Raw genomic sequence first — 57,671 nt, forward strand, 5'->3', positions numbered from 1 at the left:
CGCGTCTCGGCCCCCGCCCCGGCACGCTCGCGGCCGTACTCGCCTGCGTGTCGCTCGGCGGCAACGTGGCGGTCGTGCCGCATACACTCGCCGATTGCATCGCGCTGCCCGGCGTCGCGTATCGCGACATCGCCGGTCAGCCGATTGCCTCGGAAATCGCGCTCGCGTTCCGCCAGTACGAGCGGGCACCGGCCGTGAAGGCGTTTCTGCGCTTCGCGCGCGGCGTCAAAAACCTGGGCTGACGCGCACCGCTGCTCCGCACGGAGACTCGCGTCGATCGTGTCTGCGAGCAAAAGCGCACGACCGTCAGCGTCCGCCGCAACACATACGGCCGCTTTCGTTATATCCTGACGGATATTACGCTAGGCTTTGCCGCAACCACGGCGAGGCGCAACGAATCAGCAGGAGCCCTCAGCGGTGCGCAGTCGATCCACTTTGCCGGCCCCCGGGTCGCGCGTTCAATCCGGGCACGGCCAGCGTGTGGCGCACGAGATATCGTCGGCCATCGTCGCGGTGAAGTCCGCGTCCGGGCGCGGACGGGCCGAAACGATCCGCGACGTTGTCGACGCCTACCGGCGCCTGTACGGCAGCGTGCAGCGCTTCGTCGCGATGCTCGGCGGCGACCCGTCGAGCATCGCGGCCATCGGCGCATCGGGCTCGCATGCGCTGAATCCGTTGCTGTCGCTCCTCGCCGGACGGGCGCGCGCGAACGCCTTCGCGCGTCTGCGCGAACTGAAAGCGACGATCGAGGAAGCGCGTCTCGCCGAGCATCTGCGCGATGCGATTTTCTCCGACGCGCTCAGCAACGATCTGCCCGCGTTGCGCCAGGCGGTGGCCGAACTCGAACGGCTCGACGCCGCGATGGTCGGCCTCTGCGTCGGGCACGTGCTCGAACAGCATGCGCGACCGGCCGGCGAAGCGATTCGTCCCGTGCTGCGCTCCGCGGCCCAGCGCGAACGCGCCGCGGTGCGCCGCTCGCAAAGCGCGAGAACCGCGACCGTGGCAGCGGCAGTGGCCGCCGAAGCGCCGCATGAACACGCCGGAGCAACGCTGGTTCACCCCGCCGACTGACCCGCCGACTCATACCCCGATGCACGAACGCCGCCCATGAACGCTTTTTTTCGCCCCTCGTTATATCGACGCGAATACATCGCAGGCAACACTCTGCGCGCCATTCGCACGATAAACGCGGGCGCAAGCACGCGGCCCGACTGACACGAACCGGATTCGAGACCTTCATGCACACGCCCCCGTTTCCCCTTGCCCAGCCTTCGCGTCTGAAACTGTCCGGCGACGAACTCGCGAGCACCGGCATTCGCACAATCGACGCATGCTGCGCGCCGTCGCAGGCCATGCCGCCCACCGTCAAGCGCCGTGCGCGCCTGTCCGAACTCGACAGCCATCTGCACTGCTCGATCATCGGCACCTGCCTCGGCACGCACGAATTGCGCAAGCTGGTGCCGAAATTCACGAACCTCGACCGTCACGACGCGAGCGACCTCGACATCCATCACACGGCGGTCGAACTCGCGATCGAAGGCGGCGCGGGCGCGAAAGCGCTGCACAAGCTGCTCGACGAACGCTACGCGGGTGCGGTGCGCCGCTTCGAAAAGGCCGCCGACGACTTCGAACTCCTGAAGCTCTGGGACGAAGCGCTGAAAAACGGCGATATCCCGCCCGCCTACTGGGCGCTGATGACGCATCCGCTCACGACGATGCCCGTGCGCCAGAAAGCATTCGGCGACCTGCACATGCTCTCGCATCTGGTCGGCGCGGCCAATCGCGCCGATATCCGGCGGCTCGTCGCCCTGGAAGCGGAAAACGTCGCGTTGAAGGAGAAGATCGAGCGGCAACAGAACCGTCTGCAGGAACTCGGCGTCGAGCGGGATAAATCGGTCGCCGCGCTCGACGGGCAAATCGCGCAACTTCAGGCGGCACGCCAGTTGCCCGCCGATGCCGCCGGCCTCGAAGCCGAGCTGGCCTATCTGCGCGAACGGCTCGCCGATGCCGAGCAACGCATTGCGCTACAGACGAGCCGCCGCGAAGCGGCCGAGCAGCGCATGCAGCAGGAACAGGAAGCCGCGCTCGCGCTCCGCCGCAGCCACGACCAGGCACTCGCGCAGTTGAAGCTCGTGCAAAACGAATGCGACGCGCTCGAACGCGCCACCGTCGATGCCGCCGAAGCCACGTACGCCACGGCCACGCCCGCTGCCGGTGGCGCGGGCGCGCGCCGTGCGAGCCTCGACGGCGTGCAGGGCAAGCGGATCGTCTACGTGGGTGGCCGGCCCGGCTCGAACGCCGCGCTCAAACGGCTCGTCGATGCGGCCGGCGGCGAACTGGTGCTGCACGACGGCGGGGTCGAGGATCGCAAGGGCTTGCTGGCCGCCGCGTTGCCGGGCGCCGATATCGTCGTGTTTCCGGTGGACTGTGTCGACCACGATTCGATGAACACGCTCAAGCGGGTCTGCGAGCGTCACGGAATCGACTATCACCCGTTGCGCACGGCGAGCGTCGCGAGCTTCGTCGAATTGATGGCGCGGCTGCATCCCGAACATCTCGCGCAACTTCGCCAGGTGCCGCCTTCGTCGTTCTGTCTGCGGCATGGTTGAGCGCCGCACCTGAGGCGGCATGGCGCGATATATCGGGCTAACCCAGCGGCATCACCCGGCGCGGCATGCGAGCGCGCCGCTCAGGAGCGGATCAGCTTCACCAGTTCGCCGATCTGCTTCGAGCAACTGCGGCGCGCTTCCTCTTCCACCTCGCGATACAGCCGGATGATGGTTTCGCCGACCGGCGTCAGCGTGCAGCCCCCGCCGCTTTGCCCGCCCTGCTCCGAATGCGTGGCCGGTGACTTCAGCGAGCGGTTCAGCTCGTCGATCAGCAGCCACGCGCGCCGGTACGACATGTCGAGACTGCGCGCCGCCGCCGAGATCGAGCCATATTCGCGCACCGCTTCGAGCAGATCGACCTTGCCCGGTCCGAGCGCGACCGACTCGCCATGACGGATGCGCATTCTGAAACGCACTTCGGGACGCACCTTCGCGGATTTCGTCGCCGGAGCGGATTGGGGTTTCGCGGATTTCGCGGTCTTAGCGGTGTCGGCCATGCGCGCAAGCATACACGAAGCGCCCCGCGCCGCCACTTGACCGTGGGCCTCAGCGGGGTGTCAGCGGCGTGTCAATGAGGTATCAGCGGCGCGGCGGGAAACAATACCCGTAGTCCTCGCAGCCGGGGCAACCCGGCGCCGGTCCCGGTTGCAACCCCAGCGAAAGCGCGCATTGCGCGGCGAGGAATTTCTTCCAGCGCAGGTTCTCGACGTTCAACGCGACGAGTGACGGGAAATAGCGTGTGAGCATCCACGTGACTTCGTCGCGGCCGGCAAGGCCAAGGTCGCGCCACAAATGATCGGGACGCAGGCACGCGTGCGCAATGATCGTGGCGAGGCAGCGCGCGTCGTCTGCATGGACCGTGCCGCTGGCATGGGCAAGCAGCAGCGCGTGGAGCGCGCGAATGAAGCGCGCGTGTTCTTCGAGGCTGAGCGGCAGCGATTGCGGTAACGCGGATTTCGTCGCGCGGCCAAAATGCCGCGCGAGCAATGCGCGCCACTCGGGCAGCGGCAAACCGAGCAACGCGAGTTCGTTGCGTGCGTCGCGCTCTGCGATCAGTTTGGCGAAGAGCCGCGTGTCGGGATGGTCCGCGCGCGCGGCCTCGTTCAACCAGCCACGCATACACTCTGCGACTCGCGCATCGGCCGGCCATTGCAGCACATCGCCGCCGTTCGCCGCGGCGCCCATCATTCGTGCAAACGGATCATCTGGCCGCATCATGGCCCCGCCATGATCGATGACGAACCCACATCACCGAAGAATTCCACGCACACTTCACACCTCATCCTCATGCGCGCGGTTTCTGATCTCGGCCAGCGACACGTCGCTCAACAGGCGCCCCGAATCGAACACCGTCACGAGCGCCTCGTCCCATTCGTCGGCAACGGTGCGTTCATCCCACGCGAGCGGTAGCGTCACCGTGCGGTACTCGCCGGTGACGCGATGGCGCAGCAGCGTAAGCCGCCCTTTCATCGAGCGCTTGCCGTGATCGGTGACCGGGTCCTTCGACACGTCGTGCCATGTGTCGCCGAGGCGGATCGCCGAGCACTTCATCGCGAAGCACTGCGTGTCGCGATTGATCTGCTGCAACAGCGCGCCGCCCATGCCGAACACGATGTTGTCGGTGGCGAAACCGGCCTCGTCCATCGCGGCGAGAATCGCCTCGATCGAATCGGGGTTCACGCCGTCGCCCTGAATCACGCGCACGTTGTTGAGCACGCGCCGTCCCTTGCTGTTCGTCACGGCGCCGAACGACGCTTCGAGCAGGCGCAGCGTCTCCAATACGATCGTGCGCGGATCGCCCGAGTCGGGCCGGATCACGAGCGTGCCGCCGGAATCGAGCACGGCCTGTTTGAGCTCCGTGCCCCATGCGTCGAGCGCGGCGAACAGATCGTACGAATCGGACACCACCGACACGATCGCGCCCGGCTTGCCGAAGCGCGCGATCATGTTGCGGTACGCCTCGATCTCGCGCTCGCGGCCCCATGACGTAATCGTGCTGTGCTCGGCCGCCGGCACCGAGAACGCAGCCATGCTTTCGTTGTAGTAATGATTCGCGGCGAGCACGCCGAGCACCGTATCCGAGCCCACGAAGCTGACGAGATGCGCCGCCCCGCCGATCGCCGCCGACTCCGCGCTCGACACGCCGCGTGCGCCGAAATCGTGCAGCTTGAACGGCAGTTGCGCGAGGTCGTCGCTGCTCCTGCACAGATACGCCCGAATCGTTTTGCGCAGATGCCAGCTTTGCGTCGCGACCGTGATCGGATACCAGACGCGCAGCAGCATCGTCTCCAGATACGAGGCGAGCCAGAACACCTGCGGGTCGTCGCATTCGACCGTCATCAGCACGTTGTGCGTCGGCACGACCGAGCCTTCGGGCACCGCGCGAATCCGCACCGGCAGATAGCCGCCGTATTGTTCGACCACGTAACGCCAGCCCGCTTCGTTGAACGGCTCGCCATGCGCGCTGAAGAACCCGCGCGCCTGCTCGATCATCGCCGTGGTGATGGGTCGGCACAGGTATTCCTTGAGCAGCATCTGCAGGCCGAAGAACAGCGTACGCTCATAGCGCCCGCCGCGCGATTCGACGTACGAGAACATTGCCGAGGCATCGGGCGGATATTGCAGGTAGTGCGATGCCTTATACGAATCCGTGTTCAGAATCGGATTGGCCAGGATCGACGCGAAGTCGGAACGACCCTGCGCGTCGGGTGTGGACTGTGCTGCGCTCACGTGAATGTCTCGCTGGAGTGGCTGGACGGCGGGGCCGTCTCATCGTCGGCGCCCCCCTATACCGTCGCAATATACCGGGAATCGCCGGTCTGTTTGACCTTACTCCGATATGCACGCGAGCGCCCGAGCGTGCGCGGCCTCAAACGCCGGGCTTCAGTTGCGGCAGCACCTCGGGCCAGGCCGCGAGCAGACGGCCGGGCACGCTGCGGTGGCGCTCGGCGCCGGCCGGCCACAGCATGTTCGCGAGCAAGCCGAGGCCCTGCGCGAGCGTGCTGTCGCGCGCGGCAATGACGACCGGCACACCGCGGCTCAACGCGTCGTTGACGTGCCGGTCGTCGCGCGGCAACTGATGCGCGACCTTCGCGCCGAGCGTGCGCTCGAGCATCGGCAGATTGATCCGTGCGTTCTTCTCGTATTGATTGACGACGACACGCACCTTGCTCGCCGGGTGTCCGAGTTCGCGAAAAATATCGAGCATGCGGCGCGCACCGTGCAGGTGCAGCGGATGTTGCCGCACGACCATGCAGATCGCGTCGCTATGCGCGAGCGCGCGGATCGTCAGCGGATTGAGGCTCTGGCCGATGTCGATCAGCACCGCGTCGTAGCGCTCGCGCACCCATGCGAGCACGCGCTCGAGCTGCGCCGGCAGGAGTTCGGCGGCCTTCAGCGGATCGCCCGCGCCGGCCAGCAGATCGAGATTCGGGCGCACGTGCATCGCGCAGGCATCGAACAGCCCCGCGTCGAGCGGCTCGTCGCGCGCGCACAGATCGGCCAGCGTCATCGGCGGCGGCCGGTCGGCCAGCAGCAGGCTGGCGTCGGCGAATTGCTGGCTCAGGTCGATCAGCAGCACGCGGCGGTTGCGCTGCGCCGCGAGCGCGCAGGCGAGATTGACGGCGACCAGCGTCGTGCCGCTGCCGCCCTTGCTCGAGGCGAGCGACACGATACGCGCGCCGCGCTGCTCGCAGCCGCCCTTCGCCGCGTCGATCCGCGCGAGCGCGTCGCCGACGGCCTCGGGTTCGAGCGGCCACGACAGCACGTGACTCACGCCGACGCGCATCGCCGCGCCGAGCAACGCGCTCGACGGCGCAGGCGTCACGAGCATGCAATGCAGCGTGGGCGCGCAGGCCAGCGTTTCCTCGATGCCGTCCAGCCCGTGCGCGTCCAGATTGGCGTCGTCGACGATCAGCAGGTCGGCGTTACGGATCAGATGCGCATGCATGCGCAGTTGCCGGACCGAACCGTAGGCGGTACGCAGGCGGTAACGCACACCGCTGTCGTCGAGCCGCTCGACGACGCGCTGCGCGTTTTCGGTACTGGCGGCAATCAGGAAAATCTCGATCATGGCGTGTCTGCGGCGCCGCGAGGGCGTTATCCGGCAGCTCTTTCTTGTACTCTTGTACGGAAGGGGTGACCTGCTTTGTCGATCGGCGTCGCGCTACGAGCCGCCTTCGTCGTCATCCTCCGATGGCCGCCGCACATCCCGTTCGGCTTGCCGCCCGCATGCCGGCGGCATTTCATACAGGGCGTCGCGCAGCAGGTCGCGCCGGATCTCGGCCTGCGCCTTGCGCCTGAGTGCATCGGCGACCACCAGCGTCAACAGATCAACCGACGACACGCGCGCCTCGGCAAAGAAGCGCGCCCGCGACGCCACCACATGGCGCCGCCAGACCAGTCCGCGAGCCCTCGAAACACCGGCCGCGCGGACGGCGGCCGGCTTGCGAATCAGTTGTTCCATGACATCCCCCGATATCGGACAGGACTGCGCCATGCGGCACAGTCCGGCGCTCGTCCGGGCCGCCGTGCCCGTGTCGAACCACGGACACGGCACCCAGTTCACCTCGTACCTCCGTCTCTCTACGGAGACTGTGGCCTCTCTCCCCGCTTCATCGCGCCGGCCAGGTCCTGATCCGGCGCTGCCCCTTCCGTTCGATCGGCGCGTCGCTCGCAAACGTTGCAATCGCATCACCTGTCGTTATCGTCGTCCTTTTCGTGTCGGCCTGACCAAAAGCCGAAAAGGAAAACGGTGAGTCCGATACCTCTCGTCGCCCGATTCTGAATGACCGATTTCAAAAATCTTTCACTCATCCGTTTTATCCGACGTTTGCTTTTTTATTCGGCCCCGCCGCGCTACCGCAAACAGATATTGGCTTCCCCGGCCATGTCCGCGAGTAACCTGTTTTTGCCGCCATTTTTTTAAATCCGGCTTTCCCCGTGCCATTGAAGCGGCGGCAAAAACTTTTTTTGTGCGGGCGTCCTGCTGCAATGGCCATGCCAACACCCGTTCCAAGCACCACCGCCGCCGTCAAAGCCTTGTACGATCGTCGGCATTCGCGATCCGACGCGGCGCTTTTGCCGCCCCGCCTTCGGTCCGCGCACTCCGCATAGCGCGCATTGATTCGTTCGTGACACGCTATAAAGCAGCCTCGTGATCCGATCACGCTCCGCGTGGCGCGATTTACCGGCTCGCACCCCCGGCCATGGGCAACGCGGGTCCGGCCGCGCGGGGCTTGCGCGGCGCGGCCGGTCAAAGATACCGCTCGCGGCGCAACGGCAAACCGGCCCGCCGGAGCCTGCCCAATCTGTCGCAAGCTTGAAACACGCGCGCATGCCTGTCGCGAACCGGTGACTTCGCTAAATGCTTAGAAGTTTGTCATCTAATGTTAGATGCCACTCATAAGTGGGCTTGACCGTTTATTCTTTAGCCGCTCAAGTCAGTCCGATAACGTGCAAATCCTTTCTTTATCCATGCATGTTCGTATGGCGCTCCTGGTCGCTTTCGCTTATCGTTAAGGGGCTATGTGCCAATCAGAGCGCCGATATCGGGTCAACGAGGCAAACAAATCAGGCAGTGAGCGAGACAATCGGTTCTAGTGGTTTTCACGATTCGGGGATAAAGTCGCCGGGCAGTTTCAGCAATGAACGCTATTTGCGGCGCCATTGCCTGATTCATCCCGCATCGAGTGCGTGGCGGTTCGCACCACGCCGCTCCCGTTTCCGCGATCCGCCGCTGCCGTCTGTGCGTCGCTACCGGCTTGTCTCTGACCGTTACGCGTTGAGGGCGGCTCCGGAACCGTGCAACCGGAGCGGCCTGCAGAAGGCACAGGCGGCTGGCGCGCGCACGGCCTATCTGGCCAGTACGTCGCACAGCAGTCCTGACAGCTGTATCGAACCGGGGGAATCATGACTACCACCTGCACGCCTGCCGACACGGAGCGCACCGTTCTGTGCGTGGCGAACTCGCCCGACCCTAAGCTCGTCGAATTTCTGGCCGCGTCCGGCTGGCAAGCCGTGCATGCGAAAAGCACAGCCGCCGCCGAACGGATGATCGAACGCGGCAACATCAAGGTCGGTCTCGTGCAACTGCCCGAAGACTGCACCTCGCAGCAACTCTCCGCACTGGCCTCGTGCATGTGCGGCGTCCAGACCAACTGGGTCGCGCAGATCGTGCCGGGCCAGAGCGAGAACGAACTGGTCAGCCGCTTTATCCTCGATTACTGCTTCGACTTCGTCACGCAGCCATGGCTCAACGACCGGCTCGTGTTCGCACTCGGGCATGCGCACGGCCTCTCCAGCCTGCGCCAGCCGCGCATCGCGCCGGAGCCCTCGCTCGGCCGGCACGGCATGGTCGGGCAAAGCGAGCCGATGCAGCAGCTTTACCGCCGCATCGACAAATGCGGCGTGACCGACGCGCCGGTGTTCATCGCGGGCGAATCGGGCACGGGCAAGGAACTGACCGCCCGTGCGATTCACGAGCGCTCGCCGCGCGCGAGCCGCCCCTTCGTCGCGATCAATTGCGCGGCGATCCCGCCGAGCCTGTTGCAGGCCGAACTGTTCGGCCATGAGCGCGGCGCGTTTACCGGCGCGCTGCAACGCAAGATCGGCCGCATCGAAAGCGCGCACGAAGGCACGCTCTTTCTCGACGAAATCGGCGACATGCCGCACGAGTGCCAGGCGGTGCTGCTGCGCTTTCTGCAGGAAGGCACGATCGAGCGGCTCGGCGGCAATGGCCCGATCAGCATCGACGTGCGCGTGATTTCGGCGACCCACGTCGATCTCGACCGCGCGGTCGAGGACGGCCGCTTCCGCTCCGACCTCTATCACCGGCTCTGCGTGCTGCGCCTCGTCGAGCCACCGCTGCGCGAGCGCGGCGGCGACATCAAGCTGCTCGCCAACTATGCGCTCAGCATGTATCGCCAGGACGGCGCGCGCAAACTGCGCGGGCTGTCGAGCGACGCGATCGTCGCGATGTCGAACTATCCGTGGCCGGGCAACGTGCGCGAGTTGATCAACTGCGTGCGCCGCGCGGTCGTGATGAGCGAGGGCCGCTTCATCACCGCGAGCGATCTCGGCTTGCCGGAAACGCATGGCGGCCCGGCCATCACGCTTGCGGAAATCCGCAGCAAGGCCGAGAAAGACGGCATCGAACAGGCGTTGCTGCGGCACGGCTACAAGCTCTCCGATGCCGCGGCCGAACTCGGCATCTCGCGCGCGACGCTGTACCGGCTCATGCATGCGAACCGTCTGCATCAGGAGCCGGGCGGCACACGCGGCGCGCAGGGCGGTGCCGATGCCGACGACGAGGCGGAGCGGCAGGCATCGTCCGTGGCATGAGCGGAGTTTAAGCGCTTTTTTGCGCGGCGGGCCGGTCGAGGGTCATGCGGTTGAAAGCGCCTGGTGTTGTTGTCGGTGACGGCGCATGCCTGGTTGACTGCATACGCTTATCGGGTCCTGTGATCGAGTTCCGTGGCGATCGCCGCACTGAGATCGTCGCACCGTACTTGCCGCGCCGTCGCATCGCTGGAATTTTCTCCTCGGCCTGCCCCACTCCTGGGTAGCGATTCGTGCCGCGAGCCGGCATCCGCTAGTGGTCGTCCACACGCTGCTGAGCCGCCGTCACGCCCGTTTACCCGAGCGCGCCACGCCCTTTCCACCCCTCTGTTTTCCACCTGAACCGGCTCCGGGCAGGCTTCGTGCTACTTCGCCCGTAAGCCCGGGCAAGCACGCCGTCTCTGCCCGCTCCAGGCGCTCCGGGCCGTCCGGCGGACCGCCGCGCGAGGAACTTGCGCGCCCCGGCGGGTGTCGGTCCTTGGTCAGTGTCGCTGAAACACGTCCCGCATTCCGGCACAATCGTCCGCATTCGTTGCATCCCCTTGGCTTTACGGCCGCTTCAGATCTGCTTCAGACCCCATGCAAAAACTATTGCGTCTCTGGTTCTTCGTTGTCCTGCTTGCCGGCGCCGCGCCGGCCCTCTGCGCTACGCCTGCCGCCTCGCCTGCTTCCGCTGCCGCGATCAGCCTGACGCCGGAGCAGGCGCGCGAGGCGCTTGCGGTACTCGACGATCCGCAGCGGCGCGCGCAAATCGCCGCTACGCTGCAGGCGATCGCCGCCGCCGACGCGCTGAGCGCGCCGCCCGCTTCCGCGCCAGCCGCTGCATCGCCCTCGGCCCTGGCTGCGGCCAGCGGCACGGCCTCGCTCGTACCCGACGCGTTCAAAACCAACGGTCTCGCCTCGCAGATCGCGCGCCGTGGCGCGTATTGGGCCGCGTATCTGGCGAAGTCGCTGCGCGGCTCGGTCGCGGCCTTACTCGACGTCGCCTCGGTGCGCGCCTGGTGGAACTGGCAGTTCACCAATCCGCAGGCCCGCTCGGTGCTGTTCGAAGTCCTGTGGTCGCTGCTCGCCGCGCTGATCCCGGCGCTGCTGCTCGAATGGCTGACGCGCCGGCTATTGCGGCGCGCGTACCTCGCGCTCGCGGCGCGTCGCGAGCGCACGCAACAGGATGAAGGCGGCGACAGCGCCGCGTACCCGCAGGAGATCGACGTACCGACCCGCATGCCGCCGGTGCCACCCGTGCTCGAAGCCGGGACGCAGGCCGTCGCCATCGGACCGGCCGCCGCCGAAGCAACGCCGTCCGCCGAGGAGGCCGAAGGCAAGCGCAACGCGACGCATCACTGGACGCTGCTGCAACGCCTGCCGCGCGCGCTGCTCATCACCGTGCTGCGGCTGCTGCCGCTCGCGGTCTTCGTCGGCGCGGCGGGCGCGCTGATGTCGTTCTTCACCGACACCGGCACGCCGCAGGACCGCGCGCTCGATTCGCTCGTCGACGTCTACACGCTGTGCCGCGGCATCGTGATCGTCGGCGCGTGCTTCCTGCAGCCGGGCGCGCCGCGTCTGCGGCTGCTGCGCATGGGCGACGCGTGGGCCGCGTTCGTGCTCCAGTGGATCACGCGCATCGTCGGCGTGGTCGGCGCCGGTGTCGCGCTCGCCGAAGTCGCGCAGGCGCTCGGCATGAACGACGCCGCGCATCTCGCGCTGCTGAAGGTGGTCGCGCTCGTCGGCCACGTGATGATCTCGATCCTCGTACTGCGCTGCGCGAAGCCGGTCGGCAAGCGCATCCGCCAGCGCTTCTCCACGAACGAATCGTTGCAGATGTTCGGCAACGCGCTCGCCGACGCATGGGCCTGGGTCACGGTCGTGATCGTCATGGCGCTCTGGTTCGTCTGGGCCTTCGACGTGCAGAACGGCTATCACACGCTCATGCACGTCGGCGGCATGACGCTGGCGATCCTGGTCGGCGCGCGGCTCGCGTCGATCGTGATCTTCGGCGCGCTCGCGCGTATTTTTCATGTGCAGGACGAAGCATCGCGCTCGCTCGTGCATCAGCACGCGTACCGCTATTACCCGCTGCTGCGGCGGCTCGTGAGCTGGATCATCGGCATCGTCACCGCGCTCGCGCTGTTGCAGGCATGGGGTGTGGACGTCGTCGATCTGTTCCGCACAGGCACGATCGGCCACCGGCTCGCCTCGGCGCTCGCGACGATCGGCGTGGCCGCGGTGATTGCGCTGGCCGTGTGGGAAGCCGTCAACGTGGCGGCCGAACGGCGCCTCGACAGCTGGACCGAGCGCGGCGATCTGATGCGCGCCGCGCGGCTGCGCACGCTGATGCCGATGCTGCGCAGCGCGTTGTTCTGCGTGATCGCGCTCGTCGTCGTGCTGACCGGCCTGAGCGAGCTCGGCGTGAACATCGGGCCGCTGCTCGCGGGCGCGAGCATCTTCGGCGTCGCGCTCGGCTTCGGCTCGCAAAAGCTCGTGCAGGACTTCATCACCGGCATCTTCCTGTTGATGGAAAACGCGATGCAGGTCGGCGACTGGGTCACGCTCGCGGGCGTGTCGGGCACCGTCGAATATCTGTCGATCCGCACCGTGCGGCTGCGCGGCAGCGATGGTTCGCTGTTCACGGTGCCGTTCAGTTCGGTGTCGACCGTGAACAATACCAATCGCGGACTCGGCAATGCGGCCGTGCGCGTGAGCATCGTGTTCGGCCAGGACGTGGAGCGCGCGATCGACACGCTCAAGGAAATCGGCGCGTCGCTGCGCACCGACGAGAAGTTCCAGAACGGCATCCTGTCGGACTTTGCGTTCTGGGGCGTCGATGCAGTGGACGGCTCGGCCGTCACGCTGGCCGGTCAGATGCAATGCCGCGATACGGCGCGCTGGGGCGTGCAGCGCGAATTCAACCGGCGCATCGTCGAGCGCTTCAGCGAACGCAGCATCGAGATCGCGAATCCGCAACGCCATCTGCTGACGTGGGACCCGGAGAGCGATGCGGTGAAGACCGATCCCCGCACGCCGCACGAGCCCGGACATGGGCAGATGGAAAGCAAGGCGTCCCGCAAGGGCGACGCGCCGGTGGAAGATCAGATACCGGTCGAGCCGGGTCCGGCCGGCAATCCGGGGCCGGCGTCGCCGCATGCGTGAGACGTGCCGCGCCCCATGACGGGCGCGAGCACCCGATACCTCACGCCGTGATCCATACGACCGTCAGCGAGCGCACGCCCTGGGCGCCGCGAATCAGCACGCCTTCGATATCGGCGGTCGCGGAAGGTCCGGTGACGAGCGCCGCATAACGTGCCTCGCGAAAATCGTCGCGGCGGTAAACGTCCTGCAAGCCATCGAGCAATTGCGCCGGATCGAGCAGAACCACGAGATGCTGAACGATGTAGCCGAGCGCATTGACCACATACTCGCGCTCGCTGAACCAGACCGACCCCGTTTCGGCGACACCGAAGCGCGCTCGCACCACGCCGACCTCGACGTCCTGCAGCGAGGCCGGGGCCGTGCCCGCGGCAAGCTCGCGCGTGCCCGGTATCTCGGGCGTTGCCGAGGCAACCGAAGCCGTCGCGCCGAAGCGCTTGCAAATCAATGCACTCACCTCGCTCGCGCTCGACGCTTCGACGCAGGCGCCGCCCATCGCCTCCAATGCAGCGGTGAAACGCGCGCGCGGATCGCCGCAGGCCGACTCGAAAAGCGGCACCTCGGGACGCGGCCGCGCCTCGGGTTGCGCGGCACGCACTTTCGCGAGAAAAGCCTCACGCGTTGTCATCGCCGCCTCCGCGATTCTTTTTGTACCATGCGTGAAAAGTCATCTTCGGTGCTTCCGGCAAGTCGCGTTGCTTGCCCCAGATATTGAGCGGGTTGTAGAGCACGAAATTCGGCAAGCGCCGCAATGCGCCGCCCATCGACGACACCGTCGCGCGATACAAGGTCGGACTCGCGAGCAGACGCCCTGCCATTTTCAGGACTTCCTGCTTCACGAACGGGACTTCGTGGCGCTCGGCGATCACCGTGCGCCATTTGTAGATCTGCTCGTGAATATTGATCTTCACCGGACACACGTTGCTGCAACTGCCATTCAGCGTCGAGGCGAACGGCAAGGCGCTATAGCGTTTCAGATCGAAAGTCGGATTGATGATCGCGCCGATCGGCCCCGAATAGGTGCCGCCATACGACAACCCGCCGCTGCGCCGATACACGGGGCACGTATTCATGCACGCGCCGCAGCGAATGCATTTGAGCGAGTACCAGAAGTCCTCCATCGCGAGCCGCTCCGAACGGCCATGATCGACGAGGATGAAATGCATCTCGGTGCCGGGACGTGGCGCACGAAAATGCGACGTGTACTGCGTGATCGGCGAACCCAATGCGCTGCGCGACAGCATGCGGACGAACACGCCGAGGTCCGATACTTTCGGAATCAGCTTCTCGATGCCGATCGACGCGATATGCAGCGGCGGCACGTTCGCCGAAAGGTCCGCATTGCCCTCGTTCGTGCAGACGACCACCGTGCCCGTTTCCGCCACCGCGAAATTGCAGCCGGTCATGCCGGCCGTCTTTTCGCGCACGAAATACGGCCGCGTATTCATGCGCTGGCTTTCGGCGAGATAGTGAATGTCGCTATTGTCGGGATCGGTGCCGATCGTACGGCCGAACAGTTCGGCCACGTCCGCGCGCAGCTTGTGCACGGCGGGCACGACCATATGGCTCGGGTCCTGATGATCGAGTTGCTGGATGCGTTCGCCGAGATCCGTTTCCATCACCGTGATACCGCGCGGTTCGAGGTATTCGCGCATCCGGCATTCGTCGGTCAGCATCGACTTGCTCTTCACGAGCGTCGTCATGCCGCGCTCGGACATCAGCTGATGGACGATCGCGTTGTGCTCCTCGGCGGTGGCGGCCCAATGCACGACCACACCGTTCGCTTCGGCCACCGCCGCGAACTGTTCGAGATAGTCGGCCAGATGCGACAGCGTATGTTCCTTGATGCCCGACGCGAGCACGCGCAGCGTTTCCCATTCGGCGATGCCGTGCGCCTGCGCGTCGCGCTTCTCGCGCAAGTCCCATAGACGCCGATCATGAAACGCGACGTGCTCGGTCTTTTTGATGAACGCGCCGGCGGCCTTGGCGTGATCGATGCGGCTCATGCGCGCGCTCCATTGAGAACCTGCGCAATATGGATGAAGCGCGCCTCGGCCTGCATGCGTTCCGCGCAGCCCTGCTGATGCATCAGGCACGACATGTCGCCCGAAACGATGTACTCGGCGCCCGCATTCAGATGATCGCGCACCTTGTCCTGCCCCATGCGCACGGACACTGCCTCTTCCGTAACCGAGAACGTGCCGCCGAAACCGCAGCATTCGTCGGGCCGCGCCGGCTTGACGAACTCGATGCCCTTCACGCCTTCGAGCAAAGTACGCGGCTTCGAAAACGGCGTGCCCCTGATTTCCGACACCGACGCCTCCTTCAGATGCCGCAGCGCGCTGCAGCTATTGTGCAGACCGACGCGATGCGGAAACTCGGCCCAGGGAAATTCCCGCGCGCCGACCACGTCATGCAGAAACTCGACCAGTTCATAGGCACTCGCCCGCACCTTCTTCACTGCGTCGGTCTGTTCGAGCGCGGTCAGATGTTCGCGCACGTGATGAATGCAGCTCGCGGACGGCCCGACGATATAGTCGTAGCCCGCGAAATTGCGCGCAAAAAGCCGCTCGGTGGCGGCCGCGTCGGCATGCGCGCCGCTATTGGCCATCGGCTGGCCGCAGCAGGTTTGCTCGCGCGGATAGTCGACCTCGATGCCGAAGCGTTCGAGCAGTTCCAGCGTGGCGATGCCCACTTCCGGATAGAACGCATCGATAAAGCACGGGATAAACAGCGCGACTTTCATAGGCTTTTTAAAAAGGCGGGGATGACGCCAATCGGACCGTGGCCGGCATGGCCGCCACCGGCAGCCGTGGCGACTTCGGCTCACTTGGTCATGTTGGTCTGACCAAGACTATAAGAAAGTCCACGAGTGGTGTCAATCGGTGTCAATCCGTTCCGTGGCGCTCTGGCCCGCGTGCTTCGCCGCTACGCGCGAGCTGCGGGGAATCGGGCATTCATGCCGGCGACGGCTTTGCCGCGTCTTCCTTATAGATTTCACGCACGAACGCCAGATGCCGCTCGGCGGCCTTGCGCGCCTTTTGCGCATCGCGTGCGATCACGGCGTCGTAAATCGCCTGATGCTGAGCCATCAACTGCTTTTCCATCGTGTCATCGTAATCGATCAAGCGATGATATTGCCGCATACCCTCGCGAATCAGCGTATGAATCCCGTGCATCACATGAGCGAGCGCGACGTTGTGCGTGGAGTCGGCAATCGCGAGGTGAAACGCGGCGTCGAGTTCGGCGAGGCTCGTGCGATCGCGCGACAGCGAAGCGGCCTTCAGCGCCTCGAACGCCGTGCCGATCCGCTCGAGGTCCGCGGCGGTCGCGCGCTGCGCCGCGTAGACGGTCGAAATCGCTTCGAGCCCCTGGCGCAACTCCAGAATGTCGGCACTGGTACGCGGATTCTGCAGCAGCAGTTCGGCAAGCGGCTTCGAAATAATCGGCGCGGTGACGTCGACCACCGTGAAGCCGCCCCGCCCCGATGTTTCGATATAGCCGTCCGCTTCGAGCCGGATCAGCGCCTCGCGCAGCGACGGCCGCGATACGCCGAGCTGCGCCGCGAGATCGCGCTCGGCGGGCAGACGGTCGCCGGGCATCAGCGTGCCTTCCGAGATCAGTTGCTTGACCTGGTCGGACACCACGTCGGAAATGCGTTTGCGCGTAAAAGACGGGATCGGGGTGAATGGCATGGGCGGCGATCGGTGAAACCGGTGGGTGGAGCAAGCGGCGGCGGCCTGCCCCACGGTGCGTGGAATTATACCTTTCGACTCCACGCCGATTTCATGCGCGCGACACGCTTTCGTGCGGACACTCAATGCGGCTGCGCGGCGTAGAAGCTCGCCAGATCGTGCTTGAGCGCATGCAGCGCGGCATCGTCGAGATAGATCATGTGGCCGGTCGGATAGTACGTGATGCGCACGTTCTCGCGCAGTGGCGAATCGATGCCGAGATGCGCCAGCGCATACTCGGTCGCGTAGAACGGCGTAGCGAGATCGAAGTAGCCGTTCAGCGACATCACGCGCAACTGCGGGTTCTGCCGCATCGCCTCGGCCAGATCGCCGGCCGGGTACGGCAACTGCAAGCGCTCGCCCCACCACTCGCGATGCTTCCAGTCCCATTGGCGCAGCGCGTCGTCGTTGAAAACCTCGTAGCGGTCCGCCGGCGTGAAGTGCAGGTCTTCCGCGAAATGCCGATGCAGCGCCGCGTCGAATGCGCTCGAGATACCGCTCACCGACGCATCGAAGTCGGGATGCTCGTTGGCGTCGTCGAAGTCGATGCCTTCGAAACGCGCGTCGTAACGGCCGACGGTGCGCGAGCGGTCGCGCAGCAACTCGCTGCGAAAACGCGACGGATAAAGCCGCAGACGATTGCGCTTCACATAGCCCACGTCGAGCCCGGTGAAGTACGCAACGCGCGCGGCAATCGCATCGCGCTCGGCATCGGGCAATGCATCGCCGCGCGCAAGGGCCTGTGCGTAAGGTCCCCGCGCGAACGCGCGCGCTTCGTCGAGAAACGCCGGCAAGCTCGCGGGCTTCGGCGTGATCTTGTCGTGATACCACGCAATGGCCGCGAAACTCGGCAGATAGCTCTCGCTCTTTAAATCGAAGCCCGGCGAGAACGCCGACGCATCGAGCACCGACGACATCAGGATCACGCCGTTCAGCGCGATATTGTTCTGCCCGAGCTTGTACGCGAGCATCGCGGCGCGCGCGGTGCCATACGATTCGCCGAGCAGATACTTCGGCGAATCCCAGCGCTGGTTCACGGTCAGATAGCGATCGATGAACTGCGCGAACGCGTTGAGGTCTTCGTCGACGCCCCAGAAATCCTTGCCCGTGCCATGTCCGACGATCCTCGACAGGCCCGCGCCGACCGCGTCGATAAAGACGAGGTCGGTCGTGTCGAGCAGACTGTCGGGGTTGTCTTCGAACGTGTACGGCGCGGGCGGCGTGCTCGCGGGACTCGCGGTGCGTACGCGCTTCGGTCCGAACGAGCCCATCATCAGGAACACGCTGCCGGCGCCGGGGCCGCCGTTGAACAGGAAGGTGACGGGTCGCGTCGCCGGCGTTTTGCCCGGCACCGTGTAGGCGACATAGAAGACACTGGCGTTGGCCGCGCCGGTCTTGTCATGCAGCAGCAGATTGCCGGCCGTCGCGGTGTAGTCGAGCTTGCGGCCATCGAGCCGCAGCGAATGCGTGGTGACGCTCGTGGTTTCCGGCGGGACGGGAATGGCGGGCGTCGATGGTTTGCCGTCGTGTTGTGTGGCATCCGTGGTATCCGTGGCATGCGATGTTGCCGTGGCGTCCGAGGCATTCGTTGCTGCTTGCGTATTCCATTGTGAAGCCGAATGTTTGCGCGGCTCCGTACCGGTGCGCGAGGTCGTGGCGTTCGGCTCGCCCGCATTGCCGGGCGTGGGCTGATTCGCGGCGGGTCCGGACGCTGCACGCTCCACCGCCTGCGCGCTTTGCGTTGCATTCGGCAAATCGCCGGGGGTGGCCGCCATGCTTCGTTCACTGAACGACGCCAGGGTGACGATGGAAAACGTCGCCGCCAGCGCCGCGACCGGCCATCCCGCCGCATGGAAGCGGTGCAACGAAACACGGAAACGAAGGATCATGAAGTTCCCCAACCACGAGTCGAGACGCGCCGGAATTGCCGGATGAGGCGCGGGCAGAAGTGCGGAAAGCAGCGCTGCAAGAAGCGCCGGATGAGGCCTCGTCAATCCGCTTCAGGAACGCACCCGGCGCTCGATTCTTGACGCAAGTCCGCGCGACGTCAACCGTCCTGTCGTTACGGGTTCGACATTACAAATGGCTTCTGCCGCGCCGCGACCTCGCACGTATGTCGTGCATCGTGCAGAATCGAAGATGCCGTCTTGCCGAGCGTTGCCCATGGAGCAACCGGTACAGGATGCATGCCACGCTGCCGCCCCGGCTTTCGCGTACCGCACCTGCCGCAGGAACAGCCCAACGCGCTCACGCTCAACGCATGGGAAGAAGGCCGCCGCAAAGAGGTGCTATCGCGCATGTGCGGGCATACGGCATCACGCTTGCCAGCGAGCCGCCCTATGTCTATTGAAAGACGCCGAGTGAGCCTATCTCGTGACCGGCTACGGCGAATGCGTGGACAGATTCTTTGCATTCGGATTTTTCGAACTCGCACGCCGCTCCGGTTCCTTTCCGCCCGAACTCATCGATGCGTTCGAACCGGTCATGCAGGAAGAGTGCCGTTATATTCTGCTGTTCGCGAACTGGGTCGCATGGCATGCGTGCCAGGCTTTTTGGGTGGCAGCTCATCTGCTTCGAGATCGAGTTTGTGGCTGTGTGGGGCTGCCCCGGCTGGGAGCGCATCGGCCTCGCGCGCACGATGGATAACGAGGAGTCTGAGTGGCGCGGCTCACGCGCGAGCCGACGATGATAGTAAGGAACGCACGATCAGGCGCGTTGCGCCTGAACCTGCCATCAAAACTGCCGGCGCAATTCCGCCGGCGGCACCTTCATCAAATGCCGATACTTCGCCACCGTGCGCCGCGCGACGAGCACGCCCTGATCGGCCAGCATCTTCGCGAGCGTCACGTCGGAGAGCGGATCGCGCGTGTTCTCGGCGGCGATCATCTCCTTGAGCAGCGCGCGCACCGCGGCGGCCGAACAGGTGCCGCCGCTTTCGGTGCCGAGTTCGCGCGGGAAGAAATGCTTGAATTCGAAAATGCCGCGCGGCGTGGCCATGTATTTGTTGCCCGTTGCACGCGAGATCGTCGATTCATGCAGACCGAGTTCGTCCGCGACGTCGCGCAACACCATCGGCTTCAGCGCGATTTCGCCGTACTGGAAGAATGCTTTCTGATGCGCGACGATGCACTCGGCGACGCGTTGAATCGTATCGAAGCGCTGCTGCGCATTGCGGATCAGCCAGCGCGCTTCCTGTAACTGCTGCGCGAGCGGCGAACGGCTCGCGCCCGCCGACTGCGCGAAAAGCCGCGCATACATGCGATGGATCCGCGCGCGCGGCTGCACGGCCGGATTGACCGACACGACCCACTTGTTGCGCGCCTGACGCACGATCACGTCGGGCACCACGTAGTTGTCCTCGGCGCGGCCATAGCAATTGCCGGGCTTCGGATCGAGCTTGCGCACGAGCATGCAGGCCACGCGCAACTCTTCCGCGCCGCAGCCGATCTGCTTTTGCAATTCGGCCTGCTCGCGGCGCGCGAGACGTTCGAGATGATGCTCGACGATCTGCCGCGCCACCTCGCGTCCGGGCGTATCGTCGGGCAATGCGTTGATCTGCAGTGCGAGGCATTCCGACAGCGAACGCGCGCCGAGCCCCGGGCGATCGAGCGACTGCACGAGACGCAGTGCGACGAGCAGGTCTTCCTCGGTCAAGGCCGGTTCGAGTTCGACGCTATCGGCCACGCTGTCGGCAAGATCGGCAAGCGATTGCCGCAGATAGCCGTCGTCGTCGAGCGCCTCGATGATGAAGCGCGCCACCGCGCGGTCGCGGTCGTCGAGCCGGTAAAGACGCAGCGCATCGTGCAACTGCTCGCGCAAGGTCGGCTGCGAGCGGGCCCAATCGGCCGGATCGCTGCCATCGGCATCGCCGTTCTGACGTGTCGACGTGCGAGCGCCGTAGTCGCCCGAAAAATCGCCGGGCATGTCGTCCTGACCTGTACTTTCCAGCGTGTCGCCATCGGCGTTTTCGGCGGGCAACGCACCGGGTTCGGCGGCGAGCGTATCGGCCGCGGGCAGCGCGCCCGCTTCTTCGGCCGGCGACGTCGTGGCTAGCGCGACGTCTTCCGTTTCCGACGAATCGTATTCGAGGAACGGATTCGTATCGAGTGCCGTGCGCAATTCCTGCTGAAACTCCAGCGCCGACAGTTGCAGAAGGCGCACCGATTGCTGAAGCCGAGGCGTCAGTGCAAGCGATTGCCTCGTACGTAATTCGATGGAAGGCATTGGCGTGAGATTCCGTTCGTTGATAGCCATAACAGCCAAGGGCCAGGAAAGCTGCTTTCGCTCATTGGAGCAACTGTCGTACCAGGTTTCTCAAGCTGCTGTTTTATTTACGCTTTGGCTATTCGGGCTCGCGTATCTGCATAGGCGGGAGACGCCCTTTTTTACAAGCGCCCTGAAATTTCCGGTCCACGTTATCGGACGACCACGCGAAACTCGACGCGTATCGTTCATGCACTCATCCTCGGCCACGAACCCGATGCCGCGACGCTTTTTCGACAGCGATACGTGTGCATGAGTCGTCTGCACGAACGTGGTTGGCACACTGCTTGCGGCCCGACTCGGCATGACGGATGTGAGCTTCGGCCAATAGAAAAGTCCCTGCAAGCGTCGCATTCGGTGTCGAGCGATGGCGAAAAACAGGCCCCGATGGAGTCGTCGTGGCAACGGCTCTACGTGGATCATCAGCGATTTCGGCCACGATCGGTCACCAGCAACAAAACCGTCCATTCTCATCAACACCCGAAGGAGAAACCATGAAGACGATCCAGCTTCTGAAGACCGCGAGCAGCATCGCTGTCGTCGCATTCGCCCTGAATGCCACCGCACAGACCGCGACGACGGCGCCGTCCGCGTCATCGGAAACCATCGGCGAGCACATCGACGACGGCGCCATCACGACCAAGGTCAAGGCGGATCTGCTCGCGGCGAAGAACGTCAAGTCGACGCATATCCACGTGAAGACGCGCAAGGGCGTCGTGTGGCTCACGGGCTCGGTGCCCTCGGCAGACGATAAGTCGGCGGCCGCGGAAGTCGTGCAGAACGTGAAGGGTGTCTCGGGCGTGAAGAACCATCTGAAGGTCGCAGCCGAATAGGATCGGGCGGCCGAGAGTTATTTTATTTATCGTGGCCTTTCGCCCGCAGCACGCCTGCACGATGCGGTAGTCATCCGTCGACGACAAAGCGCGGGCGGATCACTCTGCGCCACGCGTAGACACTGGCGAATATGGCGACTATGGCAGCGACCGCATAGCCAGCCACAAACAGGAGGTGCTCCAGTAACTCAGGCCTCTCCCTACCGCTTAAACCACGGACCGAACTTCGTTGGAGAATCGCTCAACAGTTTCATTTATTGTTCGCATGGACTGGTTGTCTCCAAGATGCAAGAAAATTCGACAAATCCCCGAAAGAATGAATGCCCCAAACCCGACAACGAATGCAGCGAACAAGCAAACTGGAGCGGCCCCACGTATCTGAGGACACAAGGACTCTCTTAAAATAAGGGATAGTCTTGTGCCTATCAATAAGCCTGGTCACTACGTGGAAAGCATCGAAATTCTGACCGAGCCGGAGCGCCGTCGTCGGCGCACGGCGCAGGAAAAAATCGCCATCGTGCAGGAAACACTGGAGCCGGGAGCATCGGTGTCGGCCGTGGCACGTCGGCACGGCGTCAACGCCAACCAGGTGTTCGGCTGGCGCAAGCAATACCAGGAAGGCAGCCTGGCGGCGGTGAAGGCAGGTGAATCTGTTGTGCCCGCATCCGAACTGGCCGCCGCCATCAAGGAAATCAAGGAACTGCAACGGCTACTCGGGAAGAAGACGCTGGAGGTCGAAATCCTGAAAGAAGCCGTGGATTGGGGCCGGTCAAAAAACCTGATTGCGCGCTCGCCCTTGCTGCCAGGGGACGACCGATGAAGACGGTCTGCGAAGTTCTCGGCGTGGCGCGCTCTGCCGTGGCGGTGAAGCGGAGTCGTCCGTCCGATTGGCGGGATGGTCGCCGTGCCCGCGTGACCGATGATGCCGGTCTGGTCGAGGAAATTCGAGGACATGTGGCGCATCTGCCAACCTACGGCTACCGGCGTATCTGGGCGCTGCTGCGCCGTAGTCGGGAGATGACCGGTGTGCCGTGCGTCAACCACAACCACGGCGGCGGCGATGCCATTGATGTCGTCTGCGCGACCTGATTATTCTCCACTTCGATCTGCCCCACTCCCGTGTTCGCGTTCGTGATCGTTGCCGCGTCGATGGTCGTTGCGCCGGTGCCGACGTTGGCGATACGTCCGTTCGTGTTATCGACCGACGCGCCGGCAGCCGTGAGTGTCGCCGCTACGCCGTCCGCTTCGATCTGGCCGCCGGTGTTATCGAGTGCGCCTTGTGCGGAGACCGTGACTGCGCCGTTCCCCTGGATCAGGCCTGCCGCATTCTTCAACGTGCCGCCAGATTGAACGCTCGTTGCACCACCGGCCGCAATCGTGCCGCCTGCGTTGTCGATGCTGCCGCCCGCCACGGACACGTCGCCGTTACCGCCAATCTGTCCGTTGCCGGTATTGGTGAGTGCGCCATTGGCGCTTACGGTCGTCTTGCCTGTCCCACCATTCGCAATCGATCCACCATCGTTCGACACCGTCTGCGCCGACACGTCAAGCTGCCCGTCTCCCTGAATCATGCCGCCCGCGTTGTCCAGCACGCCTGCGCCGGTGATCAACACATCGCGCGCGCCAACATAACCGCCCGCGCTGTTATCGAGCGAAGTGACGGCGAGCGCAGCAGAAGACTGCCCCGCCAGCGTTCCACCGCGATTCGCCAGCGTACCGACATCGACCCGGAGCGCGCCATTCGTCGCGAGCGTACCGCCGTTGTTCGACAGCGAAGCACCCTGCACCGACAGCGTGCCGCTACCCGAACTGGTGAGCGTGCCTTTATCGTTGATGAGCGTCACGGGCTCAAGTGCGAGATCCGCGCTATGGGTCTGAAGCGTGCCGCCGGTGTTATCGAGCGTGCCGGACACGTTGACGACTGTCGCACCGGTGCCGGTCTGCGTGATCGTGCCACCGTGATTGACGAGGTTCGTACCACTGAGCGAAAGCTGCGCCGCATCGAGCGTCGCCGTGCTGGTATCGATCGTTTGCGCGGCCGACACATCGAGCGCGCCATGGGCGATGGTCCGGCTGCCGGCGAGCATTACATCGCTGCCCCGCAGCGTCGCGTTGCCGCCCGCCATGTTCTGGCCCGTCGCCGACAGCGTGCCGTTTGCAGAGAGATCCAGATCACCCGACTGTGCAACCGGGCCGTCGTCGTTGATGCCCGCGCCGAGCGAACCGGTGGAGGCGATGCTGCCCGCGTTCACCGTGAGCCCCTGCTGCGCGGCCAGCGTGCCGCTATTGACGAGCGTGCCGGACGTATTGATCGACACCGACTGACGCGCCAAGGTCGTGCCGCTGTTGTCGACTCCATCTGCCGCCGACACCGAGAGATTGCCGCTTGCGCCCGTCGTGCCGCTGAGCACCAGCTTGCCCTGCGTGGTCAGCGTGAGGTCGCCCGCCTGCGCCTCGATGACGCCCGCGTTCGACACGCCGACTCCCTTCTCATTGCCGACGAGCACGATCCGGTTCGCGTACATGCCGCCAAGCTGGCTCACGTCGATCGAGACGCCTTGCGATGCGCCGTTAGCCGCGATCGGCGTGGCCGCCAGCGTGTCGTGATCGACCTGGTTCGCGCCGGTCACGACATTGAGCGTATTGGCGTAAATCGCGGCATTCGCCTGCACCGCGCGCGCAATCAGATCGACCTGATCGATGTTGCGCGTATTGAGCCCCGCACCCTGCACGGTGATGTTGCCGCCCGCCACGTCGAAGCCGGTCAGATTGCCGCTGGCGTCGAGCCGTGGCGTGCCGGTCGTCAGAATGCCGCGCGTCGTATTGATGAAGCCGCCGCCATCGACGACGATGCCCGAGCCGTTCGCCACCACCACTTCCGCTTTATTGCCGGCGACTTCGAGATAACCACGCAATTGACTCGGTGAATTGCTATTGACCTGATTCAAAATGATCCGCGCCGATTGTCCCGGCGACAGATTCGGATTGCCATTGATCTGCCCCGCCTGCTGCGTCTGAACGATGGTCGGCGAGTTATTCAGAATCACGCCCGGCTTTTGCACGTCGAATTGCGAATACGTGTTGACCGAAACCCCCGCGCCACCCGGCTTGTTGATATTGACTTGCGGCAAACCGTTCTGCGTCTGGATGACCGTTGGCGCATGCGCACCCGAGGGCACGATCTGCGCATTCGAAAACTCGGGCGTAAATCCGGACAGCACGAGCACGGCAAAAACTGCGTGACGCATCGCGAAAAGAGTCATGCGTCGATTTGAGACGGACGGAAGAGTTTCCCCTTGACATACATTGCCGTGGCCAATGGCCGTTTCTGCAACTGCAACGGGCATATCCCGAAGCCGGCTATAGACGAGCCGAAAAGTATTCCTGTTCATCTTTAGGAAGCGTGTTTTTTTAACCGCCTCAAAATACCGCATACATCAATTTTATTCTTTTAATAAAAGTTAATTGCACACGAATCAGAAAATAAAAATACAAATAGGAATTGTCCGATTGACATTTAAAAATACAATTAAATAAAAATTCGACAATAAATATCAGACACTCCAACAATTAAAATCAAGAAAACATCATCAAATCTCATGCACCCACCAAGATCATCATTTTTATTTATTAACGAGATGGCAATAAGTTAATTCGTGCGATAGCTACCACTCAGCTGCACAAAAAAACGGCCCGAATCCATCGAGCCGTTCTATTCATACCGCCGCCCCAACCTACGCCCGCTTCTCCACAAACTCATTGAACGGCTCCGGCGTTTTCGAAGGATCGAAATCGGCCCAGCGTCCCTGCTGCCAGCGCCCGGTCGCCTTTTCGATCGCCATGCCCCCGGCCTCTCGCAACACGCGCGCGGCTTCGAGCTGATTGTCCTGCGACACGTGCACGGCGACCAGCACGCCGGAATCGCGCAACTCTTCGTGATACGGCACCCTGTACCCCGTTTTTGCGTGCTCGCGCGTGCGCGACATCGCGCCCGCCAGCGACCCGGCATACGCGCCGACCCCGGCCGCGATCAGCGAAACGAGCAGCGGGGCCGAAAACGCCGCGAAGATCGCGACGCCGACGACTGCGCCCATCACCGCGCCGATCGTCACGCCCATTCCCGCGCCTTTGGGCGCGTCGCGCGCGCCGGGGTCGGTGCCCATATTGCCGCCGATCGGATGATGCGCGTGCTGGCCGCGCGGATTGACGAAAAACAGCGTCACGTCTTCTTCGACGAACCCGGTATTGAAGAGCTTTTGCGCGGCGTTTTCCGCGGTGGGAAAAGTCGTAAAGCGTGCTGCAACGATGAGTGACATATCGCCTCCTTATCGATGAAAGGCGTTCGCGGCCCCTGTCCGCGCCTTTGCATGGCGCATCGAGAAAGCACGGCGCTGCGGCACGCGAGCGCGCTATGCCGCAGCGCCACGATCCGGCTCCAGGCCTTCGACTCGGAACAGTCCGCTATGCAACACTACGCCTTCTCCGTCGTTCTGGTCGAGCGCTTCCGCGCAGACCGAACGGATGCGCTGGCGCCCCCTGTCGAACGCCTCCATCAAGGCCGGTTCGAGCGCCGAATCGGCACCGAAATGATCTTCGAGCGCCTCGGCGGTAATCGCGCACACGACCGGCTCGCCATGCACGCGCGCGATGAAGCAAACCGTCAGATTCGCCCCGTCGAAAACGGGTTGCTCATCGGGGAAAATGATCTGCATAAAGGAATCCTCATAAGCAGGCCGCGGCAGGGTCGCGTTCATGACGAGCCCTTCATCTTGCCTGCGAGCTGACGCGCCATGTCGAGGTGATGCCGGATGGTCGGCAACGCATGCGCGGCCGCGGCCTTCAGTTGCGCATCGGTGCCGCTCGCGCTTTGCTGCTGGAACAGATCGACCGCGCGCTGATGCGCCTCCACGCCGATCTGCTCGACGTAAGCCTGATCGAACGCAGTGCCCTTTAGCGTCTGCAGCTTGCCGACCAGCGCCGAATCCGCCGACGGTGCCAACTTGAAGCCCTTCTTCGCGACGAGCGCCGCCATGCCCTGCGAGAGCTTCGTGTGGTCGACGATCATTTGCCCTGCGAACTTCCTGACCTGCGGATCGTGCGAATTTTTCAGCGCGACTTCGCTTGCGGCGATTTCGGTCGCATCGGACGTCGAAGCTTCGAGCACGAACTGCTGATCGGCGGGAGAAAGTGTCGTGCCGCCAACCGGCGCGGCGCCGGTCGGGGCCTCGCTTGCCTGCGCATGGACGGTGCCGGTCGATGCGACGCCGATGCCCGCCACGGCCAGCGCCATCGTCAACACTTGTAGGGAATACCGGAATGTCATGCATTTTCTCCCTGTTGACACACCATGCTGATACATCGAAGCGGCGGCGCTTGCAGACCATCGCTCTCGCTCATGCAACCCCTTGTGCTTCGTCGTTCGCGCGATCGGCGTTTGCTCGTTATGCATTTGCATGACGACCCCCTTTGCTAAAGCGTTGGGAGCAAAACACGTGCCCATATCCGGCGAGGCGTTCTGCCGCGCGAGGTCACGCGATGCGGGCTATTCGCACATTGCGGAGCGAAATCGAAGCCGCGTTGATATCGGGCATCTTGTGTATTTCGCGCATCGGTAATGTCGAACGTCGAAGGAGCGATCGTTGCCCGATCGTCGGCACATCGACCCACCTCGCTCAGGGATTTGATAAGGATCACTGCTCGTTGATGGTGGACCGCACGCCAGCCACCTCGGTACACCAAACCAGGCACTCCGGCTGCGAGCCGCACCGGTCCAACGCTCCATATGCGGCTCATCGGAACCTCGACCTCGCCACGACCCTGCCCGCCGCCTTCGCACGAGCCCGCGCACAAACTCAAGCTTGAGCGCCCCGAAGCGGAGTCGCTAGAATACGGCACCTCCATGCTGCGGCAAGGCGCCTTCATTCGATGACTCCCTCCGACGATTCACGGCAATCCGCGCGTACGTCCACCGCCGACGCCCTGTTCGCTTTCCTCAAGACGCTGCCGCTCGGCGACCGGCTCATCGAAGGCGGCTTCATGGCCGTGCAGGCGGTGGCGGGCGCGAGTCTCGCGTTCGCGATCGGCCGCGCGCTGCATACGGAACAGGCGTTCTGGGCCGCGATCACCGCGATCGCGGTCAGCCAGCACAGTTATATCGACACGCGCAAGCTCTCGCGCGACCAGTTCATCGGCGCAATGGTCGGCGGCGTGTGCGGTCTCCTCGGCACGCTTGCGGGCGGCGGTCATTTCGCGGTCTATGCGGCAACGGTGGCCGTCGCGATCATGATCTGCTGGGTCGTCAACGTGGGCAGCGCGGCGCGGCTGGGCGGCGTCACCGCGACGATCATGCTGCTCGTGCCCGGCATCGGGCCCGTGTGGGACAAAGCGTTTCTGCGGCTCGCCGAAGTGACGCTCGGCACCGTCTGCGCATTGCTGGTCGCATGGCTCATGTCCTCGCTCGAACGGCGTGCGTTCGGCAAATCCGGACAATCCGGCTAGCGTTGCACGCCAGCGCCGCCGCGAGGTTCGCGGCGAACCCGGCCATCGGCACCGCGGCATGCCCTGACGCCCAGCGGCATCTCATCAGGTTTCCGAAGCATCGTCCGCTTGCGCGCGGCGCCGGTAGCGTCCGGGCGTCATGCCGACGCTTTGTGCGAACGCCTTGCCGAATGCCGCTTCCGATTGATAGCCGACCGCCTCGCCGATCTCCGCCGCGCTGCGGCGCGTGCGCAACAGCAGATCGCTCGCGATCGTCATGCGAATCCGCGTGAGAAAGTCCATCACGGTCACGCCCGCGCGCTCGTTGAAACGACGCGCGTAAGTCGCGCGCGACATCGCCGCGCGCTCGCCGAGTTCGGCGATCGTCCAGGCACGCTCGGGCGCATCGAGCATCGCCTGCACCGACGCGCCAAGCCGCGCGTCGGTCAGCAGTGCGAGCACGCCGGTGCTCTGCGCCGCATGCTCGCCGTATACGCGCAACGCCATCGCGAAGAGCGCTTGGCTCAGCGCGGTGACAATCGCGAACGCGCCGGGTTGACGGCGCTCCGCCTCGCCGCGCATCAGCGCGATCACCGTTTGCAATGTGCCGAGCGTCCGCGCGCCACCGAGCGACACGTGCAACGGATCGGGCAGCGCGTCGAGCAGCAGCGCCGACGAACCCGGCGCGTAGACGAAGCGGCCGCACAGCAGATCGACGTCGGGCTCATCGGGCAAGGCGGCGTCGCCGGATTCGCGAGCCGCCGCGGCGCGGTCGTTGCGCCGCACCGGCAGCATGCCGTCATGCCCGAGCGCCAACGGCGCGGCGCCGGCCGAACGCCCCAGGTCGCGCACGCGATGCGCCGCGCCGCGCGGAAACAGCACGAAGTCGCCGGCCTGCAATTCGACGGCGCCGCCCGCGGTGTCGATCGCGCACGCGCCGCCGAGCACGAGGTGAAACGGCGCGATGCCCGCTTCCATCGGCGCGTGATCGATATCGAATGCGCCCGAGAGCATGCAGCGCAAGTCGAGGCTCGCTTGCGGACGGGCGAGGTCGATCAGCCGGCTGAGTGTGTCCATGAGACGCCCGCGCTAAAAGTTGAGCGAACCGAGTATTCGGGATATCGCGGCGGCGCGCAATACTTTCTCCCACGACGCCGGCATCCGCCGGTGCGCCACAGACCAAGGAGCACTGCCATGTTGAACTGGATCGATTACCGCAAGGAACTGTTCGGCCGTATCGGCGAGATGTCGAAGCTCGCGCCGGACACCGTGAAGGCCTATCAGGCGATGTCGGGCGCCGGCCAGAAGACCGACACGCTCGGCGCGAAGACGCGCGAACTGATTGCGCTCGCGGTCGCGGTCAGCCTGCGTTGCGACGGCTGTATCACCGTGCACACGGCCGAGGCGCTGAAACACGGCGCGACGCGCGAGGAAATAGCTGAAGCGCTCGGCGTCGCGATGGCGGTCAACGCGGGCGCGACGCTCGTGTACTCGGCCCGCACGATGGACGCCGTGGCGGCTTATAGCGAGGACGCCGCGAAGTAATCGGCGGATGCCTGGGCGCAAGGTCAGGCCACGCAAATCCCGGCGTGCCGCGCAAAAGTCGCAAAAAACTGCGAGACTGACTCCGACGCCGAACGATTCGATATGACGCGCCGCGACAAAATCCGGGCCGCCCGCGTCGCATCGCATCGCCACTGGATATGCCGCGCGCCGCCCTCATCTAGACGAGCATGACTTCTTCGACCAGGACTTCTGCCGCGCTCGACGCGACTCCGCACGCGAGGCAATCCCGCTCGCGCGCGAGCCCTGCGCGGCCCGCGGTGAAACCCGCGCCGGCGCAGCGCGCGCTGGACGGCGCGCTGGACGGTTTTCATCCGGCCGTCGCCGGCTGGTTCCTGAAGACGTTTGCCGCGCCCACCGACGCCCAGGCCGCCGCCTGGCCGTCGATCCGCAGCGGTCGCTCGACGCTGGTCGCCGCGCCGACCGGCTCCGGCAAGACGCTCACCGCGTTCCTCTCGGCACTCGACGAACTGGTTCAGCAAGGGCTCGCGAACGGCGGCACGCTGCCCGACGAAACGCTCGTGGTTTACGTCTCGCCGCTCAAGGCGCTCTCGAACGACATCCGCCTGAATCTGCAGATGCCGCTCGCGGGCATCGCCGCCGAACTCGACGCGCTCGGCCTGCCGCCGCTCGAGATCCGCACGGCCGTGCGCACCGGCGACACCACGCAACAGGAACGCAACGCGCTGAAAAAACGCGCGCCGCACATTCTCGTCACCACGCCCGAATCGCTGTACGTGCTGCTCGGCTCCGATTCGGGGCGGCGCATGCTGGCGACGGCGCGCACGGTGATCGTCGATGAAATTCATGCGCTCGCGGGCAGCAAGCGCGGCAGCCATCTCGCGCTCAGTCTCGAACGGCTCGACGCGCTGTGCGAGCGGCGCTTGCCGCGCATCGGTCTTTCCGCAACGCAAAAGCCGGTCGAAGCGGTGGCGCGTTTTCTGGTCGGCGGAACCGGCATCGAACACGGCTCGCCCGTGGATTGCGCGATCGTCGACGTCGGCCATGTTCGCGCGCGCGACCTCGCGCTCGACATCCCGCCCGTGCCGCTCGAAGCGGTGATGCCGAACGAAGTGTGGGAGCGCGTCTACGATCGCCTCGCCGAACTCGTCGCGCTGCATCGCACGACCCTGGTGTTCGTCAACACGCGCCGCATGGCCGAACGTGCCGCGCAGCATCTCACGGAACGGCTCGGCAAGGAGGCGGTTGCCGCGCACCACGGCAGCCTCGCGAAAGAACATCGTTTCGATGCCGAACAGCGCCTTAAGCGCGGCGAATTGCGCGTGCTGATCGCGACTGCGTCGCTCGAACTCGGCATCGATATCGGCGACGTCGATCTGGTCTGCCAGATGGGTTCGCCGCGCGCGATCGCGCCGTTTCTGCAGCGCGTCGGACGCTCGGGCCATCACGTCGGCGGCATGCCGAAGGGGCGGCTCTTTCCGGCGTCGCGCGACGATCTGCTCGAATGCGCGGCGCTGCTCGATTGCGTGCGGCGCGGCGAACTCGACGCGCTAAGGATTCCGCGCGCGCCGCTCGACGTGCTCGCGCAGCAGATCGTCGCGGAAGTCTCGAGCACCGAGTGGAGCGAGGACGCACTGTTCGAGATGATCCGCCGCGCCGCGCCGTATGCCGAACTGGAGCGCGAGCAATACGACGCGGTGCTGCGCATGCTCGTCGACGGCTACACGAGCCGCCAGGGGCCGCGCGCCGCCTATGTGCATCGCGACGCGGTCAGCGGCACGCTGCGCGGCCGGCGCGGCGGCAAGCTCGTCGCCGTCACCTCGGGCGGCACGATTCCCGAGAACGCCGACTACGCGGTCGTGCTCGAACCTCAGGCAATCAACATCGGCACCGTCAACGAGGACTTTGCGGTCGAGAGCCTGGCCGGCGACGTGTTCCAGCTCGGCAATGCGTCGTACCGGATTCTGCGCATCGAGAGCGGCCGCGTGCGCGTCGAGGACGCGCACGGGCAGCCGCCGAACATTCCGTTCTGGCTCGGCGAGGCGCCGGGGCGCAGCGATGAACTGTCGTTCGCGGTCGCGCGCTTGCGCGAGCAGATCGAGCGGCTGCTTACGGAGCGCGAGCCGGGGGCGCTGGGGGTGGCGAAGTCGGTGGGAATCGACGTTAAGGCAGAAGTCAGCGCAAAAGCCGAGGCGGAGATCGAAGCGGAAGCCGCGACCGGCGCGACAATAGCTGCACCGGCAAAAGCGGCTGCGAAAACCCGGCGCAAAGCCAAGGCAACAGCCGCGATTGAACAGCAGGCGCAACCCGTTGCGACCCACGCCGCCGCATCGCCAGCACCTGGTGACGATAAATGCGCAAACGCGGTTGCAACCCCGGTTGCAACCGCAACCGCGACGAACCCGCCCGCGAGCGCAACCCTCACGACCTCCACGCCAGCCGGCTCGCCGCGCATCGACCACGCTGTCGCCTGGCTCATCGACCACCTCTCGCTCGACGAACCCGCCGCGCGCCAGATCGTCGACTACCTCGCGCGCGCCCGCGCCGCGCTCGGCGTGCTGCCGACGCAGAACACGCTCGTGATGGAGCGCTTCTTCGACGAATCGGGCGGCACGCAGCTCGTGATCCACTCGCCGTTCGGCAGCCGCGTGAACCGCGCGTGGGGGCTCGCGCTGCGCAAGCGCTTCTGCCGCAGCTTCAATTTCGAGTTGCAGGCGGCCGCGACCGAGGACGCGATCGTGCTGTCGCTGACCGGCAGCCATTCGTTCGTGCTCGACGACGTATGGCGCTATCTGCATTCGAACAGCGCCGAGCATCTGCTGATCCAGGCGCTGCTCGACGCGCCGCTTTTCGGCGTGCGCTGGCGCTGGAACGCGACGACCTCGCTCGGTTTGCCGCGCTACACGGGTGGCCGCAAGACTGCACCGCAACTGCAACGGATGCGCAGCGAAGATCTGCTCGCGAGCGTGTTTCCCGAGCAGGCCGCGTGTCTCGAAAACATCGTCGGCGAGCGCGAAGTGCCGCATCACCCGCTGGTCGACCAAACTATCGACGACTGCCTGCACGACGCGATGGACAGCGAACGCTGGCTCGCGCTGCTGCGCCGCATCGAGCACGGCGAGATGCGGCTCGTCGCGCGCGATCTGCCGGCGCCCTCGCCGCTTGCCGCCGAAATCCTGACCGCGAAGCCGTACGCCTATCTCGACGACGCGCCGATCGAGGAACGCCGCACTCTGGCGGTGCAAAACCGCCGCTGGAGCGATCCGTCGAGCGCCGACGACCTCGGCGCGCTCGACGCCTCCGCGATCGACAGCGTGCGCGACGAAGCCTGGCCGCAGGCGCGCAACGCCGACGAAATGCACGAAGCGTTGACGGGTCTCGCCTGCATCACCGAAGCCGAGGCGCAAGCGTATGAAGAATGGCCGGCGTTGCTCGCATCGCTCGCGCAAGCCGGACGCGCCACGCGCATGCCACTCGCCGCTCGCCCAAACGCAAACGCCGGCACGGCCACCCGCGACGCGCTGTGGCTGCCCGCCGAACGCCTCACCTGCTTCGCCGCGCTTTACCCCGGCATTCCGCGCGAGCACTACGCGCCGCAACTGAGCGCGCCGAAGGGCTACACCGGTAGCTGGAACGCCGACGATGCGCTCGTCGACGTGCTGCGCGCGCGTCTGACCGGCTTCGGCCCGCTCACGGTCGAGGCAATCGCACAGCCGCTCGGCCTGCCCGCGCACCAGGTCGAGCAGGCGCTCGTGCGGCTCGAAGCCGAAGGCTATCTGCTGCGCGGCCGCTTCACGCCGCAAGGCAGCGTCGAGGAATGGTGCGAGCGGCATCTGCTCGCGCGCATTCATCGCTACACGGTGCGGCGTCTGCGGCGCGAAATCGAGCCGGTCGAGCGGCACGACTTCATGCGCTTCCTGTTCGAGTGGCAGCATCTGATGCCGGACACGCGCGCCGAAGGCCGCGATGCGCTTGCGGCCGCGCTCGATCAGCTCGAAGGTTTCCAGGCCGCGGCCGCCGCCTGGGAAGAAGACATTCTGCCGGCACGCGTGCGCGCCTATGCCAATAGTTCGCTCGACGAACTATGCCGCTCCGGCAAGCTCGTCTGGACGCGCCTGACCGAACGCGCGCGCGGCACCGCCGGTCCGATCCGCAGCACGCCGATCGTGCTGCTGCCGCGCGCCGAGGTCCGCACGTGGCGCGCGCTGCTCGATCCCGCGCGGCAGATGGAATTGTCGGCGCTCGCGCAAAGCGTGTACGACGCGCTCGCGCAGCACGGCGCGATGTTTTTCGACGAACTGCTCGCGGAAATTCGCGTGCTGCGGATGGAGCTCGAAGGCGCGCTCGGCGAACTGGTCGCCGCGGGACTCGTCAACTCCGACAGCTTCGCGGGCCTGCGCGCGTTGCTCAAGCCGGTCACGAAGCGCAACACGTTTTCGAGCGGCCGGCGCGCGCGATCGGGCGCGCTGATCGGCGGCATGGACGACGCGGGGCGCTGGGCGCTCGTGAGCCGCCGCCCAGCCGCCGATACCGCCGCGGCCAACGAGGCGGCCCACGCAACCGGCAGCGGCGTCAAAGCGGCGGAAAACCTGCCCCAACGTCGTCGCCCGTTGCCGCCCGAGGTGTTCGAACATGTCGCGATGACACTGTTGCGTCGCTATGGCGTCGTATTCTGGCGCGTGCTCGAACGCGAAGCGGAATGGCTGCCGCCGTGGCGCGATCTGCTGCGCGTGTTCCAGCGGCTCGAAGCGCGCGGCGTGATCCGCGGCGGACGTTTTGTCAATGGACTCGCCGGCGAGCAGTTCGCCTTGCCCGAGGCGATTCCGCTGCTGCGCGAAGTGCGGCGGCATGCGAACGACGGAGCTTTTGTCTGTGTTGCAGGCACGGACCCGCTGAATCTCGCGGGCACGCTGCTGGTGGGCGAACGCGTGCCGGCGGTCGCGGGAAACCGCGTGCTGTATCGCGACGGCGTGGTTGCGGCCACGCTCGTGGCCGGCAAGTTCTGCTTCGACGCCGCGCTCGATGCGCATCCCGTCGAACGGGAACGGGCGCGTGCCCTGCTTGCACGGAAGTTGTGAAGGCGTTGCTGAAAACACGGCTTGGCGCGGCGCCATCCTGAAGTTTTTGTCCGCACTGGCCGTTAACGTTTTATACGCGTTTTATGCGCCTGAATTCAAACGCTTCGATACAATGAAGCAGTTTCACTTTAGTATGAGGAAGACTGTCTGCCGACACCCGCGCTGACAGGGACTGCCGGCACACTGCCCGGGGACTTCATGAGCGACGCGCAACACGACCAGGTGCTTCACCAGCAGTTCGGCACGAGCAGCCCGCGCTGGCATCTGTCGGCCGGCCGCGACGTGCTCGAACTGATGCCGGTGCGCGGCGGCACACCCGCCGGCGTCGCGATTCCCCTGACTCCTCAACAAGCCTCGTCCATCCGCGGCCTGACCGGCGCGACCTCGCACGTCGTCGTCGAAGTGCAACTGGCCGGTGCGCCGCTGCGTCTGCACCTGGTCGGCAAGCGGCGCGACCATCACACGTGGAGCGGCACCGCCTCGGCCCACCACGACACCGAAGCCGTCGCCCACGCGCTGCTGCACGGTCTTGCGTTTGCGGAACAGGTGGTCTCCGAAGTCAATTCGGTCGTGGTCATCGTCGACCGGCATGGCCGGATACAACGTTTCAACCGGCTCGCCGAAGACCTGACCGGCATCCGCGAAGAAGACATCATCGGCCGCAGCGTGTGGACGCTGTTCATGCCGTCCGGGAACGATACGGCCTCGAGCCGGAACCTCGCCGCGTTTTTCAATCGCGGCGAATCGTACGAGATCGAGCGGCGTATCAAAACCGTGCATGGCGAACGGCTCTTCCTGTTTCGCAACAAGTTCGTGCGCAGCGGCACCGGCATCGAGGATCAATTCCTGATCTGCTCGGGCACCGACGTCACCGAACAGCGGCTCGCCCAGGAACGGCTCATCGAGCAGGCCACCACCGACCCGCTCACCGGCCTCGCGAATCGCAACGCGATCCAGGAGAAGATCCAGATCGCCATCGAGCAGGCCGCGCCGGGCGAAGCGGTCGGTGTGCTGTTTCTCGATCTCGACAACTTCAAGAAGGTCAACGATCACTACGGCCACGTATTCGGCGACCGGCTGATCTGCGACGTTTCCGATGCGATCCGCAATTGCCTGAATCCGGGCGACTCGCTCGCGCGGCTCGGCGGCGACGAATTCATCGTGCTCGCGGCCAAAGGCACCGCGCACGAACTCGAACACACCGCGCAGCGCATTCTCGACCGCATGCGCATGCCGTTCGCGATCGGGCTCGTGGAGGTCTACACGGGCTGCTCGATCGGCATCGCGCGCTCGCCGGAGCACGGCGACAGTCTCGACTCGCTGATCCGCTCGGCCGACACCGCGATGTACGTCGCGAAAGACGAAGGCAAGCGCACGCACCGCGTGTTCTCGCCGGACATGAACCGGCGCGTCGCCGAATTCATGTGGCTCGACACGAACCTGCGCCGTGGTCTCGAAGAAGGCCAGTTCGCGCTGCACTATCAGCCGAAGCTGGCACTCGCGAGCGGCGCCGTGCAGGGCGCGGAAGCGCTCGTGCGCTGGAATTCGCCCGAGCGCGGGCAGATCATGCCGGTGGAATTCATCCGCTATGCTGAGGAATCCGGACTGATCGGCGTGCTCGGCCGCTGGGTCATGGAAACCGCCGCGAAACAGGCGGCTCGCTGGAACGCGGCCGGCTACGATCTGCGCATCGCGATCAACGTATCGGCGCGCCAGTTGACCGATACCGCCGTGGTCCGGCACTTCGCCGAGGCTCTGCATCACGCGAACCTCGACCCTTGCCTGCTCGACCTCGAACTCACCGAAAGCTGCCTGATCGAAAACGAAGCGGCCGCCATCGAACTGATCAAGCAGTTCCGCCAGCTCGGCGCGCAAGTGCATCTCGACGATTTCGGCACCGGCTATTCGTCGCTGTCGCAACTGGGCCGCATTCCGCTCGACGTCATCAAGCTCGACCGCAGCTTCGTGCGCTCGATCCATGCGGACACGAAGGCGCAGGCACTCGTGCGCTCGATGGTCGCGGTTGCCCAGGAGCTCGACTTCCAGGTGGTGGCCGAAGGCATCGAAACCGAGGCCGAAGAGGCATTCATGAAGGGGCTCAGCGTCGATTACGTGCAGGGCTTCCTGTACGGCAAGCCGATGCCCGCCGCCGAATTCGAGCGCTGGCTGCTCGACCGGCGCAAGCTCAGGCTGATCGCCTGAGCGTCACGCTTCTGCGCTGGTTGCAGGTGCGCCGGTTTGCGGACCGACACTTTCCTGCTCACGCCGATATGGCGCGCAAGCTATGCGAAACAGCGCGAGATGGCGCGGGATCAGACCTACACCATCCCCAAAGCGGCGGCCGCAGAGCGCGCCGCTTCTTCCGGCGGTGGCGAGACGGCATGGGATCGCACTGGCGCCATGCGCGAAGCGACAAGCGCTAAACCTGCTGCTTCCCGCTGCAACGAGACGCCGCGAGATCACGCCGATGCCATGCGTAAAGCGACGGGCACCAAACCCTCCGCCTCTTCCTCCCGCACTCAGGGCGCCGCGGCAATCACCTCGGCCACCGCGGCCGTAAGCTTCTTGCCGTACGGCACGTGCAGGAACTCGTTCGGCCCATGCGCGTTCGACTTCGGCCCGAGCACACCGCACACCATGAACTGCGATTTCGGGAAGCCCTCCTGCAACACGTTCATGAGCGGAATCGTGCCGCCCAGCCCCATATAGGCCGCATCCGCGCCAAAATGCGTGCGCGAGGCGTCGTTGAGCGCGGTGGCAAGCCACGGCGCGACATCGGGCGCGCTCCAACCGTTCGCCGAGCCCGCGTCGGGCTTGAACGTGACCTTGGCGTTGTACGGTGGATCGAGTTCGAGCAGCGCCTTCAGTTCGGCGACGGCCTTCTCCGCCTCGACGAGCGGCGGCAGACGCAGCGACAGCTTGAACGCCGTACGCGGACGCAGCACATTGCCGGCATCCGCGAGTGCGGGCAAGCCGGCCGCGCCCGTCACCGACAGCGACGGCCGCCACGTCGAATTGAGCAGCGCCTCCTGCGGATCGCTGGTGGTGGGCAGCACCTGGCGGCCATCCTGCCCGCAGGCCCACGGCATCTTCTTCCAGACGTCGTCGCCGAGAATGCGCGCGGTCGCTTCCGCTTCGCGCAGGCGGTCCGCCGGGATCGGGCAATGGAAGCCCCTGGGCAGCAGCGTGCCGTTCGCCGAGTCTTCCAGCCGGTCGAACAGCTGACGCATGATGCGGAAGCTCGACGGCACGATGCCGCCATAGACGCCCGAATGAATGCCCTCGTCGAGCACCTGCACTTCGAGATCGCCGCCGACGAGGCCGCGCAGCGACGTGGTAAGCCACAACTGGTCGTAATTGCCCGCGCCCGAGTCGAGGCACACGACGAGGCCGACATTGCCGAGCCGCTCGCGCAGCGCGTCGACGTACGGCAGCAGATCGTAGCTGCCCGACTCCTCGCAGGTTTCGATCAGACCCACGCAGCGCGGACGCTCGACGCCCTGCGCGTCGAGCGCGGCGAGTGCCGTGAGGCTCGCGTAGATCGCATAGCCGTCGTCGGCGCCGCCGCGGCCGTAGAGCTTGCCGTCCTCGAACTTCGGCGTCCACGGGCCGAGGTCGTTGCGCCAGCCGTCGAATTCGGGCTGCTTGTCGAGGTGGCCGTACAGCACGATGGTTTCGTCGCTGCCCGAGCGCGTCGCGGCCGTTTCGAAGAAGATCACCGGCGTGCGCCCCGGCAAGCGGATCACCTCAAGCGTCAGACCGCGCACCGGCTGCTGCTCGGCCCATTGCGCCGCGTCCGTAATCACGCGTTCGAGATAGCCGTGCCTCGCCCAGTCGGGATCGAAGGCCGGGCTCTTGGCCGGCACCGCGATGTAGTCCGTCAGCGCGGGGACGATCTCGTCGTTCCATTTGCGCTCGACGAATTCGCGTAGTGTGTCCGGGTCGAGGCGTTGCACCTGCTGGGTATCGTCGGGGGTCATGATGGCGTCCGTGGGGGCGGGTCAGTCGAAACGATCATGATAGTCCCGATGCGCGCCGGGCTGAACCCCTCGACATGCCTTGATGCGCACTCGTGCAGCGGCGCTGCGCAAGTACGCCGTTCGCGCGACAATCGCTGCATGCATCACGCATCGGGAGATATTTATGAGCGGTAACGTGGCCGTGCAGGCCATCGCTGCGGTGGCGGCGCTGGCGCTGTACTTTCTGCCGGCGATTCTCGCGGACCGGCGCAAGCGCCGCGACGTGCTGACGCTCGCGCTCTTCAATGCCTGCCTCGGCTGGACCGTGCTCGGCTGGCTGCTCGCGCTCTATTGGGCATTGCAGCCGAACCCGCCGGAGACGCTGGCGGGCGACGTCGTCAAGACGCGCAAGCTCCTGAGCATGCGGGCGTTTTCATCGGCGCTGATGGCGCGCGTGCAACGGCGCACGGCCGCGCGCAACCGGCCGGAGCGGTGACTCGCCGCGAGGTGTGGGTCGAACGATGCGATTCGATGAATGTGCTTCGATGATTGCGTGCTTCGCGCAGCGGGCGCACGTTGCACGCGCAACCGGACTCACGCGGCGCGCCCCATGCGATTCCATTGCACGGAGCCGGCCGGAATCGAACGGGGCTCGGCCCGCACCCTGTCCGGCTCGAACATCTCGTGGCGCAGTTCGCCGTGTTCGTCGAACCATTCGCAGATCAGCCAGTTGCCGGGATTGAGCGCGACCGGCCCCACGTAGGTCACGGTCATGCGCGGGCCCCCTTCCTTCAGCGTGACCACGTCGCCTGCGTTGAACGAGGCGGCGGACGGTGTCTGCAATGCGTCAATGGTCGCGGTCAGCATATTGAATCCCCATGTTGAGCGTTATTAAGTCATTGCGCCAGGCCAATGCGCCGCTTTATCGATCCTGACTGCGACTTTGACTGCTGAAGGAGCGCTCTAAAACTTGAGAGAGATTAACAATTGAATTTAAACGCGGCAAGCGATTTTTTATTGATACCGCTTTCATTACGGCTGAATTCGAAGCCGCCGGGTTTAGTTCCCATCCAACAGGGGAAATTCCCGAATCCCATGCCAGCAACCGCTTTGTGCGCTACCGCACAAGCGCAACACTTACTTGCACGGGGCTTCCCCGTCCGGTAGAAAATGCGGCTCGGATTCGTCATATTAGAAGCGTGACGCAATGCCGCATAGGGTTTATTCCTGTTTGATGCAAATCAAAACGGCTTGTGAATTACAGACTCACTGATAAACCCTTGAAACTTTCATGCAGTCTTTCTTTAAAACGACAAAATTTTTACGATAAGCCGGTCATTGAAAACGATCGTGGTACGGCATTTTTCAAACTGCCTGCGCGAAGCACGCAAAAACGCGCTGCGGATTGCTGCAATGCCGAATGCGGGGAAAGGCCAGTCTGCCACGTCGACGGCGCAACATCCGATGTAAGCCCGGCCTTCCCGCTCACGGCCTTCCGCCGCACGAGGCAGACGATCGACGGCAACGGCGAGCCATGTCCGCCCCCGCGCAACGCGCAAAAAAAGCCGGCGACGGTCTCGCACCATCGCCGGCTTCCGTTTATTTCCGTTTATCTTTGCTGCCGCGCGGATGAACCCCCAGCCTCAGGTTTCGAGCTTCGCATCCATCGTGATCGTCGCGTTGAGCACCTTCGACACCGGGCAACCCGCCTTCGCGTCGGCCGTCGCCTTGTCGAACGCGGCCTTGTCGCCGCCCGGAATCTTCACCGTCACGTCGAGATGCACGGCGCTGATCGCAAAGCCGCCGCCGTCCTTGTCGAGCGTGACGGTGGCCGTGGTGCCGATCCGCTCGGGCGTGATGCCGGCCTTGCCCAGTTCCGCCGACAACGCCATCGAGAAGCACCCCGCATGCGCCGCCGCAATCAGTTCTTCGGGGTTCGTGCCGATACCGTCCGCGAAGCGCGTCGAAAACGAGTACTGGGTGTCCTTGAGGACGCCGCTGTCGGTAGAAATCGAGCCTTTGCCGTGCTGCAGATCGCCTTGCCAGATTGCCGATGCCTTGCGCTTCATCACCGCTCTCCTGTGGTGCCCTGCCGCGTGCCGTGCGACCGAAAACGATGCCTGCCGCGCGGCGGTCCCGCCCGGATGTGTCCGCGCGCCGGCATCGGTCGCTGCTGCCGCGCGGCTGTAGGGCGCGGGCGTGGACCGGCTTTCATCATAGGCGCTTCCGTGTGCCGCCGTCGTGACGGCGCGCTGGCGATCGGACCGGACTCCGATGCCCGAGGTCAAGAAAAGCGCTTTTTGGACTATATCAATAGCAGTAACAATCTTTCCTCGGAAATCGTCTTTTTTACGGACTCGGTAAGAAATAGACTCGCTTCAACCGATCGGGCAACACCATTCAAACCGATCCACTCAACAATCGAAACCGGAGATCATCATGAAATCGCTTCTTTCCGCAGTCGTCGTTGCATCGGCTCTTATCGTTCCGGCCGTGTCGTTCGCACAGCAGTCAAACGCTCCGGTCACGCGCGCTCAGGTGCGCGCCGAACTGGTGGCGGCGCAAAAAGCCGGTCTCCTGTATCAGAGCGACGCCGAATATCCGAAGGCCATGCCGCAAGGCTCGACAGGCGTGGTTGCCGCGGCGCAAGGCGCGCAGGACGTCGGCGGCGTGAAGGCCAGTTCGTCGGACGCGGGCACGCCGTCGTCGGTGCAGCAACAGCTCTTCTCGACGTATCGCGGTCATTAAGTGCGTCGTTGTAGCCGCGCACTTGCGCGGCTTCGCTGTGGTAGTCAAAGCGGCTGAAGCCCAGTTGATGCCGCCGTAAGAAACAAAAGCCCCGCTTGTGGCGTTCGCAAGCGGGGCTTTTTTATTGCGCTGTTATCGCGGCGTTTGCATTGCGTCTTTCTATGTGGTCAAACAACATACGTTGTCATAAAAGACAAAATAGAACCGGATGAATCATAACGGTGCCATTTGATCCGTCCGCGTCGATTTCGCGGGAACGCACGACGAACGTTGCCGGCGCGACAAACCCGCTCACGACACGTAGGCGCCCTTCGCATGCAACGACTGCTCGGCAAGCGCGAGCTGTTCGACCGCGCCCGCGCCTTCGAGCGCGAGCAGATGCGCGACGAGCGCTTCGGCAAGCGCGGTGGCGGCCACCAGCGACGGAAAGAACGACGGGCTCTCGTGCGAGAAGATCAGCACCTTGTCGGCATTCAGCGCGATCGGCGACACGGCGCTGTCGGTGATCGCGATCAGCTTGCCGCCTTTTTCGAGCACGGCTTCGGCAACACGCGCGGACTCGACCGAATACGGCGCGAAGCTGACGACGACGGTCGCGCTGTCGCGCCTGATCGCGCGCAACTGCATGTCGAGCGTGCCGGCCTCGCCGTTCAGCAACGACACCGACGGACGGAACAGCCGGTAGCCGTACACGAGCCCGAACGCGACCGGGTAACACGAGCGGAAGCCCGCCACCTGCACATGCGGCGCGCGCCGCAACAGCCGCGCGGCCTCGACGATCGCGCGGCCGTTATGCGCGGCGGTCGCTGCGAGATTGTGCTGTTGCGCGGCGAGCAGATCGTTCGCGAGCGCATCTTTGGATTTGACGAGCGAACGCGCGCGGCTCGTCAACGGCTCGGGCCGCGTGCGCACGCGCGCGACGAACAGGTTGCGCAATTCGTTCCAGCCGGGAAAGCCGAGTTGCTGCGACAACCGCACGAGCGATGCCGGCTGCACCTGCGCGCGCTCGGCGACTTTGCGCATCGACGACACCGCGACCTCGTCGGGATGATCGAGCAGAAAAGCAGCCCCTAGCTGGAACTGCGGGCTCAGGTCGGAGAAGCGCGCCCGGATCAGGGCAGCAAGCTGATCGAAGCTGTCAGGCATAGCGAGGCCGGGCGGCGCCGGAGGTAAGGATGACAACAAATGTTACCACCGGGTGGGGCAGCTTCAACGGGGATAGATCGACCTGCACGCGCCCGCCCTCGCCTCATCCGCCGCGCCTTGTCCTGCGTGCAAACAGCACGCCGGCCCCCACCGCGACCAGCAGAACCAGCAGGAGGCCAGCGCTCATGCCGGTCGTACGGCGAGCGTCGCTCGCGGCGGAAGCCGCGGACGCAACCGCAACCGCGGGCGCGGTGGCATCCGACGCCTCGACCGGTTGCGGAAGCGCGATGCCCGCGGCGCTGCCCTGATGCACCAGCGACGCCTCCGAGGTCGGCGAGGCTGGCGACGACGTTTCGGATTGCGACGCCGGCGCAGGAGGCGCCTCCGGATTCGGCCCGACCGGAGCCGCTGCCGTATCCGAAGCCATCTCTATCGGCGCCGCCGCCTGCGCAACGGCTTCGAGAGACCTTGCCATCGTCTTCCACTGAGCGAATACGCCATCGACACAGTGAACGTCGACACATGCGTTGCGCGCTTGCCGCCATTGCACCAGTTGCGCGGCCACGAGTCTTCCGTCACGCAGCAGCGCCTGTTGCTGCGCGAAGATATCGTCGTATTCGTTGTTCAGGATCGCGTGATCGCATATGACGCGCTCAGCGGCTTGCTGCGTCGTCGCGCACTGGATGTCGCTCGCCCAGGCCGCGCTCGAGCCCAACGCCGCCGCCGACAGCAGCACTATTCCAAGTCGTCGTGCCGGATGCACCCGCCCTCCCGGAATGTGAGTGAATGGGCTATCGGGTAGCATCGCGCGTGCCCGCCCCGGCCCATGTCCCGACGCGTCACATCCGGCTGACAGCGGGACGCCCGCCTCGGCGCATGACGCAGCGACAAAGCAACGTAACGGCAGAGCGACAACGGAACAACGGCGCGCAACAACGGCGGCACGGCGTTAAAGCAGCGCCACCACCCGCACATCGCCCTGCTCCGCCGACGCCACCACCTTCTCGCCGATCCGGCGGAACGTGATCGACACCGACGCATCGCCCACCCGCAGATCGCCGACTTCGAGCCAGTCGATACCCTCGGGCAGCATCGGCTGTTCGATCAGCACCTCACGCCGCTCGGCGTCGATCGTGATGCCAAGACAGGCCTCGAGCATCATGAACGGCGAACCGGCCGCCCACGCCTGCGGCAGACACGCGACCGGATACGCGGTCGGCGGCTCGCCACGCCGGCGCGGAAAGCCGCAAAACAGCTCGGGCAGACGCATGTCGAAATTGACCGCGGCCTCGAACAGCGCCTGCAGCAACCGCACCGCCGACGCCTTGCCGCCGTAGCGCGACAGCCCGCGCGCGCAGAGCGCGTTGTCGTGCGGCCAAACCGAGCCGTTGTGATACGCCATCGGATTGAAGCGCGCCTGGCTCGCGGCGAGCGTGCGTACGCCCCAGCCAGTATGGAACAGCGCCGAGTCGAGCGCGCGCACGACCGCTTCGCCGCGCTCGCGCGAAGGCAGCCCGAACGCCAGCAGGTGTCCCGCATTCGACGCCATCACGCGGCACAGTTCGCCGTGACCGTCGAGCGCGATGCCGTAGAAGCCGGCCTCGTCCATCCAGTACTTTTCTTCCACGCAGCGGCGGATTTTCTGCGCGCGCCCGGCATATTGCCCGGCCTCCTCGTGCAGATCGCGCAGCTTCGCGAAACGGGCCATCGTGTCGAACGCGGCGCTCGCATAGGCCTGCACTTCGACCAGCGCGATCGGGCCATCGGGGAAACGGCCGTCGGCATGGAACACTGAATCGTGGCTGTCTTTCCAGCCCTGATTGGCGAGCCCGCCGTCCGATTCGCGCTGATAGTCGAGCAGCCCATGGCGGTTCTTGTCGCACACGCCCGCGACCCACTGCGCCGCGCGTTCGAGCGCCGGCCACAGTTCGTCGATCAGCGCGAGGTCGCCGGTGCGCTCGGCATAGGCGCCGGCCAGCACGATGAAGAGCGGCGTGGTGTCGACGCCGCCGTAGTACAGCGCGAACGGCACTTCGCCGGCCGCGGCCATTTCGCCCTTGCGCATCTCGTGCATGATCTTGCCGGGCGCGGCATCGCGGAACGGCGAGTTCTCGCGCGCCTGATGATCGGCGAGAAAGCGCAGCACGCCCGCGGCGAGGTGCGGTTGCAGCCACAGCGTCTGCAGCGACGTGATAACGGCGTCGCGGCCGAACGGGGTCGAAAACCACGGAATGCCCGCATACGGATACGGACCGGTCGCGAGATCGGTGGTCAGCAGGCTCAGGTCGGCGAACGAGCGGTCGATCCACGCATTGAACAGCGGGTTGCCCGAGCGCACGCGCGCACTCGCGCGGCGGCGTTCGCGCATCACGAGGTGCGCGTCGACGAGCGCCGCGCGCACCGCCGTGCGGCCGACGCGTGGGCGCTCCGCATCGACCTGCGACAGATGCGCCTCGCTTACCGCATGCACGGACTGCGCGATGTCGGCGCCGGGCTTGTTCGTCATCGGCACGAGGTGCACCGCGACCGACAGATAGATCGACACGCACGCCTGCGCGGGCAGCTTGATCGTGTAGTCGGCGCGGTCGGCGAACAGCTTGTCGGGCTGCGGCGAGAACGCGATCTGCACGTTGCGCGCGACGTCGTCGAGGCCGAGGTAGCCGAGCAGCACCTCCTGGTTTTCGATGCGCGCCGGTTCGATACGCCCCTGCTTGTCGCGCTTGAGACCGCGCACTTCGAACATGTCGCGGAAGTCGCTCGAAAACGAAATGGACAGCGGCACGACCGCGTCGCTCGTGCCGTAGTTCGTGAGTTCGATCGCTTCGTTGAGCACGGTGCCCGACAGCACGCGCACGCGCTCGACGTGGATCACGCCCTCGGGCGTGCTGTTGCCGCCAAGCGGCGGCAGCGGACGGTTGGTCAGATGCGCGGTGAACGAGGTGTTGTCGCTGCTCACGCTGCCCGACAGCAGCGACGGCGCGCGGCCACCGAAAGTCAGGCGCAGTTGCGACAGCATGCGAGTGTCGTTGACGAACAGGCCGTCTTCGTGGCCCGTGATGTCGCCGAGGGGATCGTTGACGATGAAGGTGTCGCCCGACTTCAGCACGTGCTGCGTGGCGCTCGCGACGTTGAGGTTTTCCGTCGGAATGAAGATGCCGTCCTGCTCGGGTTCGCGGTGATCGACGCCGCCCGAGTGGGTCAGCCCGCCGAGGGCTTCTGGCTGCTGTATCAAGGTCGCTCCTGTGGATTCGCTGCTGCGTTCAGTATCACTTCCGGATGATGCCCAAGGCGGGTCGCCATCTTGCCCGGTCGCTTCCGATTGTAGAGTGTCCGTGCGCGTGAGACGAACTTATCACAGAGGAGTTTCGATTTTTTTGTGCGGTTTTTTGCGGAATGTGTTTATAGATGTTTCCAGTGGCACAGGACCTGCAGGTTGGCGCGACACTTCCGCGCCCCGCCGGACTCAAGGGCCGACGGAGCGCTAATGCATTGACACGCGCATCGGCGCCGGTTTAGCGCTGTGCTAGCGGCTTCGCTTCACGCAGCGTCTCGCCGATGAAGAGCTGGCGCGGACGACCGATCTTCTGCTCCGGATCGGCGATCATTTCGTTCCACTGCGCAATCCAGCCGACCGTACGCGCCATCGCGAAGATGCACGTGAACATCGAGGTCGGGATGCCCAGCGCGCGCTGCACGATGCCCGAGTAGAAGTCGACGTTCGGGTACAGCTTGCGCGACACGAAGTATTCGTCTTCAAGCGCGATCTTTTCGAGTGCCATGGCGAGCTTGAACAGCGGATCGTCGTACAGACCCAGTTCTTCGAGCACTTCGTGGCAGGTTTCGCGCATCAGCTTCGCGCGCGGGTCGTAGTTCTTGTAGACGCGGTGACCGAAGCCCATCAGCTTCACGCCCGAGTTCTTGTCCTTGACCTGCTTGATGAACTCGGGGATGTTGTCGACCGAGCCGATTTCTTCGAGCATGTTCAGCGCGGCTTCGTTCGCACCGCCGTGCGCCGGGCCCCACAGGCACGCGATGCCGGCTGCGATACAGGCGAACGGATTGGCGCCCGACGAACCGGCGAGACGCACGGTCGAGGTCGAGGCGTTCTGCTCGTGGTCTGCGTGCAGGATCAGGATGCGGTCGAGCGCGCGCACCAGCACGTCGTTGACCTTGTATTCCTCGGCGGGATTCGCGAACATCATGCGCATGAAGTTCGCGCTGTACGACAGGTCGTTCTTCGGATAAACGAACGGCTGGCCGACGGTGTACTTGTACGCCATGGCGACGAGCGTCGGCAGCTTCGCGATCATGCGGATCGCGGACACTTCGCGATGCTCCGGGTTCGAGATGTCGAGCGAGTCGTGATAGAACGCCGACAGCGCGCCGACTGCGGCAACCAGAATCGCCATCGGGTGCGCGTCGCGGCGGAAGCCGCGGAAGAAGAAATGCATCTGCTCGTGCACCATCGTGTGCTGCGTGACGGTGTTGACGAATTCGGCCTTTTGCTGCGCGTTCGGCAGTTCGCCCTTCAGCAGCAGGTAGCAGCTTTCGAGGAAGTCGGCATTCTGCGCGAGGTTGTCGATCGGATAGCCGCGATACAGCAACTCGCCCTTGTCGCCGTCGATATACGTGATTTCGGAATTGCACGACGCCGTGGACATGAAGCCCGGGTCATAGGTGAACTTGCCGGTCTGTCCGTACAGTTTGCGAATGTCGATGACGTCCGGGCCCAGCGTGCCCTGATAGATCGGTAGATCGATGGTCTGATCGCTGTCGGAGAAGCTCAGCGTTGCGTGTGTCTTCGAATTCATCTGGATCTTCCTTTTGCTTTGATACCGAACACGTGCCGGCATGCATGAGGGTCGGACAGGCAAGCGCGACATCGGCGCGCTCGGAGAAATACGGGCATGCTCAGGCTCGCCCCGCATTCTACGGGCCGAGGCCGCATTGATTGCGACGATTGACTGCAACAATCCATCTCGATGCACGCAACATTCGTTGCCGGCGCACGTCTGTTCGTCGTCCGCGAACGCACGCCTCGCGGTTCTATCGGTCTCCTTCACGCGCCCCGGCGCATTGCCAGCTAAATGAAAGTCAGCGTCATCGTTGCAACAATGTTTTGCGGCGCGCGCACTGCGCCGGCCCGCATCCATCTGCGATACTCGGTCCATGCTTTGACGTTACGGCCCGCTATCCGATGCGGGCTTTTTGAACAGATAGAAAAACAGGAAGGACACGATGAACGCATCGCTCGAAACGCTGTTCCCGGACCACATCCATACCGAAGACAGCACCGTTACCGCGCTCAATCACCAGGACATCGTCGTCGCGTTGTCGGCGGCGCTGAAGACGCAGGACGTCGCCGTACTGCACATGCTCTATCCGCGCACCGACGCGCGCACGCATCGCAGTCTCGATACGCTCGTGGACGTATTGCACGGCCACGGGCTGCATGAAGTCGCTGACCTCATCGCACAGGAAGCGCACTATCTGCTGTTCAAGGACCCGGCCAAAGCATGGAAGGTGTTCCATGAAATTCGCAACGACTCGCTCGCGATCGGCGTGCATCTCTACTATCACGGGCTCGTCGGCGAAGCAGCCGAACGCGCGCTCGACAAGGATGCGCATCGCAAGGCATAAAGACGTCATGCGTCTCGCGGGCAATCGGTGAAGCGCACGCCCACCGATTGCCCGTGATGTTCTCACTGCAACCGCATCTTCAACGCACGCTCATCGCCTCGACGAACTCGTCGACATAGCGATTGAACGCCGACGGGTGCGCGAGATTCATGCCGTGCGACGCGCCGCGCACCGTCTCGCGGCGCGCATCGGGCAACCATCCCTGCAATGCAGTCACGGTGCGCCGGAACATGTCGGGGCTCTTCTCGCCATCGATCAACAGCACCGGGCAACGCACCTCAGCCGCTTCCTCGGGCACGTACGTAGGCAGCGGATCACGGAATTGCCGCGCGAGCGTGTGCGCATTGTCGGTCGCCATGCGGCGAAAGCCCGGCGTGCTCATGGCCCAGAAACCAGGGCGGCTCACCGAATCGACGAACAGCTGCAGGCCCGCTTCCACCTCGCCCGTTTCGATCAACTGCGCCGCTTTCGCGCGCAACGCGTTGACCGTTTCCGGCAGACGCGCGGGCGGACGGCCGGCAATCTGCAATGGCCCGCCCGGATCGGCAAGTGTCAGCGTGCGCACGTGCTCGGGATGACGCCGCGCGAAATGGAACGCCACACAGCCGCCACGCGAATGCCCGACCACGTGCGCCGGTCCCGCGCCGAAACGCTCGATGAATTCCGCGACTTCGTCCGCGTGTCCGCTCCAGCTGAACGGCAGGTCCTGGCCGCTGTCGGTCACCGGCCAGTAATGCGTGAGGCTCACCGCGACACAGCGATAGCGCTTCGACAGACCGGCAAGCTGCGGCTGCCAGTAGCGGTAATCGCATAGCGAGCCGTGCACGAACAGCAGCAATTCACCCTCGCCGGCTTCGACATAGGGCATGCGCAAACCGTTCTGCAATTCGATAAAGGATGACGAGGGCGAAGACGAAGATGAGGCGGACGAAGCGGAAGAAGTGGAAACGGATTGATTCACGAGTGGTTCACGGGCGGCGTGGCGCTACGCGGATTCGGCGGCCCCAGCAAAAAAGCGTTGAAAAAAGAAGCGCATTGGCATCCCTGAAAGGGGGACGTGGGACGTATTGTCACATAAGCGCTGTCGAACGCTTCAATCAGCCCGCATGGGCTGGCTCATGGGCCGGCTCATCGGCCTGTTCGCCGGCACGTCATTGCGTCATTGCGCAAGGATGCGAACGCACTCGCAGACACCCACGCACAAGCCCCCTACCGCTCACTCGAACCCGGCTTCGTCAAGCAGGCCCGTCGCGGCGGCCGCCGCTGCGCCGCGCACCGCGCAGGTCAGCGGTTCGTCGGCGACATACACGTCCAGCCCGATTTCATCGGTGAGGCGTTGTCCGAGGTTGCCGAGCAGCGCGCCGCCACCGGTCAGCACGATGCCGTTGTGCGCGATATCGGTGACCAGTTCGGCCGGCGCCAGTTCAAGCGCGCGTTTCACCGCGCCGATCACCTGACGCAGCGGCCCCTCGATCGCCTCGGCGACATCGCGGTTGCTCAGTTGTACCGTGCGCGGCAAGCCGTCGTCGACGCTGCGGCCGGTCGCGCTCATCTGTTCGAGCGGCACGTCGTGCACGGCCGAGCCGATGCTCTTCTTCACGTGCTCGGCCGTCTGCTCGCCGAGCAGCACGCCGTAGAGATTGCGCACGTAGCTTACGATGGCCGCGTCGAAATTGTCGCCGCCGACGCGCACCGAGCCGCTATACGCGGCGCCGCCGAGCGCGATCACGCCGACTTCGGTCGTGCCGCCGCCGATGTCGACGACCATCGAGCCGATCGCCTCGCTCACCGGCAAGCCCGCGCCGAGCGCCGACGCGAGCGATTCGCCGATCAGGCTGACCTTCCACGCGCCGGCCGCCTCGGCGGCCTCGCGGATCGCGCGCCGCTCGACCTGGGTCGCCCCTTCGGGCACGCACACCGTGAACGCGGCGCGCCGGCTGAACAGCGAGCGCGGACGCGCCATGTCGACGAATTGCCGGATCATCTGTTCGGCGGCCGAGAAATTGGCGATTACGCCGTGGCGCATCGGCCGCACCGCTTCGAGATTGAGCGGTGCGCGGCCGAGCAGCTGACGCGCCTCGGTGCCGACCGCTGCGATGCGCTTCGGTCCGGTCGCCGGCTCTTTCTCGAAGCAGACCACGGACGGCTGGTTCACCACGATGCCGCCGTCGTCGGTATAGATGAGCGTATTGGCTGTGCCGAGGTCTACCGCCACGGAGTGACGGAACAGTCGCTCGAAAAGCGGGTAATGCGGCGTCGATGTGGCCATAGGCAGGCTCTGATATGTCGTGATCCACCGTCTCAGGCGGGTCTGGAATGCGCCCCCGGTGCTCCGAACCGCGCGCCACGCCCGGCTGGGCGTTGCGCTTGCGCGCGGTGAAGATGATTCTCGATCCATTAAGCCTGTAACGGCAAGCGGATCGAAACCTTTAGAGACACTTTCGATCAGCGCTGTGTCAATTGCGCGACACAGCATCGAGCGCGCGCTGCAGCGCCGCGCCGCCGAGCGCGACGCCTTCGCCGGTGATCGTGTGGCCGACGCCGGGCAGCGCATAGGCATCGACCGGATAACCAGCCGCGCTGAACGCGGCGGCGGCGTGCTCGAGTTCGCGCACCGGGATCACGTTGTCGTCCTCGCCGTGGATCAGCGTGAGCGGCGTGGCGCGCTGGGTGTCGTTATGCGCGGTGATAGCAGAGGCGAGCCGCCCCGAATAGGCGACGACCGCCGCGGCGCCCTGCGGATTTTCCGCGACATGATGCAGCGCCATGATGGAGCCTTGCGAAAAACCGACGAGCGCGAGTTTTTCGAAAGACAGCTGGCAGCGCGCGAGTTCGGCGTCGAACACGCGCCGCAGCGCCGGATACGCGGCGACGACGCGCGCCGCGCGGTTCGCCTCGCTGACGTCGCGCAGGCTGAACCACTGACGGCCGCCGAAGCCACCGTCGAACGGCTCGGTGCCGTCGAGCGACACGAACGCCGCCTTGGGCAGGCTCTCGCTCCAGATATCGGCAAGCGGCATCAGGTCGCGCGCATTGCTGCCGACACCGTGCATCAGCACGACGAGACTCGTTGCGGGCGCATTCACCGGCGCGCGCCGCCAGCCGTGTTCGAATTGTTCCCAGTTCATGGGGGTTTCCTTTCTAGCGTTGGATTCGTGGTAGGTTGCGCGGCCCTGCTGCTGAACGCGAAGACGACGCGTGGGGCCTCAGGCGCGAGCATACGCTGCGAGGTGGGTTTGTGCTGGGAAGGCGGAATTTTCGTGTTCGGGGCGGAGTGAGACTCACATGGCTGGATTCGACACGATGGCGACCTTGCCGCCATGACCAGCGGTGTCGCCCAATCGAATCAAACCCATGCCGTTGCCCTGAGTCAGTTTGCTGGGTCGTTTTTCTTCGCGGGGACGATTTCAGGTGTGCGCGGCAACGGTGGCGCACCGGGCAGGTCAAAGCGGGCTTCCCATCGACGGGTGCCGTCGGGGTCGGCATGCTCGATGCCCGGCACGTTGGTGTGCAGCGAGGGAGGCGCGGGATTGCGCAGCACGCGTAGCGCGCGATTGACGAACACGTAGGGTTCGGGAAGTCCCTCTTCAGGCGCGCCGAGGCGGGGGAAGTCGCCCGCGCGGATCAGCAGGCAGTGGCCGATCCTCTCGATGCCAATGTCAGGCCGTGCCAGTTCGGCTCGCACGACCGCTTCCCCGCCGAGCCGGTCGACAAACAGGTCGCCAATGAGGGTGTACCAGTTCACGCCCTTGATGAACCCGTAATGCCCGACTTTGGCGCCGGGACGAAGATCTTCATAAATCGCCGTCATGTGGTCGGTCGATTGACCCTCGTACGACATGGTGTCGTATTCCTGCTTTTGTAGAAAGGCATAGCTGTCGATTTCCAGCCCGCTGAACCGCTGCGCGAGCGCCCACTCCTGCGGCATGTACTCGTGGAAACTGTACGGCAGGATGGACGACAGACCGCCGTAGCCGCCCCGCACCGGAAGCTGTTCGCAGACAAAGCGCAGGAACGCTTCGTAGCTCCGGACACCTTCGGGCGTGTTCACGAAATCCATCTGCATCCAGAATTTCAGGTAGGACAAGCCACAGTCCTGCCCTTTCTTCACGGAAAATCCTGACGGATCGGTATAGTCTTCGGCTACCGCCACATCGGTCAGCGTCTCGATCTGATAGGCCGCAGTGCTATCCTCATCGATCGCGCTGGAGCGTACGACTTCCAGCTTGACCTCTGGCGGGACTTCCAGAATTGCCCGGCGGATCGCCTCGACCCCGCGTGGCGTCTTCCGGCTGAAGCGGCCGTCATCGCCATTCCTGCCGCCTTTCAGGTAGTGACCAAACAGTTGTTCGAAACGGTCGAAGCAGGCGAGCAGTCCGCGGCGTACATCGGGCTTCGAACCGCGCTCGAAGAACACCGTGCCGATGACGCCCGGGAAGATCACCAGCCCGCCCCGGTTGTCGTGCTGACATAGTTCCTCGCCATAGCGGCTGAAGGCTTCCGCCGGTGTCAGCACCGGCTTTTTACGGGAAGAATTCATCATGTGATCCGTTTGCAGTAAAAGAAAAATTGGGTGGACTGGTCAGTGCCGCCATCAGCGCCGCGTCGCCCGCTGTCGCGGTGATCGCCACCAGCGCGGCCAGCGCGCCGACCAGAGCCTGCGTCAGCACGACGGGAACGAGAACCCCATCGATGACGAGGACAACCACGGCCATCCCCCCGGACATGGTGATGCACACCTGTCCCCAGTCGATCTGCCGCAGTTGCTGGACGGTCAGGTCGGTCTGCTGTCTGATCTGCTGCCATGCGGCCTTGAGTTCAGCAGCGGTGTAGCGCTGCACGGCGTGGTTTGTGTCGTCGAGGTAGTGCCATTCATGGTCATGGCCAGCGGCACTCGCTTCCGTTATCCACCGGCCCTGCTCGAACAGCCACTGCGCGCTCTGACGCAGCCAGACCTGGGTGTCGGCAGAAAGCTCGCGGACCCCTTGTGCGGCCGTATCCCACAGCGCCGCCACACCGTTCGCGGCCGAACCGGCTGCGCCCTCCAGCGCGCTCCACGGCTCGAACCATGCGGCCTGTGGGACGGGGATCTTCGAGCGGAGCCGGGCGCGCAGCAGCAGCCTGCCGGCGACCTTGCCGAGGAATCCGGCGGCAATGGCCGCCTCGACCAGCTCTTTCGCATGCTCCTCACCGCCCGAGACCTTCAGCACAGTCATGTGGTGGTTATCGCCGGCTATCCCTACATAGTCTTCTTCCTGTCCCTTTCCCCAGGTGTCTCCCGGAAACTTGACCTCGACGAGCCTCAGCAGGTTCGGCCACTGCGCCATGCCGTCGTGATCGACTGCTCCGCGCCCTGGCCACCGGTTGCCCTCGTTCTCGACGATCACCACATCCGGGCGGCGGACTTCGCCCGCAAGGCTGCCGGGCAGAGGAAACGGGTTCTGGCTGTGGCGGCGCCCGGGGGTGTCGCCGTCGGTCTTGCTCAGAAAAGGAATTGGCGCTTTTGCACGTCTGCTTGTTTGCCAAGGCCGCATATCAAACGACACTTCAGCCTTATACCGCCAGCAGAACTCATGCTTCCTCTCATCCGCGCGAATCGCCGCGCTCATTGCAATCTGCTTGAGCAGGCTCGTTCCCACGAGGCCATCCGGTCTCTGCACCCGCAGTACCTCGGGCCACCACATCGCCGAGCGGATTTTTTCTTCGAGGTAACCCATCGCCTGATGCGGAAGACGGACGTATTTGGGTATGTCCTCCCGAATGGTCACTGTCGTGTCAAAGGGAATCATCTGTGCTGTCATAACCCCATGCTCTCCTTTCCGTCCGCGTTATTCGGCGATGTAGCCGGCAAAAAACTCCATCCGTACACCTGACGTTTTCCTGGTGTACCTTCGGCCATGACACCACCGGTTCCCCTGCTATTCAGCGCGTGGTCTTCGCGCCGCTCCCACGGCGGCAACCCCGAGCGGCGCACCCGGGGCCGGATAGGCCAGGCTTGCGGATGCATGGCGTGTGATCGTTCCCAACTTCTCACGGAAAAGCAATGACACGATTCTGCAAACCGGCCCAAGCTCTCTGCCGTGCAAACCGGGTCGGCGCTCCCTGAAACCCGTCAAAGACGCCATCCTGTTTGACTTTTCGCCGCATGACCTGCGCAGCACATCCATGCCCGCGACAACGATCCTTCGATGGCCGGGATTGTGAGAAATCCTGAAATTTCTGGAGAAAGGCATTCCCGACAGTGAATCGCTCCGTCGCCCCGAGGCAACGACACTCGCCACCATGGGCCGGTCTCGCCGGTCAGCACTGCACCGCCCGCCTCGCCGACGCCTCAACCCGAATACAGGTATGCTCCGACGAGTACCCGACGGACCCGCCGCCCACTCTCGCGCGGCACATCATCGGCGCAACGCGCAGACGCGGTCCGTCCGCCTCACTGGCCGCACCGTATCCGGAGAAACCGCTTGACCCAGCCCAACGACGCGCCCGCTTCCGCGCCGCCTCCACCGCCTCCCGCACCGCCGCCGCCCCTCGAAGGCGGCAAACTCGTGCTGGCGACCTTCGCGGTCGCCCTCGCCACGTTCATGAACGTGCTCGACACCTCGATCGCGAACGTCGCGATCCCGACGATTTCAGGCAATCTCGGCGTCTCGGTCGACGAAGGCACGTGGGTCATCACCGTATTCGCGGCCGCCAATGCCGTGTCGATTCCGCTGACCGGCTGGCTCACGCAGCGCATCGGCCAGGTCAAGCTGTTCGTCGGCGCGATCCTCGCGTTCACGCTCGCCTCGTGGCTGTGCGGCATCGCGCCGACACTGCCGGTCCTGCTGATCGCGCGGATTTTCCAGGGCGCGGTGGCCGGTCCGCTGATTCCGCTCTCGCAGGCGATCCTGCTCGGCTCGTATCCGAAGGAGAAAGCCTCGACCGCGCTCGCGCTGTGGGCGATGACCGCGACCGTCGGCCCGATCGCGGGCCCGGCGCTCGGCGGCTGGATCACGGATAGCTACAGCTGGTCGTGGATCTTCTACATCAACATTCCGGTCGGCCTGTTCGCGGGCGGCGTCACGTGGATGATCTACCGCACCCGCGAATCGCCCACGCGCAAGCCGCCGATCGACGTGATCGGCCTCGGCCTCCTGATTACGTGGGTCGCGTCGCTGCAGATCATGCTCGACAAGGGCAAGGACCTCGACTGGTTCTCGTCGCCGGTGATCGCGACGCTCGGCCTCGTCGCGCTGATCAGCTTCGCGTTTTTCCTTGTGTGGGAGTTGACCGAGGAGAACCCGATCGTCGATCTGCGGCTGTTCCGGCAGCGCAATTTTCTCGGCGGCACGATCGCGATTTCAGTCGCGTACGGCGTGTTCTTCGGCAATCTCGTGCTGCTGCCGCAATGGATGCAGGAGTATCTGAACTACCGCTCGGTCGACGCCGGCCTCGTCACCGCGCCGCTCGGCGTGTTCGCGGTGATTCTCGCGCCGGTCATGGGCCGCGTGCTGCCGCGCTCGGACGCGCGCGTGATCTCGACGCTCGCGTTCGTCGGCTTCGCAATCGTGTTCTACATGCGCTCGAAATACGTGATCGAAATCGACACGTGGCATCTCGTGCTGCCGACGCTGCTGCAAGGCATTCCGATGGCGATGTTCTTCGTGCCGCTCACGGCGATCATCCTGTCGGGCCAGCCGCCGAGCCGGATTCCGGCGGCGGCGGGTCTGTCGAATTTCGTGCGCGTGTTTTGCGGCGCGGTGGGCACGTCGCTCGCGGGCACGGCCTGGAACAACCGCACGGTGCTCCATCATGTGCGGCTCACGGAGCAGGCGTCGATCGGCAACCCCGTGTTCGCGCAGCAGATCGACACGACGCAAGCGCTGCTGCATCTGAACGCGCAGTCGGCGAATGCGCTGTTCGATTTCACGGTCAACACGCAGGCGGCGATGATGGGCCTGAACGACATCTTCCTTATCTCGGCGATTATTTTCGTGCTGATCATTCCACTGATCTGGATCACGCGGCCGGTGAAAGGCGGCGGCGGGCCGGGTGCGGCGGGAGCGCATTGAGTCGAGGGAGCGGCGGGAATGGTGCGCGGGGGGGTGAGCGATGCGAGGCGACTCGTTGCCCGGCACTCGGCACTCGGCACTCGGCACTCGGCACTCGGCACTCGGCACTCGGCACTCGGCACTCGGCACTCGGCACTCAGCACTCAGCACTCAGCACTCAGCACTCAGCACTCAGCACTCAGCACTCAGCACTCAGCACTCAGCACTCAGCACCAGACAGCAAACTCGACAACGCAGCGGCAGCAACGCCGCATCAACGAAAATACCGCGCCGGCGTATCGCCGAACGCCTCGCGAAACACGGCAATAAACGACGACACATCGCTATAGCCGACTGCGAGCGCCACCTGCGTGACGCTTTCGCCGGCGCCGAGATGTTCGAGCGCGGCCAGCAGGCGCAGTTGCTGGCGCCATTGCCCGAAGGTCTGCCCCGTTTCCTTCGCGAACAGACGCGCGGCCGTGCGGGCCGTCACGCCCGCAGCCGCGGCGAGTTCCTCAAGTATCAGCGATTGCGCCGGATCGGCGCTGAGCGCATCGGCGATCCGCTGCGCGCGCGGATCGCGCGGCCAGGTCAAACCAAGCGGCGCCGCGGGCAAGACCGCGAGGCGGTCCAGCAGCACGTGCAGAAGGCGGCGCGCGGGTTCGTCGAGTGGCACATCGTGCGGCAAACCGGCCGCGACGGCGAGCAGCGCCTGCACGAGCGCATCCGGAACGAGCGCGCCGGTTTGCGCGGGCCATGGCGTAGAGGTCGGCTGCGAAGCGGGCGATGAAATGGAGAAACGCGCGGATAAAGACGCAGATAAAGACGCGGATGCGAACCCGAACTGCGGCGCATCCTTGCTAGCGGAAAACGCCGTGCGGTCCGCCGCGCAATCCGGCGCGACATAAAGCACATGCAGTTCCACAGGACGCGCCGCGCGCAGGCAATGCCGCGTGTCCGCGGCAATCCACAGCGCGCGGCCGGGCGGCACGACCCAACGGCCGGCTTCGGTGCGCACCGTCAGCACACCGTCGTTCACGTGAATCAGCGTGGCGCGCCGATGCGCGCGCCAAGGTTCGTCCAGCATCTCGTGGCGCTCGCCGACCACGAAGACCGCTTGCCCGATGCCGTCCGGATCGAAGGCT

General features: G+C 64.9%; 45 protein-coding genes and 1 pseudogene (2 of these 46 only partly in view). 16 read left to right on the forward strand and 30 right to left on the reverse strand.

Going from position 1 to position 57,671, the window contains the following annotated elements; all coding sequences use genetic code 11:
* From F3J20_RS02800 to F3J20_RS02810, 3 genes are all read left to right on the forward strand, one after another.
* Window positions 1-242 carry the end of a LysR family transcriptional regulator gene (locus F3J20_RS02800; protein ID WP_167281777.1) on the forward strand. The gene continues 646 nt to the left of window position 1, outside the view, so only the last 242 of its 888 coding nucleotides appear in the window; its start codon lies off the left edge, out of view; it ends in the stop codon at window positions 240-242.
* A gap of 238 nt (window positions 243-480) precedes the next feature.
* The gene (locus tag F3J20_RS02805) at window positions 481-1,071 is read left to right on the forward strand and encodes a hypothetical protein (RefSeq protein ID WP_345889832.1); all 591 of its coding nucleotides are present in this window, start codon (window positions 481-483) and stop codon (window positions 1,069-1,071) included.
* A gap of 167 nt (window positions 1,072-1,238) precedes the next feature.
* Window positions 1,239-2,609 carry a DUF2325 domain-containing protein gene (locus F3J20_RS02810; protein WP_167281779.1) on the forward strand — a complete coding sequence of 457 codons (1,371 nt, stop codon included), beginning with the start codon at window positions 1,239-1,241 and terminating at the stop codon, window positions 2,607-2,609.
* Window positions 2,610-2,689: 80 nt separating this feature from the next.
* On the opposite strand, the gene F3J20_RS02815 is transcribed toward F3J20_RS02810, so the two are convergent.
* The 6 genes from F3J20_RS02815 to F3J20_RS02840 all read right to left on the reverse strand — a co-directional run bounded on the left by F3J20_RS02815 (window position 2,690) and on the right by F3J20_RS02840 (window position 7,609).
* Entirely contained in the window at window positions 2,690-3,106 is a 417-nt protein-coding gene (locus F3J20_RS02815; protein ID WP_205192809.1) for a LysR family transcriptional regulator, read from the reverse strand.
* An 82-nt stretch (window positions 3,107-3,188) separates the two neighbouring features.
* The gene (locus F3J20_RS02820) at window positions 3,189-3,728 is read right to left on the reverse strand and encodes a nitrogen fixation protein NifQ (protein ID WP_167041992.1); all 540 of its coding nucleotides are present in this window, start codon (window positions 3,726-3,728) and stop codon (window positions 3,189-3,191) included.
* Window positions 3,729-3,881: 153 nt separating this feature from the next.
* Window positions 3,882-5,339, reverse strand: a complete 1,458-nt coding sequence (locus F3J20_RS02825; protein WP_167281781.1) for a nicotinate phosphoribosyltransferase — start codon at window positions 5,337-5,339, stop codon at window positions 3,882-3,884.
* A gap of 139 nt (window positions 5,340-5,478) precedes the next feature.
* On the reverse strand, window positions 5,479-6,681 hold the full coding sequence (locus F3J20_RS02830; RefSeq protein ID WP_167281783.1) for an AAA family ATPase: 1,203 nt from the start codon (window positions 6,679-6,681) through the stop codon (window positions 5,479-5,481).
* 93 nt (window positions 6,682-6,774) lie between these two features.
* Entirely contained in the window at window positions 6,775-7,074 is a 300-nt protein-coding gene (locus F3J20_RS02835) for a hypothetical protein (RefSeq protein ID WP_240162681.1), read from the reverse strand.
* A gap of 355 nt (window positions 7,075-7,429) precedes the next feature.
* The gene (locus tag F3J20_RS02840) at window positions 7,430-7,609 is read right to left on the reverse strand and encodes a hypothetical protein (RefSeq protein ID WP_167281786.1); all 180 of its coding nucleotides are present in this window, start codon (window positions 7,607-7,609) and stop codon (window positions 7,430-7,432) included.
* Window positions 7,610-8,519: 910 nt separating this feature from the next.
* Between F3J20_RS02840 and F3J20_RS02845 the strand changes: the two genes are divergently transcribed.
* Together F3J20_RS02845 and F3J20_RS02850 are read left to right on the forward strand one after the other, a co-directional pair.
* On the forward strand, window positions 8,520-9,950 hold the full coding sequence (locus F3J20_RS02845; protein ID WP_167041694.1) for a sigma-54 dependent transcriptional regulator: 1,431 nt from the start codon (window positions 8,520-8,522) through the stop codon (window positions 9,948-9,950).
* 576 nt (window positions 9,951-10,526) lie between these two features.
* On the forward strand, window positions 10,527-13,094 hold the full coding sequence (locus tag F3J20_RS02850) for a mechanosensitive ion channel domain-containing protein (RefSeq protein ID WP_167281788.1): 2,568 nt from the start codon (window positions 10,527-10,529) through the stop codon (window positions 13,092-13,094).
* Window positions 13,095-13,134: 40 nt separating this feature from the next.
* On the opposite strand, the gene F3J20_RS02855 is transcribed toward F3J20_RS02850, so the two are convergent.
* The 6 genes from F3J20_RS02855 to F3J20_RS02880 all read right to left on the reverse strand — a co-directional run bounded on the left by F3J20_RS02855 (window position 13,135) and on the right by F3J20_RS02880 (window position 21,049).
* On the reverse strand, window positions 13,135-13,719 hold the full coding sequence (locus F3J20_RS02855) for an LUD domain-containing protein (protein WP_167281790.1): 585 nt from the start codon (window positions 13,717-13,719) through the stop codon (window positions 13,135-13,137).
* Complete coding sequence (locus F3J20_RS02860; RefSeq protein WP_167281792.1) at window positions 13,706-15,097, reverse strand: lactate utilization protein B; 1,392 nt, start codon at window positions 15,095-15,097, stop codon at window positions 13,706-13,708. The genes F3J20_RS02855 and F3J20_RS02860 overlap by 14 nt, the downstream gene beginning before the upstream one ends.
* Window positions 15,094-15,837: a (Fe-S)-binding protein gene (locus tag F3J20_RS02865; RefSeq protein ID WP_167041681.1), complete on the reverse strand. Its 744-nt coding sequence runs from the start codon at window positions 15,835-15,837 to the stop codon at window positions 15,094-15,096. The genes F3J20_RS02860 and F3J20_RS02865 overlap by 4 nt, the downstream gene beginning before the upstream one ends.
* Window positions 15,838-16,048: 211 nt before the next feature.
* Entirely contained in the window at window positions 16,049-16,786 is a 738-nt protein-coding gene (locus F3J20_RS02870) for a FadR/GntR family transcriptional regulator (RefSeq protein ID WP_167281794.1), read from the reverse strand.
* A gap of 122 nt (window positions 16,787-16,908) precedes the next feature.
* Window positions 16,909-18,714 (reverse strand): peptidase S10, encoded by a 1,806-nt coding sequence (locus F3J20_RS02875; RefSeq protein WP_167281796.1) that lies wholly within the window; start codon window positions 18,712-18,714, stop codon window positions 16,909-16,911.
* A gap of 844 nt (window positions 18,715-19,558) precedes the next feature.
* Window positions 19,559-21,049 (reverse strand): RNA polymerase factor sigma-54, encoded by a 1,491-nt coding sequence (locus F3J20_RS02880; RefSeq protein ID WP_167041672.1) that lies wholly within the window; start codon window positions 21,047-21,049, stop codon window positions 19,559-19,561.
* Window positions 21,050-21,582: 533 nt separating this feature from the next.
* On the opposite strand from F3J20_RS02880, the gene F3J20_RS02885 reads away from it, so the two are divergent.
* Entirely contained in the window at window positions 21,583-21,921 is a 339-nt protein-coding gene (locus F3J20_RS02885; protein WP_167281798.1) for a BON domain-containing protein, read from the forward strand.
* 454 nt (window positions 21,922-22,375) lie between these two features.
* Window positions 22,376-22,935 (forward strand): annotated as a pseudogene (locus F3J20_RS02890) (transposase); the annotation flags it as partial.
* On the opposite strand, the gene F3J20_RS02895 reads toward F3J20_RS02890, so the two are convergent.
* The 4 genes from F3J20_RS02895 to F3J20_RS02910 form a co-directional block, all read right to left on the reverse strand.
* A complete protein-coding gene (locus tag F3J20_RS02895) occupies window positions 22,899-25,355 on the reverse strand; it encodes a filamentous hemagglutinin N-terminal domain-containing protein (protein ID WP_345889833.1) in 2,457 nt (818 codons plus the stop codon). The pseudogene F3J20_RS02890 and the gene F3J20_RS02895 overlap by 37 nt on opposite strands.
* Before the next feature lie 300 nt (window positions 25,356-25,655).
* Window positions 25,656-26,237, reverse strand: coding sequence for a hypothetical protein (locus tag F3J20_RS02900; protein ID WP_167281802.1), 582 nt, complete (start codon window positions 26,235-26,237; stop codon window positions 25,656-25,658).
* Window positions 26,238-26,330: 93 nt separating this feature from the next.
* Complete coding sequence (locus F3J20_RS02905; protein ID WP_167041663.1) at window positions 26,331-26,675, reverse strand: DUF1488 domain-containing protein; 345 nt, start codon at window positions 26,673-26,675, stop codon at window positions 26,331-26,333.
* A complete protein-coding gene (locus F3J20_RS02910) occupies window positions 26,672-27,244 on the reverse strand; it encodes a DUF4142 domain-containing protein (protein ID WP_167281803.1) in 573 nt (190 codons plus the stop codon). The genes F3J20_RS02905 and F3J20_RS02910 overlap by 4 nt, the downstream gene beginning before the upstream one ends.
* A 602-nt stretch (window positions 27,245-27,846) precedes the next feature.
* On the opposite strand from F3J20_RS02910, the gene F3J20_RS02915 reads away from it, so the two are divergent.
* Window positions 27,847-28,419: an FUSC family protein gene (locus F3J20_RS02915; RefSeq protein WP_167041657.1), complete on the forward strand. Its 573-nt coding sequence runs from the start codon at window positions 27,847-27,849 to the stop codon at window positions 28,417-28,419.
* Window positions 28,420-28,503: 84 nt separating this feature from the next.
* Here the strand turns inward: F3J20_RS02915 and F3J20_RS02920 are convergent, their stop codons facing one another.
* On the reverse strand, window positions 28,504-29,475 hold the full coding sequence (locus F3J20_RS02920; RefSeq protein ID WP_167281805.1) for an AraC family transcriptional regulator: 972 nt from the start codon (window positions 29,473-29,475) through the stop codon (window positions 28,504-28,506).
* 117 nt (window positions 29,476-29,592) lie between these two features.
* On the opposite strand from F3J20_RS02920, the gene F3J20_RS02925 reads away from it, so the two are divergent.
* From F3J20_RS02925 to pdeR, 3 genes are all read left to right on the forward strand, one after another.
* On the forward strand, window positions 29,593-29,943 hold the full coding sequence (locus F3J20_RS02925; RefSeq protein WP_167281807.1) for a carboxymuconolactone decarboxylase family protein: 351 nt from the start codon (window positions 29,593-29,595) through the stop codon (window positions 29,941-29,943).
* A 188-nt stretch (window positions 29,944-30,131) separates the two neighbouring features.
* Window positions 30,132-35,000: a DEAD/DEAH box helicase gene (locus F3J20_RS02930; protein WP_240162683.1), complete on the forward strand. Its 4,869-nt coding sequence runs from the start codon at window positions 30,132-30,134 to the stop codon at window positions 34,998-35,000.
* Between the two features lie 198 nt (window positions 35,001-35,198).
* On the forward strand, window positions 35,199-37,202 hold the full coding sequence (gene pdeR / locus F3J20_RS02935) for a cyclic di-GMP phosphodiesterase (protein ID WP_167281809.1): 2,004 nt from the start codon (window positions 35,199-35,201) through the stop codon (window positions 37,200-37,202).
* Window positions 37,203-37,519: 317 nt separating this feature from the next.
* On the opposite strand, the gene F3J20_RS02940 is transcribed toward pdeR, so the two are convergent.
* The gene (locus F3J20_RS02940; protein WP_167281811.1) at window positions 37,520-38,980 is read right to left on the reverse strand and encodes a M20 family metallopeptidase; all 1,461 of its coding nucleotides are present in this window, start codon (window positions 38,978-38,980) and stop codon (window positions 37,520-37,522) included.
* A 163-nt stretch (window positions 38,981-39,143) separates the two neighbouring features.
* Here F3J20_RS02940 and F3J20_RS02945 point away from each other — a divergent pair, with 163 nt between their 5' ends.
* Window positions 39,144-39,455 (forward strand): superinfection immunity protein, encoded by a 312-nt coding sequence (locus F3J20_RS02945; RefSeq protein WP_167041642.1) that lies wholly within the window; start codon window positions 39,144-39,146, stop codon window positions 39,453-39,455.
* A 98-nt stretch (window positions 39,456-39,553) separates the two neighbouring features.
* Here F3J20_RS02945 and F3J20_RS02950 read toward each other — a convergent pair whose 3' ends face one another.
* Window positions 39,554-39,826, reverse strand: a complete 273-nt coding sequence (locus tag F3J20_RS02950; RefSeq protein WP_167041637.1) for a YodC family protein — start codon at window positions 39,824-39,826, stop codon at window positions 39,554-39,556.
* 471 nt (window positions 39,827-40,297) lie between these two features.
* Between F3J20_RS02950 and F3J20_RS32365 the strand changes: the two genes are divergently transcribed.
* Window positions 40,298-40,429, forward strand: a complete 132-nt coding sequence (locus F3J20_RS32365; RefSeq protein WP_275691438.1) for a hypothetical protein — start codon at window positions 40,298-40,300, stop codon at window positions 40,427-40,429.
* 173 nt (window positions 40,430-40,602) lie between these two features.
* Here F3J20_RS32365 and F3J20_RS02955 read toward each other — a convergent pair whose 3' ends face one another.
* A complete protein-coding gene (locus tag F3J20_RS02955) occupies window positions 40,603-41,028 on the reverse strand; it encodes an OsmC family protein (RefSeq protein ID WP_167041635.1) in 426 nt (141 codons plus the stop codon).
* Window positions 41,029-41,398: 370 nt separating this feature from the next.
* On the opposite strand from F3J20_RS02955, the gene F3J20_RS02960 reads away from it, so the two are divergent.
* On the forward strand, window positions 41,399-41,707 hold the full coding sequence (locus F3J20_RS02960; protein WP_167041632.1) for a DUF4148 domain-containing protein: 309 nt from the start codon (window positions 41,399-41,401) through the stop codon (window positions 41,705-41,707).
* Between the two features lie 291 nt (window positions 41,708-41,998).
* On the opposite strand, the gene F3J20_RS02965 is transcribed toward F3J20_RS02960, so the two are convergent.
* The 4 genes from F3J20_RS02965 to gltA form a co-directional block, all read right to left on the reverse strand.
* Window positions 41,999-42,853: a MurR/RpiR family transcriptional regulator gene (locus F3J20_RS02965; protein ID WP_167281813.1), complete on the reverse strand. Its 855-nt coding sequence runs from the start codon at window positions 42,851-42,853 to the stop codon at window positions 41,999-42,001.
* Between the two features lie 103 nt (window positions 42,854-42,956).
* Window positions 42,957-43,589, reverse strand: coding sequence for a hypothetical protein (locus F3J20_RS02970; RefSeq protein WP_345889834.1), 633 nt, complete (start codon window positions 43,587-43,589; stop codon window positions 42,957-42,959).
* Window positions 43,590-43,802: 213 nt separating this feature from the next.
* On the reverse strand, window positions 43,803-46,082 hold the full coding sequence (locus F3J20_RS02975) for an amylo-alpha-1,6-glucosidase (protein WP_167281854.1): 2,280 nt from the start codon (window positions 46,080-46,082) through the stop codon (window positions 43,803-43,805).
* 283 nt (window positions 46,083-46,365) lie between these two features.
* Window positions 46,366-47,664 carry a citrate synthase gene (gene gltA, locus F3J20_RS02980; RefSeq protein WP_167281816.1) on the reverse strand — a complete coding sequence of 433 codons (1,299 nt, stop codon included), beginning with the start codon at window positions 47,662-47,664 and terminating at the stop codon, window positions 46,366-46,368.
* A gap of 427 nt (window positions 47,665-48,091) precedes the next feature.
* Between gltA and F3J20_RS02985 the strand changes: the two genes are divergently transcribed.
* On the forward strand, window positions 48,092-48,493 hold the full coding sequence (locus F3J20_RS02985) for a hypothetical protein (RefSeq protein WP_167041620.1): 402 nt from the start codon (window positions 48,092-48,094) through the stop codon (window positions 48,491-48,493).
* A 79-nt stretch (window positions 48,494-48,572) separates the two neighbouring features.
* Here the strand turns inward: F3J20_RS02985 and F3J20_RS02990 are convergent, their stop codons facing one another.
* The 5 genes from F3J20_RS02990 to F3J20_RS03010 form a co-directional block, all read right to left on the reverse strand.
* Complete coding sequence (locus F3J20_RS02990; RefSeq protein ID WP_167281856.1) at window positions 48,573-49,361, reverse strand: alpha/beta hydrolase; 789 nt, start codon at window positions 49,359-49,361, stop codon at window positions 48,573-48,575.
* A gap of 348 nt (window positions 49,362-49,709) precedes the next feature.
* Window positions 49,710-50,762, reverse strand: coding sequence for a rod shape-determining protein (locus F3J20_RS02995; protein ID WP_167041617.1), 1,053 nt, complete (start codon window positions 50,760-50,762; stop codon window positions 49,710-49,712).
* A 187-nt stretch (window positions 50,763-50,949) separates the two neighbouring features.
* Window positions 50,950-51,621, reverse strand: coding sequence for a dienelactone hydrolase family protein (locus tag F3J20_RS03000; RefSeq protein ID WP_167281818.1), 672 nt, complete (start codon window positions 51,619-51,621; stop codon window positions 50,950-50,952).
* A gap of 242 nt (window positions 51,622-51,863) precedes the next feature.
* The gene (locus tag F3J20_RS03005) at window positions 51,864-53,036 is read right to left on the reverse strand and encodes a type VI immunity family protein (RefSeq protein ID WP_240162684.1); all 1,173 of its coding nucleotides are present in this window, start codon (window positions 53,034-53,036) and stop codon (window positions 51,864-51,866) included.
* Window positions 53,017-54,294 (reverse strand): VRR-NUC domain-containing protein, encoded by a 1,278-nt coding sequence (locus tag F3J20_RS03010; RefSeq protein WP_167281820.1) that lies wholly within the window; start codon window positions 54,292-54,294, stop codon window positions 53,017-53,019. Before F3J20_RS03010 ends, F3J20_RS03005 begins: the two co-directional genes overlap by 20 nt.
* A 663-nt stretch (window positions 54,295-54,957) precedes the next feature.
* Between F3J20_RS03010 and F3J20_RS03015 the strand changes: the two genes are divergently transcribed.
* The gene (locus F3J20_RS03015) at window positions 54,958-56,547 is read left to right on the forward strand and encodes a DHA2 family efflux MFS transporter permease subunit (RefSeq protein WP_167041608.1); all 1,590 of its coding nucleotides are present in this window, start codon (window positions 54,958-54,960) and stop codon (window positions 56,545-56,547) included.
* A gap of 253 nt (window positions 56,548-56,800) precedes the next feature.
* On the opposite strand, the gene F3J20_RS03020 is transcribed toward F3J20_RS03015, so the two are convergent.
* Window positions 56,801-57,671, reverse strand: partial view of a helix-turn-helix transcriptional regulator gene (locus F3J20_RS03020; RefSeq protein ID WP_167281822.1) — the 3' portion only. 8 nt of this gene lie beyond the right edge of the window; 871 of the gene's 879 nt are visible here — the last part of the coding sequence; the start codon falls outside the window, past its right edge — the gene reads right to left on this strand; it ends in the stop codon at window positions 56,801-56,803.

This window comes from Paraburkholderia sp. Cy-641 (assembly GCF_011752945.1).
In the GTDB taxonomy this organism is placed as follows: Bacteria; Pseudomonadota; Gammaproteobacteria; order Burkholderiales; family Burkholderiaceae; genus Paraburkholderia.

What these genes read in the sequence shown, in the direction of transcription:
- F3J20_RS02990 (WP_167281856.1), bottom strand. Translation starts at nt 49,361, where the DNA reads ATGCCCTATGTCGAAGCCGGCGAGGGTGAATTGCTGCTGTTCGTGCAC.
- F3J20_RS02950 (WP_167041637.1), bottom strand. Translation starts at nt 39,826, where the DNA reads ATGCTGACCGCGACCATTGACGCATTGCAGACACCGTCCGCCGCCTCG.
- F3J20_RS03010 (WP_167281820.1), bottom strand. Translation starts at nt 54,294, where the DNA reads ATGACAGCACAGATGATTCCCTTTGACACGACAGTGACCATTCGGGAG.
- F3J20_RS02875 (WP_167281796.1), bottom strand. Translation starts at nt 18,714, where the DNA reads ATGATCCTTCGTTTCCGTGTTTCGTTGCACCGCTTCCATGCGGCGGGA.
- F3J20_RS02870 (WP_167281794.1), bottom strand. Translation starts at nt 16,786, where the DNA reads ATGCCATTCACCCCGATCCCGTCTTTTACGCGCAAACGCATTTCCGAC.
- F3J20_RS02965 (WP_167281813.1), bottom strand. Translation starts at nt 42,853, where the DNA reads ATGCCTGACAGCTTCGATCAGCTTGCTGCCCTGATCCGGGCGCGCTTC.
- F3J20_RS02880 (WP_167041672.1), bottom strand. Translation starts at nt 21,049, where the DNA reads ATGCCTTCCATCGAATTACGTACGAGGCAATCGCTTGCACTGACGCCT.
- F3J20_RS02820 (WP_167041992.1), bottom strand. Translation starts at nt 3,728, where the DNA reads ATGCGTGGCTGGTTGAACGAGGCCGCGCGCGCGGACCATCCCGACACG.
- F3J20_RS02920 (WP_167281805.1), bottom strand. Translation starts at nt 29,475, where the DNA reads ATGGACACACTCAGCCGGCTGATCGACCTCGCCCGTCCGCAAGCGAGC.
- F3J20_RS02850 (WP_167281788.1), top strand. Translation starts at nt 10,527, where the DNA reads ATGCAAAAACTATTGCGTCTCTGGTTCTTCGTTGTCCTGCTTGCCGGC.
- gltA (WP_167281816.1), bottom strand. Translation starts at nt 47,664, where the DNA reads ATGAATTCGAAGACACACGCAACGCTGAGCTTCTCCGACAGCGATCAG.
- F3J20_RS02995 (WP_167041617.1), bottom strand. Translation starts at nt 50,762, where the DNA reads ATGGCCACATCGACGCCGCATTACCCGCTTTTCGAGCGACTGTTCCGT.
- F3J20_RS03005 (WP_240162684.1), bottom strand. Translation starts at nt 53,036, where the DNA reads ATGATGAATTCTTCCCGTAAAAAGCCGGTGCTGACACCGGCGGAAGCC.
- F3J20_RS02905 (WP_167041663.1), bottom strand. Translation starts at nt 26,675, where the DNA reads ATGAACGCGACCCTGCCGCGGCCTGCTTATGAGGATTCCTTTATGCAG.
- F3J20_RS02810 (WP_167281779.1), top strand. Translation starts at nt 1,239, where the DNA reads ATGCACACGCCCCCGTTTCCCCTTGCCCAGCCTTCGCGTCTGAAACTG.
- F3J20_RS02840 (WP_167281786.1), bottom strand. Translation starts at nt 7,609, where the DNA reads ATGGCCATTGCAGCAGGACGCCCGCACAAAAAAAGTTTTTGCCGCCGC.
- F3J20_RS02815 (WP_205192809.1), bottom strand. Translation starts at nt 3,106, where the DNA reads ATGGCCGACACCGCTAAGACCGCGAAATCCGCGAAACCCCAATCCGCT.
- F3J20_RS02930 (WP_240162683.1), top strand. Translation starts at nt 30,132, where the DNA reads ATGACTTCTTCGACCAGGACTTCTGCCGCGCTCGACGCGACTCCGCAC.
- F3J20_RS02855 (WP_167281790.1), bottom strand. Translation starts at nt 13,719, where the DNA reads ATGACAACGCGTGAGGCTTTTCTCGCGAAAGTGCGTGCCGCGCAACCC.
- F3J20_RS02865 (WP_167041681.1), bottom strand. Translation starts at nt 15,837, where the DNA reads ATGAAAGTCGCGCTGTTTATCCCGTGCTTTATCGATGCGTTCTATCCG.
- F3J20_RS02860 (WP_167281792.1), bottom strand. Translation starts at nt 15,097, where the DNA reads ATGAGCCGCATCGATCACGCCAAGGCCGCCGGCGCGTTCATCAAAAAG.
- F3J20_RS02985 (WP_167041620.1), top strand. Translation starts at nt 48,092, where the DNA reads ATGAACGCATCGCTCGAAACGCTGTTCCCGGACCACATCCATACCGAA.
- F3J20_RS02960 (WP_167041632.1), top strand. Translation starts at nt 41,399, where the DNA reads ATGAAATCGCTTCTTTCCGCAGTCGTCGTTGCATCGGCTCTTATCGTT.
- pdeR (WP_167281809.1), top strand. Translation starts at nt 35,199, where the DNA reads ATGAGCGACGCGCAACACGACCAGGTGCTTCACCAGCAGTTCGGCACG.
- F3J20_RS02900 (WP_167281802.1), bottom strand. Translation starts at nt 26,237, where the DNA reads ATGTCACTCATCGTTGCAGCACGCTTTACGACTTTTCCCACCGCGGAA.
- F3J20_RS02895 (WP_345889833.1), bottom strand. Translation starts at nt 25,355, where the DNA reads ATGCGGTATTTTGAGGCGGTTAAAAAAACACGCTTCCTAAAGATGAAC.
- F3J20_RS03000 (WP_167281818.1), bottom strand. Translation starts at nt 51,621, where the DNA reads ATGAACTGGGAACAATTCGAACACGGCTGGCGGCGCGCGCCGGTGAAT.
- F3J20_RS02835 (WP_240162681.1), bottom strand. Translation starts at nt 7,074, where the DNA reads ATGGAACAACTGATTCGCAAGCCGGCCGCCGTCCGCGCGGCCGGTGTT.
- F3J20_RS02940 (WP_167281811.1), bottom strand. Translation starts at nt 38,980, where the DNA reads ATGACCCCCGACGATACCCAGCAGGTGCAACGCCTCGACCCGGACACA.
- F3J20_RS02915 (WP_167041657.1), top strand. Translation starts at nt 27,847, where the DNA reads ATGACTCCCTCCGACGATTCACGGCAATCCGCGCGTACGTCCACCGCC.
- F3J20_RS02955 (WP_167041635.1), bottom strand. Translation starts at nt 41,028, where the DNA reads ATGAAGCGCAAGGCATCGGCAATCTGGCAAGGCGATCTGCAGCACGGC.
- F3J20_RS02945 (WP_167041642.1), top strand. Translation starts at nt 39,144, where the DNA reads ATGAGCGGTAACGTGGCCGTGCAGGCCATCGCTGCGGTGGCGGCGCTG.
- F3J20_RS02910 (WP_167281803.1), bottom strand. Translation starts at nt 27,244, where the DNA reads ATGACATTCCGGTATTCCCTACAAGTGTTGACGATGGCGCTGGCCGTG.
- F3J20_RS02830 (WP_167281783.1), bottom strand. Translation starts at nt 6,681, where the DNA reads ATGATCGAGATTTTCCTGATTGCCGCCAGTACCGAAAACGCGCAGCGC.
- F3J20_RS02845 (WP_167041694.1), top strand. Translation starts at nt 8,520, where the DNA reads ATGACTACCACCTGCACGCCTGCCGACACGGAGCGCACCGTTCTGTGC.
- F3J20_RS02885 (WP_167281798.1), top strand. Translation starts at nt 21,583, where the DNA reads ATGAAGACGATCCAGCTTCTGAAGACCGCGAGCAGCATCGCTGTCGTC.
- F3J20_RS02925 (WP_167281807.1), top strand. Translation starts at nt 29,593, where the DNA reads ATGTTGAACTGGATCGATTACCGCAAGGAACTGTTCGGCCGTATCGGC.